The organism is Streptomyces sp. NPDC088766 (genome assembly GCF_044750845.1).
Taxonomy (GTDB): domain Bacteria; phylum Actinomycetota; class Actinomycetes; order Streptomycetales; family Streptomycetaceae; genus Streptomyces.
Window position 1 is genome coordinate 115146 of sequence record NZ_JBIVKQ010000018.1, and the last position, 50621, is coordinate 165766.

The 50621-nt window shown below is 72.4% G+C and carries 36 protein-coding genes and 1 pseudogene (1 of these 37 only partly in view); 19 read left to right on the forward strand and 18 right to left on the reverse strand.

Going from position 1 to position 50621, the window contains the following annotated elements:
* The 9 genes from paaA to ACIP5W_RS24170 all read left to right on the forward strand — a co-directional run.
* On the forward strand, nt 1–41 hold the final stretch of the coding sequence (paaA, locus tag ACIP5W_RS24130) for a 1,2-phenylacetyl-CoA epoxidase subunit PaaA (RefSeq protein WP_401477264.1). Its footprint begins 997 nt before the window's first position; the window shows 41 of its 1038 coding nt (coding positions 998–1038); its start codon lies beyond the left edge, outside the window; the stop codon is at nt 39–41.
* A complete protein-coding gene (locus ACIP5W_RS24135) occupies nt 38–349 on the forward strand; it encodes a 1,2-phenylacetyl-CoA epoxidase subunit B (protein ID WP_401477159.1) in 312 nt (103 codons plus the stop codon). The genes paaA and ACIP5W_RS24135 overlap by 4 nt, the downstream gene beginning before the upstream one ends.
* The gene (paaC, locus tag ACIP5W_RS24140; protein WP_401477267.1) at nt 333–1190 is read left to right on the forward strand and encodes a 1,2-phenylacetyl-CoA epoxidase subunit PaaC; all 858 of its coding nucleotides are present in this window, start codon (nt 333–335) and stop codon (nt 1188–1190) included. Before ACIP5W_RS24135 ends, paaC begins: the two co-directional genes overlap by 17 nt.
* Nucleotides 1187–1699 carry a 1,2-phenylacetyl-CoA epoxidase subunit PaaD gene (gene paaD, locus ACIP5W_RS24145; protein WP_401477162.1) on the forward strand — a complete coding sequence of 171 codons (513 nt, stop codon included), beginning with the start codon at nt 1187–1189 and terminating at the stop codon, nt 1697–1699. Before paaC ends, paaD begins: the two co-directional genes overlap by 4 nt.
* Nucleotides 1700–1707: 8 nt before the next feature.
* Nucleotides 1708–2889: a 2Fe-2S iron-sulfur cluster-binding protein gene (locus ACIP5W_RS24150; RefSeq protein ID WP_401477164.1), complete on the forward strand. Its 1182-nt coding sequence runs from the start codon at nt 1708–1710 to the stop codon at nt 2887–2889.
* A gap of 78 nt (nt 2890–2967) precedes the next feature.
* Nucleotides 2968–3744, forward strand: coding sequence for an SDR family oxidoreductase (locus ACIP5W_RS24155; RefSeq protein WP_401477167.1), 777 nt, complete (start codon nt 2968–2970; stop codon nt 3742–3744).
* A gap of 57 nt (nt 3745–3801) precedes the next feature.
* Nucleotides 3802–4650 carry a tryptophan 2,3-dioxygenase gene (locus tag ACIP5W_RS24160; RefSeq protein ID WP_401477170.1) on the forward strand — a complete coding sequence of 283 codons (849 nt, stop codon included), beginning with the start codon at nt 3802–3804 and terminating at the stop codon, nt 4648–4650.
* Nucleotides 4640–5488 (forward strand): alpha/beta hydrolase, encoded by an 849-nt coding sequence (locus ACIP5W_RS24165; RefSeq protein WP_401477173.1) that lies wholly within the window; start codon nt 4640–4642, stop codon nt 5486–5488. The genes ACIP5W_RS24160 and ACIP5W_RS24165 overlap by 11 nt, the downstream gene beginning before the upstream one ends.
* Nucleotides 5485–6744, forward strand: a complete 1260-nt coding sequence (locus tag ACIP5W_RS24170) for a kynureninase (protein ID WP_401477176.1) — start codon at nt 5485–5487, stop codon at nt 6742–6744. Before ACIP5W_RS24165 ends, ACIP5W_RS24170 begins: the two co-directional genes overlap by 4 nt.
* Nucleotides 6745–6907: 163 nt before the next feature.
* Here the strand turns inward: ACIP5W_RS24170 and ACIP5W_RS24175 are convergent, their stop codons facing one another.
* From ACIP5W_RS24175 to ACIP5W_RS24255, 17 genes are all read right to left on the reverse strand, one after another.
* Nucleotides 6908–9880, reverse strand: coding sequence for a carbohydrate binding domain-containing protein (locus ACIP5W_RS24175; protein WP_401477179.1), 2973 nt, complete (start codon nt 9878–9880; stop codon nt 6908–6910).
* Nucleotides 9881–10108: 228 nt separating this feature from the next.
* Nucleotides 10109–11053, reverse strand: a complete 945-nt coding sequence (locus ACIP5W_RS24180) for an aldo/keto reductase family oxidoreductase (protein ID WP_401477182.1) — start codon at nt 11051–11053, stop codon at nt 10109–10111.
* Nucleotides 11054–11183: 130 nt separating this feature from the next.
* Nucleotides 11184–12689: a GMC family oxidoreductase gene (locus ACIP5W_RS24185; protein WP_401477185.1), complete on the reverse strand. Its 1506-nt coding sequence runs from the start codon at nt 12687–12689 to the stop codon at nt 11184–11186.
* A 192-nt stretch (nt 12690–12881) separates the two neighbouring features.
* A complete protein-coding gene (locus ACIP5W_RS24190) occupies nt 12882–13805 on the reverse strand; it encodes an SDR family oxidoreductase (protein WP_401477188.1) in 924 nt (307 codons plus the stop codon).
* Nucleotides 13802–14929, reverse strand: a complete 1128-nt coding sequence (locus ACIP5W_RS24195; protein ID WP_401477191.1) for an ROK family protein — start codon at nt 14927–14929, stop codon at nt 13802–13804. Before ACIP5W_RS24195 ends, ACIP5W_RS24190 begins: the two co-directional genes overlap by 4 nt.
* Nucleotides 14910–15284 (reverse strand): cupin domain-containing protein, encoded by a 375-nt coding sequence (locus ACIP5W_RS24200; RefSeq protein WP_401477194.1) that lies wholly within the window; start codon nt 15282–15284, stop codon nt 14910–14912. The genes ACIP5W_RS24195 and ACIP5W_RS24200 overlap by 20 nt, the downstream gene beginning before the upstream one ends.
* A complete protein-coding gene (locus ACIP5W_RS24205; RefSeq protein WP_401477197.1) occupies nt 15281–16414 on the reverse strand; it encodes a sedoheptulose 7-phosphate cyclase in 1134 nt (377 codons plus the stop codon). The genes ACIP5W_RS24200 and ACIP5W_RS24205 overlap by 4 nt, the downstream gene beginning before the upstream one ends.
* Before the next feature lie 4 nt (nt 16415–16418).
* Nucleotides 16419–18521, reverse strand: coding sequence for a 4-alpha-glucanotransferase (malQ, locus tag ACIP5W_RS24210; RefSeq protein WP_401477200.1), 2103 nt, complete (start codon nt 18519–18521; stop codon nt 16419–16421).
* The gene (locus ACIP5W_RS24215; RefSeq protein WP_401477203.1) at nt 18518–21973 is read right to left on the reverse strand and encodes a Cof-type HAD-IIB family hydrolase; all 3456 of its coding nucleotides are present in this window, start codon (nt 21971–21973) and stop codon (nt 18518–18520) included. Before ACIP5W_RS24215 ends, malQ begins: the two co-directional genes overlap by 4 nt.
* Before the next feature lie 12 nt (nt 21974–21985).
* Nucleotides 21986–22906: a carbohydrate kinase family protein gene (locus ACIP5W_RS24220; RefSeq protein WP_401477206.1), complete on the reverse strand. Its 921-nt coding sequence runs from the start codon at nt 22904–22906 to the stop codon at nt 21986–21988.
* Nucleotides 22903–24036, reverse strand: a complete 1134-nt coding sequence (locus ACIP5W_RS24225) for a sugar phosphate nucleotidyltransferase (protein WP_401477209.1) — start codon at nt 24034–24036, stop codon at nt 22903–22905. Before ACIP5W_RS24225 ends, ACIP5W_RS24220 begins: the two co-directional genes overlap by 4 nt.
* Complete coding sequence (locus tag ACIP5W_RS24230; protein WP_401477212.1) at nt 24029–26146, reverse strand: glycogen/starch synthase; 2118 nt, start codon at nt 26144–26146, stop codon at nt 24029–24031. Before ACIP5W_RS24230 ends, ACIP5W_RS24225 begins: the two co-directional genes overlap by 8 nt.
* A gap of 2 nt (nt 26147–26148) precedes the next feature.
* Nucleotides 26149–27618 (reverse strand): hypothetical protein, encoded by a 1470-nt coding sequence (locus ACIP5W_RS24235; protein ID WP_401477215.1) that lies wholly within the window; start codon nt 27616–27618, stop codon nt 26149–26151.
* Between the two features lie 7 nt (nt 27619–27625).
* Entirely contained in the window at nt 27626–28426 is an 801-nt protein-coding gene (locus ACIP5W_RS24240) for an ABC transporter permease (RefSeq protein WP_401477218.1), read from the reverse strand.
* Nucleotides 28423–29232: an ABC transporter permease gene (locus ACIP5W_RS24245; protein WP_401477221.1), complete on the reverse strand. Its 810-nt coding sequence runs from the start codon at nt 29230–29232 to the stop codon at nt 28423–28425. The genes ACIP5W_RS24240 and ACIP5W_RS24245 overlap by 4 nt, the downstream gene beginning before the upstream one ends.
* The gene (locus tag ACIP5W_RS24250) at nt 29229–30254 is read right to left on the reverse strand and encodes an ATP-binding cassette domain-containing protein (protein WP_401477224.1); all 1026 of its coding nucleotides are present in this window, start codon (nt 30252–30254) and stop codon (nt 29229–29231) included. Before ACIP5W_RS24250 ends, ACIP5W_RS24245 begins: the two co-directional genes overlap by 4 nt.
* Nucleotides 30251–31543 carry an aspartate aminotransferase family protein gene (locus ACIP5W_RS24255; protein WP_401477227.1) on the reverse strand — a complete coding sequence of 431 codons (1293 nt, stop codon included), beginning with the start codon at nt 31541–31543 and terminating at the stop codon, nt 30251–30253. Before ACIP5W_RS24255 ends, ACIP5W_RS24250 begins: the two co-directional genes overlap by 4 nt.
* A 261-nt stretch (nt 31544–31804) precedes the next feature.
* Between ACIP5W_RS24255 and ACIP5W_RS24260 the strand changes: the two genes are divergently transcribed.
* Nucleotides 31805–32872: a glucose-1-phosphate thymidylyltransferase gene (locus ACIP5W_RS24260; RefSeq protein WP_401477230.1), complete on the forward strand. Its 1068-nt coding sequence runs from the start codon at nt 31805–31807 to the stop codon at nt 32870–32872.
* Nucleotides 32869–33843 (forward strand): dTDP-glucose 4,6-dehydratase, encoded by a 975-nt coding sequence (rfbB, locus tag ACIP5W_RS24265; protein ID WP_401477233.1) that lies wholly within the window; start codon nt 32869–32871, stop codon nt 33841–33843. Before ACIP5W_RS24260 ends, rfbB begins: the two co-directional genes overlap by 4 nt.
* 85 nt (nt 33844–33928) lie before the next feature.
* Here rfbB and ACIP5W_RS24270 read toward each other — a convergent pair whose 3' ends face one another.
* Nucleotides 33929–34966, reverse strand: coding sequence for a LacI family DNA-binding transcriptional regulator (locus tag ACIP5W_RS24270; RefSeq protein ID WP_401477236.1), 1038 nt, complete (start codon nt 34964–34966; stop codon nt 33929–33931).
* A gap of 268 nt (nt 34967–35234) precedes the next feature.
* On the opposite strand from ACIP5W_RS24270, the gene ACIP5W_RS24275 reads away from it, so the two are divergent.
* The 8 genes and pseudogenes from ACIP5W_RS24275 to ACIP5W_RS24310 all read left to right on the forward strand — a co-directional run.
* Nucleotides 35235–36509, forward strand: a complete 1275-nt coding sequence (locus ACIP5W_RS24275; protein WP_401477239.1) for an extracellular solute-binding protein — start codon at nt 35235–35237, stop codon at nt 36507–36509.
* A gap of 21 nt (nt 36510–36530) precedes the next feature.
* Complete coding sequence (locus tag ACIP5W_RS24280; protein ID WP_401477242.1) at nt 36531–37544, forward strand: carbohydrate ABC transporter permease; 1014 nt, start codon at nt 36531–36533, stop codon at nt 37542–37544.
* 77 nt (nt 37545–37621) lie between these two features.
* Nucleotides 37622–38428 (forward strand): sugar ABC transporter permease, encoded by an 807-nt coding sequence (locus ACIP5W_RS24285; RefSeq protein ID WP_401477270.1) that lies wholly within the window; start codon nt 37622–37624, stop codon nt 38426–38428.
* Nucleotides 38429–38456: 28 nt separating this feature from the next.
* On the forward strand, nt 38457–40142 hold the full coding sequence (locus ACIP5W_RS24290; RefSeq protein ID WP_401477245.1) for a glycoside hydrolase family 13 protein: 1686 nt from the start codon (nt 38457–38459) through the stop codon (nt 40140–40142).
* A complete protein-coding gene (locus ACIP5W_RS24295; protein ID WP_401477248.1) occupies nt 40130–41188 on the forward strand; it encodes a LacI family DNA-binding transcriptional regulator in 1059 nt (352 codons plus the stop codon). The genes ACIP5W_RS24290 and ACIP5W_RS24295 overlap by 13 nt, the downstream gene beginning before the upstream one ends.
* 414 nt (nt 41189–41602) lie before the next feature.
* Complete coding sequence (locus tag ACIP5W_RS24300) at nt 41603–43321, forward strand: carbohydrate-binding module family 20 domain-containing protein (RefSeq protein ID WP_401477251.1); 1719 nt, start codon at nt 41603–41605, stop codon at nt 43319–43321.
* 147 nt (nt 43322–43468) lie between these two features.
* Nucleotides 43469–46573, forward strand: a pseudogene (locus ACIP5W_RS24305) (alpha-amylase family glycosyl hydrolase); the annotation flags it as partial.
* A 47-nt stretch (nt 46574–46620) separates the two neighbouring features.
* Nucleotides 46621–50621 (forward strand): alpha-amylase family glycosyl hydrolase (locus ACIP5W_RS24310; RefSeq protein ID WP_401477273.1); only part of this gene is annotated, 4001 nt, incomplete at its 3' end.

The following is a 50621-nucleotide window of genomic DNA, read 5'->3' on the forward strand; positions in this document are numbered from 1 at the left end:
CCGGCGCCGCCGCCCCGCAGCGGACGGAGGAACACGCATGACCCGCGACCGGGAGGGCGCACCGGCGTCCTGGGAGGTCTTCCTGCGGACCCGCCGGGGGCTGGCGCACCAGCACGCGGGGTCGGTGCGCGCGGCCGACCCGGACACGGCGCTGGCGCTGGCCCGTGACCTGTACGCCCGCCGCGGCGACCCGCTCTCGCTGTGGGTGGTCCGTTCGGACGCCGTGCACACGGCCTCCCCGGACGAACGCGACCCGTACTTCGCCGCTGCCCGCCACAAGCCGTACCGGTATCCCGAGCACTTCGCGCCGCTGACCGAGAAAGGGCCCGATGGTGACCACACCGAGTGACACACGCGCGGACCCGGCCGTGGCGGCTGCGGCGGCCGGTGCCGCTCCGGTGGCGGCCGACGGCACCCCCACCGTTCCCGGAGCCGGCACCGACGCCGATCTCGCCCTGCATCTGCTGCGCCTCGGCGACGACGCCCTCGTCCTCGGGCAGCGCCTGTGCCAGTGGATCACGCGCGCGCCGACCGTCGAGGAGGACCTGGCGCTGTCCAACATCGCCCTGGACCTGATCGGTCACGCCCGCACCCTGCTCACCCGCAGCGGACAGCTCGACGGGACCGGCCGCACCGAGGACGACCTCGCCTTCACCCGCTCGGAGCGCCGGTTCACCAACGCCCTGCTCACGGAGCTGCCCAACGACGACTTCGCGGTGACCGTGGCCCGGCAGCTGGCCTACACGCACTACGCGGTCCTCCACTACGAGGCGCTGGCGGGCTGCGCCGACGCCGAACTGGCCGCTTTCGGGGCCCGGGCCGCCAAGGAGGTCGCCTTCCACCGGCTGCACGCGGACCGCTGGACCCTGCGGCTGGGACGCGGCACCCCGCAGAGCACCCGCCGCATGCAAAGGGGCCTCGAGCGGGTGTGGCCGTACACCGCTGAACTCTTCGACGAGGACGACGTGGTCCGGCGCCTGGCCGCCGCCGGCACGGTGCCCTCACCGGCACCCCTGCGCGGCGAGTGGGAACGGCGCGTCACCCACGTCGTCACCGACGCGGGGCTCACGGTGCCCACGGCCTCCTGGTCGGCCAGGGGCGGCCGCTCCGGCCTGCACACCGAGCAGTTCGGCCCGCTGATCGCCGAACTCCAGTCGGTGCACCGGCAGTTCCCCGGAGGTACCTGGTGAACGAGCCGGCACCGACCAAGACCCCCCTCCCGGTGCGGGAGGTGCGCGAGCGGGTGGAGGCCGTCCCGGACCCGGAGCTGCCGGTGATCGGCCTGGGCGACCTCGGTGTGGTGGCCTCGGTGGCCCCGGGCGCCGACGGGGTCCTCGAGGTGGAGATCACGCCCACCTACCTGGGCTGCCCCGCACTTCCCGCGATCACCTCCGCGGTACGGGAGGTGCTGACCGCCTGCGGCCACCCCGACGGCCGCGTACGACAGGTCCTGTCCCCGCCCTGGACGACGGACCGCATCACCCCCGAGGGACGGCGCAGGCTCGCCGCGAACGGCATCGCCCCGCCGGTGTCCCCGGCCCCTGCCGGACCGGTCCCGGTCGGGCTGGGCGGCGTGCCCTGCCCGCACTGCCGTTCGCGGGCCACCCGGCCGCACACGCCCTTCGGACCGTCCCGGTGCCAGTCGGTGATGTGGTGCACGGCGTGCCGCGAACCCTTCCCCCACCTGACCGCGCTGTGAGGCCGCCCGTGAACACCGCCACCCCGCCCACCGCCCACCGCGAGGTGCCCGGCGACCGGGACAGGGGCCGGGACCGGAACCGGGGCACACGCCCGCGCACCGGCTGGCACCGCCTGGAGGTCACCGAGGTGCGCCGCCTCACCGCCGACGCCGTGGCCGTCGGCCTGGACGTACCGGCCGCGCTGCGCGAGGTCTTCGCCCACCGGCCCGGCCAGCACGTCGTCGTCCGCCATCACCGCGCCGACGGCGAACTGCGCCGCAGCTACTCGGTCTGCCCGCCGCCCCACCACCCCCGGGCGCTCCGCCTGGTCGTCAGACGGGGCGGCCCCGACGGCTTCGGCGCCCACGCCACCAGCCGCCTCGCCCCCGGTGACCGTCTCGAACTCTCCCCGCCCACAGGCGATTTCGCCCTGCCGGACCTGCCCGGTGCCCATCACTTCCTCCTCGCCGGCGGCTCGGGCATCACCCCGCTCGCCGCCATGGCCGCCCACGCGCTGCGCCACGACCTGGCCTGCCGCGTCTCCCTCGTCCACTCCGTCCCCACGTCCGCGGACGCCCTGCTGGCCGACGAACTCGCCGAACTCAAGGACGTGTTCCTCGACCGGCTCACCGTCCTGTACGTCCTCACCCGCGAGGACCGCGGCCACGGCGACGGCCTGTTCGGCGCACGGATCGACGCCGGGAGCCTGTCCCGTCTGCTCGCGGCGACGGACGCCCGGCCCGGCCCGGACACCGTGTTCGCCCTGTGCGGTCCGCCCGGTCTGGTCGACACCGCGCGGCAGGCCCTGGCGGACCGGGGAGCCGACCCGGCCCTCGTCCGCTGGGAGTTGTTCACGGCGCCCGGCACGTCACGGCCAACACCGGACACGGCCGCACCGGTCCGCACGGCCGCGGCGGTCCCGGGCCAGGGGGAGGCTCGCGTCACCGCCCTGCTCGACGGGCGCCGGCGCGTCGCCACCGTCCTGCCGCAGGACACGGCGATCCTCGACGCGCTGCTGCGGGCGCACCCCGACGTGCCGTACGCCTGCCGCGAAGGCGTGTGCGGCAGCTGCCGCGCGAAGGTCCTGTCCGGCCGGGTGGCGGCGCAGGGCCAGTACGCCCTGGACCGGGGCGACCGCGCCGACGGCTACACGCTCGTCTGCCGGGCACGACCGAGCACCCCCGAGGTCACCCTCGACTTCGACGCATGACCCGCACCGGCGGGCAGGCCGCCGCACCACGACGCCGCACCACGACGCCGTACGACCACCGAGCGAAGGAGAACCGCGTTGACCACCACCGCCCGCCACGAGGGGAAGACCGCCCTGGTCACCGGAGGCAGCCGGGGCATCGGCAGAGCGATCAGCCGCCGCCTCGCCCGTGAGGGCGCGCTGGTCGCGGTCCACTACGGGCACGACCCGGCCGCCGCCGAACGGACGGTCAAGGAGATCGAGGCCGACGGCGGCCGCGCCTTCCCCGTGCACGCCGAACTCGGGGTGCCCGGCGACGCCGACACCCTCTGGTCGGCCTTCGACCGGGCCCTGGCCGGGCAGGACGCGCCGACCGGGCTCGACATCCTCGTCAACAACGCGGGCATCACCGTCCCGCGCCCCGTCGCCGAGGTGACCGAGGCCGACTTCGACCGGGTCTTCGCGATCAACACCAAGGCGCCGTTCTTCATCGTCCAGCGCGGCCTGGAGCGGCTGCGCGACGGCGGCAGGATCGTGAACATCTCCTCCGTGGCGACCCGCGTCGCCTTCCCCGCGATCGTCGCGTACACCATGACCAAGGCCGCCCTCGACTACCTCACCCTCTCCCTCGCCCAGGAGCTGGGCCCCCGCGGCATCACGGTCAACGCCGTGGCGCCCGGCTACACCGAGACCGAGATCAACCCCACGCTCGGCATCCCGGAGATCCGCCGCAGGTACTCCGAGGCCTCCGTGTTCCGCCGGCTCGGCGACCCGGCGGACATCGCCGACGTCGTCTCCTTCGTCACGAGCGACGACGCCCGCTGGGTGACCGGTCAGTGGATCGACGCCTCCGGCGGTGCCCACCTCGGTGTGTGACACCCCGGCCCGGCGCCCCGCCCCGGCCGTCCGTCGGCCGTCCCTCCAGGAGTTGCGATGAACGACAGCACGTCCGCGCTCGCCGAGCCGGTGACGGACGACTCCCCGGCCCAGCCCTTCACCGGCGCGAGCCCCTACGACACCTACGTCCACGCGTCCGTCCTCAACTCGCTGCAGCACCCGCTCACCGAAGCCCCGGACGAGATGGCCTTCCTCGTCACCACCCAGGTGATGGAGCTGTGGTTCACCCTGATCGTGCACGAGTGGCGCACCGCACGCGTGGCCTTCGCCAAGGACGACCTGCGCGCGGCCACGGACGCCCTGGTGCGCAGCCGCCGGGCGCTGACCGCCCTCAACGGCGCCTGGGCGCCCATCGCCGCGCTGACCCCCGCCCGGTTCAACGGCTTCCGGGCGGCGTTCGGCCAGGCTTCCGGCTTCCAGTCGGCGATGTACCGGCACATGGAGTTCCTCCTCGGCGACAAGTCCGCCGGGATGCTGCGCGCCCACCGGGGCGACCCGGCCGTCCACGAGGCACTCGCGGACACCTACCGCGAACCGTCCCTGTACGACGAGGTGCTCGCCTTCCTGCACCGGCAGGGCCTGCCCGTGCCGCGGAGCGTCCGCGAGCGGGACGTCACCCGCCCGTACGCCTCCGACCCCGCGGTGGTGGAGGTCTGGCGGCACGTCTACGCGGGACCGCAGCACCACCCCCACCTCGCGCTGGGCGAACTGCTCACCGACATCGCCGAACTGGTCACCCGCTGGCGGTTCGAGCACGTCCTGGTGGTGCGCCGCGCCATGGGCTCGAAGCCGGGCAGCGCGGGCTCCGCCGGCCTGGCCTGGCTGGAGAAGCGCGCGGCCCGCCCGGTCTTCCCCGAACTGTGGGAGGTGCGCGGTGACGTCTAGGGTCATCTCCGCCTTCGCGGCCGAGGAGGAGGAACGGGTCCTCGGCCTGAAGCCGGTGCTGGCACCGGTGCACGGCCGCTACGGCGACCACCCGCACCAGTCCTACGACGCCTGGCCCGCCGCCGGTCCCGACGCGCCGCTGGTCGTCCTGCTGCACGGCGGCTACTGGCGCTACGACCGGATGCACCTCACCCCCTTCGCGGCTCACCTCGCCCAGCAGGGCTTCGACGTCCTGCTCCCCGGCTTCCGCCGCTCCGGCGGTGCGGGCGGCTGCCCCGAAACCTTCGACGACGTCGCCCGGATCGTGGACACCCTGCCCGAGGGGCGGCCCTACGTCCTGGCGGGCCACTGCTCCGGCGGCCACCTGGCACTGTGGTGCGCCGCCCGCGCCCTGCTGCCCGCCGGCTCCCGCTGGCACACGCGCACCCTGCCCACGAGCGTGCTCGCCCTCGCACCGATCACCGACCTCACCGCCACCCGGCGCGACGACCTCAGCAACGGAGCCGCCCTGCAACTCCTGGGCGGCGAGGAGGGGTTCGACCGCTGGCTGCCCGAGGTCGACCCGCTGACCCTGCTGCGCGGGGCCGGCACGACCGGGGTGCCCACCGTGCTGCTGCACGGCGCCGTCGACGAGGAGGTCCCGCTCACGCAGTTCAGCGACTACGCGGCCGTCCACCGCGACCTGAGGACGGTCGTCCTGCCCGGCACCGGCCACTACACCCTCATCGAACCGGGGGCACCCGGCGCCCGCGCGGTCGCCGACACCCTGCGGGAGATGTCGGCCGCGTTCCCCCCGCGGCCGTCCGACCGGGCGGGCGAGGAGGCCGCACACCGATGACCACCGCACTCCCGGCCCCGACCGCCCTGCGCGAACTGGCCGCACAGCGCGACGCGGACGACCCCCTGGCCCCCCTCCGCACGCGGTTCCTGCTCCCGGCGGACGTCGTCTACCTCGACGGCAACTCCCTCGGTCCGCTGCCCGCCGCCGTCCCGCCGGTCCTCTCCGATGTGGTGACCCGCCAGTGGGGCACCGACCTGATCGGCTCCTGGAACGCGAACGGCTGGTGGCAGGCGCCCCTGCGGGTGGGCGACGCCGTCGGCGCGCTCATCGGGGCCGCGCCGGGGCAGACGGTCGCGGGCGACTCCACCAGCGTGCAGTTGTTCACCGCGCTCGAGGCCGCCACCACGCTCCGCCCGGACCGGCCCCTGCTGGTCACCGACCCCGGACACTTCCCGACCGACCGCTACCTGGCCGACGCGGTCGCCCGCCGCCGCAACCTCGAGGTGCGCCGGGTCCCCCCGGCCGGCCTGCCGCGGTTCCTCGAGACCGACGGCGCCCGGGTCGCCGTCGTCAGCTACTCGCCCGTCGACTTCCGCACCGGCGAACTGCACGACATGCGGGCGCTGACCCGGGCCGCGCACGAGGCCGGCGCCCTCGCGCTGTGGGACCTGTGCCACGCGGCCGGAGCCCTGCCCCTCGACGTCGACGCCCTCGGCGTGGACCTGGCCGTCGGCTGCGGCTACAAGTTCCTCTCCGGCGGCCCCGGCGCGCCCGCCTTCCTGTACGTGGCACGCCGTCACCACGCGTCGCTCGAGACGCCGCTGCCCGGCTGGACCGGTCACGCCGACCCGTTCGGTCTGGGCGGGCACTACACCCCCGCCCCGGGCATCGCCCGCGCCCGCATCGGTACTCCGCCGATCCTGTCCCTGCTCGCCCTCGAAGCCGCCCTCACCGCCTTCGACGGCGTCGACATGACCGAGGTCCGCCGCAAGAGCCTGTCGCTGACGGGCTTCTTCCTGCGCTGCGCGGAGGAACTGCTCACGCCCGAGGGCTTCACCCCCGTCACCCCGGCCGAGCCCGGCCGCCGCGGCAGCCAGGTCACCCTGCGCCACCCCCACGCCCACGGGCTGGTCCTCGCCCTCGCCCGCCGCGGTGTGATCGCCGACATGCGCGCGCCCGACCTGCTCCGTTTCGGCGTCAACGCCCTCTACACCACCCACCAGGACCTGCTCACGGCCGCACTGCGCCTGCGCGACATCGCCCACGAGGCCGCCTACGACCCGACGCCACCGCCCGCGGGACCGGTCACCTGAGGACTCCGGCCGCGCACGGGGCCGCACAGCACCGGCGCGGGCCGGCCCGGTGAAAACGTCCGCACCGGGCCGTCGCGGGGCAAGGGGTGTCCGCCCCGACGGCCCGTCGGGGCGGACACCGTCTCCGCTGCCTCAGGCAGGGCCCGGCGTCTCCGTGTCTCCGCTACTTCAGGTAGGGCCCGTCCGTGCCGATCTTCCCGGGACCGTTGAGCACGTAGACCCGGAGGTTCCCCTTCCCGGGGGCCGCGACGGACAGCGTGCCGTTGGTGACGGTCTTCGTGGTGCCCGTGACGGCGTCCGTGTACGTGCCGTTGGGGATGCCCGTGTACGTCGCCGAGTCGGTCACCGTGACGAGCGCGAAGCTGTCCGTGCTCCCGCTGGTGTAGCGGCGCTTGTAGGCCATGCCGCCGGAGATGCCCTCCGTGGAGTACTGGCCCATCTGGAGGGCCGGTACGGCCCGGCGGATCTGGTTGAGCCGCTGCACGTGCTTGACCAGCGGCTGGGCGAGCGTGGTGGCGACCTGACCGCTGGCGGAGGCGACGGTGCCGAAGCCGGACGCCGTGACGGAGCCCGCCAGTTGGTCGCCGTAGTAGGCGCGTCCCGTCGTCGCGAGGGGACAGGTGGGGCCGCAGTCGAGCTGCTTGCCCTTCTGGAACTCGATCTCCGAGCCGTAGTAGAGGGTCGGGATGCCGCGGAAGGTCCACATCAGCGACATGTTCTCGGCCCAGGCGTCGGTGCCGCCGGTGTAGCGGGTGTTCGACTTGTTGGGGCCGTAGTCGTGGCTGTCGACGTAGACGACGTTGTAGGTGGCGTCGTTGGTGCTGTCGTCGGAGTCCTTGCCGTTGCTGTAGGCGTTGTACGCGTCACCGAAGTTCATGTGCATGCGCATGTCGATGATGTTCATGCCGGAGAACTTGCTGTGGTCGGGCGCGTGGTAGGTGTTGCCGTTCAGGAACGCGTTGGTGGAGGTCGGCTGGTTGCCGGTGCCGAGGTTGTTCTCGTAGTTGTACTGCTCCAGGGCCGCCGCCGTGTCGTCGGCGCTGTACTCCTTGCGCTCCTTCCAGGTGTAGAACTGCGCCGAGTGGTTGACCGAGCCGCGGTTCCACTTGTCGTTGACGAACGCGGCGACCTCGCCGAAGACGAAGAAGTTGCTCGCCGCCTCGGCCCCGAACTTCTGGGTGACGCGTTCCTGGATGGCCGGCAGGAAACGGCGGTTCCAGGTGACGCGCGGAATGTGCACGGCCGTGTCGACCCGGAAGCCGTCCACCCCCATGTCGATGTACTTGTTGTAGGCGCCGATCAGGTAGTTCTGCACGGGCGTCGACTCGGTGTTGAAGTCGGCCAGGTCCTCGTGCAGCCAGCAGGAGCGGGAGTCCTCGCCCTCCCAGTTGCCGATCCAGCACTGGTGGTAGTACGCCTTCGGGAACATGCCGGACGTCGGGTTCGGCCACTGGCAGTTGTAGATCGTGTAGCCCTCGGGGCTCTTGCCGCCGGTGGGCTTGCCCCAGTTGAGGCAGGTGTTGCCGGTCGGCTCGGCGGTCGACCACAGGTCGCCGTTGTAGTACGACTTCCCGGACTTGGGCTCGACGGTCAGGCCGTCGTACTCGAAGCCCGCGGCCTTCTCGTCGTAGTACCAGCTCCACTGGCTGTCGCGGACGCCGTACACGGTCGGGGTGAACAGGCCCTTGGCGCCCCAGCGGGAGCTGTGGTTGTAGACGACGTCCTGGTAGATCTTCATGCCCTTGGCGTGGGCCGCGTTGATCAGGTCCTGGTATGAGGCGCCGGTCGACTCCAGGCGGGCGTCGACCTTGTAGAAGTCGTAGCCGTGGTAGCCGTGGAAGTCGTAGTCCGAGCGGTTGAGGACGACCGGCGTGATCCAGACCGCCGAGAAGCCGAGGGCCTTGATGTAGTCGAGCTTCTCGACCAGGCCCTTGAAGTCACCTCGGAACATGGGGTCGTTGTTCGCCGCGTTGCCGGACTTGACGTGCTGGCTGCCGCCGCGGTTGTTGGAGCTGTCACCGTCGTTGAAGCGGGCGGTCATGACGAAGTAGATCGGGTCCTTGCGCGGATCCGTGCCCAGGGGTGCGCCGCCGGGGGGTGTGGCCGGCTTCTTCCCGGTGGTCGCCGTGGCCGCGGTGGAGGCGGCGGAGGTGTTCCCCGCCGCGTCCACGGCCTTGACCGTGTAGGTGTAGGCGGTCTCCTCCTCCAGGCCCGTGTCCGACAGGACGGTGGAGGTCACGTCGGTGACGGTGGTGCCCTTGGTCCCGCCGGTGCGGGTGACCTGGTACTTGGCCACGCCGGTGTCGTCGGTGGCGGCGTTCCAGGACACGACCACGGAGGTGTTCGTCGCGCTCGCCCGGACGTTGCCGGGAACGGTGGGTGCCTCGGTGTCGGGTTCCTCGGCGGCGCACGGGTCCTTGGCGTTCGCGGTGACGGTGTTGTTCTTCACCGTGCTCGTCCCGGACGCGATCGTGTAGTCCGAGCCGTTGTTGTTGTCCCAGACCCCGTTGCCGTTGTTGAAGGCGGCCTTCAGCGAGGTCGCGGAGCCGAGGCCGACCGTGCGCTTCCACCAGCCGGTGCAGGCCGCCTCCATGCCGACGCCGGGCACGGTGGTCCAGGCGCCGCCGGCGGGCTGGTAGTGCAGGTTGGCGGTGGTCCAGCCGAGCGTCTGGGTCGAGTAGTAGACGGTCGCCTCGTTGCCGGTGCCCCCGCCGGTGTCGGCGCACGGGTCGCTGTGCGCCACCACGCCGTCCTTGACCGTGATGTCTCCGGTGCCCAGGGCGTAGTTCTTGCCGCCGTTGTTGTCCCAGACCCCGCTTCCGTTGTTGAAGGTGGCCTGGAGCCCCGCGGCGGAGCCCAGGTCGACGGTCAGCTTCACCCAGTCCGTGCAGGCGGTCTCCATGCGCGAGCCGGGCACGGTGGTCCAGGTGCCGCCGTCGGGGGCGTAGTGCAGGTAGGTGTTCGTCCAGTTCTTCGTCTTCGTGTAGTAGAAGACGGTGGTGGTCGAGGCGGCGGTGGCGGACGCCGGCCCGGCGGCGGCCGCGGGTGTGGTGGGGGTGGTCAGGGGCAGGCCGAGGATGCCTGCGGCGAGAGCTCCGGCCGCCCAGGGGCGGGCGAGTGTTCGGCGGCGTCTCATGCGCGTCTCCAGGACGTGGTGGGAGGGACGGGTCCGTGCGGACGTCGACGGAGACCTTGACGCGCCTCGAGGCCTCCTGCGCCCGTCTGCGCTGCATGTCTCTTGGAAACTTGCAGCAACAACTTGCAGACGTCCGGAGGTTACCGGTACATGTCAGAGACGTAAAGGGTGCGCGCAGAGCCCGCCGAGGGCGCCCCCGCTCCGTGCCGTTCACCCCTCGAACGCCCCTCAGGGCAGGGGCGCGCCCCGCGCGGCGACCCACAGCCCGTACCACTCCTCGTGCGTGAGAGCGGGGGCTCGGTGCACGGCGTCGCGGCAGGCCAGGATGCGGTCGGGCCGCGTGGTGCCCACGACCGGTGCGATCCCCGCGGGGTGGCGCTGGAGCCACCACAGCAGGACGGTCTCGGGTGTCGTCCCCTTGCGGGCCGCGAGGTCCGCGACGAGCCGGGCGGCCGGTGCGTCCGACCCGCCGGTGAAGCGGCCCTGGGCGAGGGCTCCCCAGGCCTGCACCCGGATGTCGTGCGCCACGCAGTGCTCGACGGTTCCGTGCGGGAATCCGTTGGCCGCCCAGGCCGGGCTGTTGAGCAGGACACCCGACTCCACCCAGTCGCGCCGGGCCAGACTCATCTCGAGCTGGTCGACCACCAGGGGCACGTCCAGATGCGCCTGCAGGAAGGCGATCTGCGCGGCGCTCATGTTGGACACCCCGAACTGACGCACCAGCCCCTGCCCGTGCAGTGTGCGCAGTGCCTCCGCGATCTCCTCCGGACGGGCCAGCGGGTCGGGCCGGTGCAGCAGCAGGACGTCGACGGCGTCGGTACGCAGACGGGTCAGGCTCTCCTCGACCCGCCGGACGATCGCGCGCCCCCGGAGGTCGTAGGAGCCCGCCCGGGCGCCGTCCGGCAGGGTGATGCCGCACTTGGTCTGCAGCAGGATGCGCTCCCGCAGCCCGGATGCCCGGGCCAGTACCTCACCGAAGACCGCCTCGGACTTTCCGTACCGGTAGATGTCCGCGTGGTCGAACGCCGTGATGCCCGCCTCCAGCGCGGCCTGCACGGCGGCCTCCGCGTGGGAGACGTCCGCGGCCGTCCACGGCTTCGCGTCCCAGCTCCCTCCCAGTCCCATGCAGCCGTACAGCAGGCGGGCATCGCGTATGTCCGTGCGGGGGTTCATGTACGCGCTTCCTCTCGTGTGCGGGTCGTGTGCGGGCCGCGCGCGGGCGGACCCATGCCGCCGTGCCCGGGGTTCCGTGGGTGCGCCGCCCCGCGTCGGCGGCGCCGGGTCCGCGCGGCGCGTGTGGCGTTCAGCCCCGCGCCGCTTCGGTCCGCACCGCGTCGGCCAGGAGTTCGGCCACGGCGAGGACCGGCAGCTGGGTGTTGGCCGCCGGCACCGTCGGCAGCACGGAGGCGTCGGCGACCCGCAGGTTGGACACCCCGTGCACCCGGCCCGTGCCGTCGACCACGGCGTACGGATCGTCCGCCGGCCCCATGGAGCAGGTCCCCACCGGGTGCCAGTAGGTGCCCGTGCGGCCCCTGATCTCCTCGTCCGTGAGCCGCGCGGGACGATCACCGAGCGGCTGGACCAGCTTCCCGAGCGCGGCCGTCCGGGCCATCTCCTCGACCAGGCCCAGCCCCCACCGGACGACGGCCAGGTCGTGGCCCTCCGGGTCCGAGAAGAACCCCGGACGGATGTCGAGGGCGTCGGCGGGGTCGGCCGAGCGCAGTGCGACCCGGCCGCGGGAGGCCGGCTTCATGAGGAAGGAGGAGATGCCCGCCTCGTACCGGCCCGGTGGCAGGCTGCCGTAGAGCGGCGGACCCGCGACGGGCAGGATGTGCAGGTCCCAGGAGTCGTCCGGGCAGCGGTCGCTCGCGGCCCGGACCAGCATGCGGCTGACGTACAGCTCGCCCGCCCTCTCCTTGGCGGCCAGCGCCGCGTCGAGTTCCCCGGTCGGCTCCAGGGGCACGAACACCCCCGGCTGGTCCGACAGGTTGGCGCCGACGCCGGGCAGGTCCACCTCCGGCCGGATGCCGTGTTCCCGCAGGTGGGCGGCGGGGCCGAGGCCGCTGCGCAGCAGCACCGCAGGCGACCCGTACGTCCCGCACGCCACGATGAAGTCGTCGGCGGACAGGACGATCCGCTCGCCGTCCCGGTCGATCCGGACACCCCGCACCCGGCCGTCCACGACGTCCATCCGGTCCACCAGGGCCCGGTCGAGGATCGTCAGGTTGGGGCGCCCCCGCGCCGGGTCGAGGTAGGCGAACGCCGCGTTCCAGCGCAGACCCCCGAAGGAGTTGATGAGCGGCGTGCCGTACCCGGGCCCGCCCGGGGTGCCCATGTCGACCTGCGCGTGGCCGAGTTCGCGGGCCGCCTCCAGCGCTCCGCCGCTCCAGAGGGAGAACTCGCCCTCCGGAACGGACCGCAGTCCCATCTGCTCCACGGCGGCCAGCCGGAACGGCTCCATGGCCGACGCCGACCACCGGCCGCCCCCCGCCCGCTCCCACTCGGCGTGGTCCGCCACCGAACCCCAGGTGTTCCAGCAGCCGTTGACACAGGAAGACCCGCCGATGATCCGGGCCCGGACGCGATGCGCGGGCGCATGCCGCTCCCACACGTCCTCGCGCGGCAGACTGCGCGAGTCGAGTACCTTGCCCGGCCAGTCGCCGCCCCGCGGTCCGTAGTCCCGGCCCGCCTCGACCAGGCAGACCGACCGGTCCGGGTCCTCGCTCAGCCGGGCGGCCAGCACACACCCCGCCACGCCTCCGCCGAGGACGACGACGTCGTAGCCGTCGCCCGCTCCTGCACCTGCCATATGTACGCTCCACGGTCTCACCGCCGGACGGCGGTGGTCGGACGGGCCGGGCGGGAGAACCGCCGCCCGGGCGAGGACGTGACACCCGCGGTCACGCGGTGCGGGCGCCGCGCGCGGCGCCGGGCACCCCGGCGGCCGCCCGCGGCGCCGGGCTCTCCCGCGGGCGGCCGCACGGAGCGCCCGGTGAACGGCTCAGCGTGCGGTGGTGAAGGCCGCCGCCAGGTCCCGGGCGCCCTCGCGCACGCCGCGGACGGCGACCGCCCCGGTGGCCGGCAGCCGGCCCAGCAGCGAGCTGCTCAGGCAGGTGTTCCGCGGGCGGGAGGCGTACCGGGTGCCGGCCCGCGGCGTCGGAACGACCAGCTGCGGCGGCGCACCCAGTGTCTCGGCGACCACCGAGGCCCACTCGGCCCGGCTCACCCGGTCCGGCCCGCCCAGGTGCAGGACGCGGGGAAGAGGTGCCCCGGCGTCCAGGACGGCCGCCGTCACCTCCGCCACGTCGTCCACCAGGACCGGTGTCGTCCACTGGTCCTGCGGCACGGGGACCGGTTCGCCGCGCAGCAGCCGGTGCGCGCACGCGGCGAAGAAGTTCAGCCACTTGCCGGCGTCCGCCGGTTCGTGGCCGTAGACGAGACTGACCCGCAGCACCACGGCGTCCGCGGCCGCGCCGAGCACGGTCTCCTCCGCGCTCAGCTTCGCGCGGCCGTAGGCGTTGGCGGGGGAGACCGGACTGTCCTCGGTGTTGTCGGGGCGGGACCCGTCGAAGACGTTGTCGGTGGAGATCATCAGCAGTCTCGCGTCCCCGGCCAGCGAGGCCAGGTTGGCGGCCGCCGCGGTGTGCGCCGAGACGGCCTGCGCCGGGTGCTCCTCGCACCAGGTGACGTCGGACGGACCGTGCACCAGGACGATGCGCCGCGGTCCGAGCCGGGCCACGAGCCGGCCGCACGCCCGCGGATCGGTGGCGTCCAGGGCGTGCCACCGGATTCCGGGGACGTCGGGGAGGCGTCCCGGGCGGTGGCGCGAGGCGAGGGTGACGTCCTCGCCCGCCGCCGCCAGCCGTCGCGCGATGTTCGTGCCGACGAAGCCGCTGCCGACGACGAGCGTGCCCCGGGCGCTCATCGCGCGCCCGCGGGGGAGGGCCGCGACATCCGGTCGGCCAGCAGCCTGCCGACGCCGATCAGGCCGTGGTCGTCGTCGGGTCTGCCCAGCGACACCAGGGCGTCGACCGCGGCCGCGTCGAGACCGAAGCATCCCAGTCTCACCAGCTCGCCCACCAGCAGCTCCCGGTAGCGTTCGCCGACCGCCAGGGCGAAGCCGCCCATCACGATGTACCGGCACACCCCGATCGAGGTGAAGACTGCGCCTATCGCCTGGGCGAGGCGGGTGAGCGTGCCGCGCAGGACGTCCGTGGTGAACGCGTCGCCCTGCCGCACCGCGGCCGCGACCGCCGGGTTGTCGATGCGGACGGCGCGGCCGCCGCACAGCGCGGCGAGGCGGGACCGGGCGAAGCTGGCCGGATCGGCTTCCGCCGCCCGGCGGGCCGCGGCGAGCACGCCCCGCCCGGAGGCGACGGCGCCGAGGTGGCCGCGCGCGCCGCAGTCGCACAGCGGGGCGTCCTCGGCGGGATCGCACACCCAGTGCCCCAGCTCGCCACCGTGTCCGTCCGCGTCCAGGAGGACCTCACCGCCCCGGAACACCTTGTTGCCGATGCCGGAGCTGACGGTCAGCAGACAGAACGGCTCGGTCTCGGTCGCCGCGTAGCGCCAGGCGGCGGCGGTCAGGTCGTTGACGACCACGACCGGCGCGCCGATCCGCTCCGAGAGGAGCTGACCCAGCGGCAGCGGGTCGCCGCGCCGCCCCCACACCGTGGGGGCGGCCAGGACGAGGCCGCCGGCCGAGATCGGTCCGGCGAAGGCCACGCCGACGGCGCGCGGCGCCGTGCCCGCGGCGTGCAGGCCGACCTCGTGGACGATCTGATCCACGACGCGGTGCTGCAGGACGGCCACGGAGTCCCGCGGATGACGGGCCATCCCCTCGACCGGCACCCGTCGCACCCGGGTGACGGCGGCCGTGACCGGGTCGTAGCTCCCGGTGCGCAGCGTCGTGCCGCCCACGTCGAGCACGGTCAGGACGCCGTCGGACCCCACGGAGCCGGCGCGCGGCGGGGGGCCGGCCGCATCGTCCGCCGGGGAACGGCCCGCCACGGGTACGGCGGCCGGGCGGTCAGACCGCGGGATGGTCACGGAACTCCTCCTCGAAGACCAGAAGCCACAGTTCGGCGGCCGAGTCGTTGACGAGTCCGTGCTCGCCGTGCGGACGGTTGACGACGACGTCCCCGGCGCCGACGCGGAACTCCGCCCCGTCCCGGTACATCAGGCCGCTGCCGCGGAGCACGACGTACGTCTCGCGGTCGCGGCCGTGCCGGTGGCGTCCTATGGAGGTACCGGGCGGCAGTACGGCGATGTCGATGAAGTCCGCTCCGGCGCCGCCCTCGGGGCGGGAGAACAGGCGGTGGGCCAGGATCGTGCCGAGGCCGCCGTGGTCGTGCTCCTTGCCGCGCAGGAGCCGGTCGAGGTTCGTCACGTCGGGGGCGCTCACGACGTGCCACCCGAGTGCGCCAGCGCGTCCAGGGCGGCCCTCAGCACGTCGGCGGGCACGTCCTCCAGCCGTTCCACGAAGTCCGCCTTGCCGATGCCGGTCGGCACCACGAGGTGCAGCTTGCGCCCCCGCCGCTGCCAGGACGCCTCGAGCGCCCGCGTCATCAGCTCCGGTGTGCAGGTGGCGGGGTCGAACACGGGAAGGCCGATACGGCGCAGCAGGGTCACCAGGCGCTCGCAGCTCTCTTCGTCGACGAGTCCGAGCAGCCGGGCCAGGTGCGCCGACAGCGCCATGTCGACGGCCACGGCCTCTCCGTGCTCCAGACGGTGGCCGCCCGCGGTCTCGATCACCGGGCTGAAGGTGTGGCCGAAGTCGACGAGCCGGGCGAGGTCGTGTTCGCGCAGGTTGGGGCAGAGCTCCTCCATCATCAGCCGCATCGAGGTGCGGATGACGTACGTCTCCAACTCGCCGTCGGAGGAACCCAGGAAGACGTCGGGACGCCTCTCCAGCGCCGCGAAGAGGTCCGCGTCGAGGATGACGGCCATCTTCACGATCTCCGCCAGGCCGCAGCGGATCTCCCGCGCCGGCAGGGTGGCCAGCAGGGCCGGGTCGTTGAGCGAGGCGTGCGCGGGGTGGTAGGCGCCGAACATGTTCTTCGTGTCCAGGGCGTTGACGCCGGTCTTGACCCCCACCCCGACGTCCACCTGGCCCACCAGGGTGGTGTTGACCTTGATGTAACGGACGCCGCGGGCGTACATCGAGGCCGCGAAGCCCACGATGTCGGCGACGATTCCGCCGCCCACCGCGATCATCACCCCGTGGCGGTCCAGGCCGGTCGCCTTGGCGACGGCGCAGACCTGTTCCACCGACGCCAGCGTCTTGTTCCGTTCACCGCTGTCGATGGTGTGCACACTCCAACTGCCCGGCTGCAGACGGGCGCCCAGGTAGGCGCGCAGCCGGTCCCCGTAGATGCGGTCCACCGTCGGGCCGACGAAGGCCACCACACGGCGCCCCTCCACACAGTCGGCGAGGAGCGGGTTGTGCGGGTCGAACACGTTGTCGGTGACGTCGACGCGGTACCGCGTGCCGTCCGGTGCCAGCAGGTCGAAGCCTTTGGAGTCCTCACGCACTCCCTCAACCTGTGCAAGAGCCTGGCCTGACATCTCTCTCCTCGGTCTTCGTTCCGTGCGGGTCACTGTCGTCGAACACGCGGGCGATGGCCTGTACGTCGGGACGGCCGGACAGGTCCTCCAACGGCACCGGCCGGCCGTGCCGGTCCGCGACGGGCAGCCGCCAGTTGGGGTGCACGTCCGCGGTGCCGGGAAGGTTCTGCGGTCTGCGGTCGCCGGTCGCGTCCGGCAGCCACACGCCGAGCAGCGTCGACGGCGTGCGGGTCAGGAAGCGGTGCAGGGCGACGACCTCGCCGTCGGCGTCGGGCAGCAGGTCCAGCCGGCGCAACTCGGCCAGCCAGGCGTCCCGTTCGGCGACCGCCTGAGCCTTCTCCTCCGGTTCCGGGCGGGTCAGCAGTCCCAGTCCGGCCCGCAGGTCGACGTGCTCGCCGCTCAGCCAGGCCGCGGTCGTCGGCAGGTCGTGCGTGGTCAGCGTGGCCAGGCAGTTCCTGCGCCACCGGTCCGCGGGCAGCGGGCCGTGCCTGCCCTCGGAACCGCCCAGGTACTCGAACCGCTGCACCGACGTGCCGAGCACGCCGCGCGCGGCCAGCTCCTCGCGGACCCCGCTCTCCACCGTGCCGAGGTCCTCGCCGATCACCGCCACCCCGGCCCGGTGCGCCTCCAGGAGCAGCACGCCGAGCATGGCCTCGGCGTCGTAGCGGACGTACGTCCCCTCGGACGGCGGACGGCCCTCGGGCACCCACCACAGCCGGAACAGGCCCATCACGTGGTCGACCCGCAGGGCGCCCGCGTGCCGCATGCCGGCGCGCAGCAGCCCGGCCAGCGGCCGGTACCCCTCGGCGGCCAGCGCGTCGGGCCGCCAGGGCGGCTGGCCCCAGTCCTGCCCGAGGGGATTGAAGTCGTCCGGGGGAGCCCCGACGCTCATCCGGCCGGCCAGACAGTGCTGGAGCGCCCAGGCGTCCGCCCCCTCGGGCGCGACGCCCACCGCGAGGTCGTGCACCAGGCCGATGGCCATGCCCGCGCTCGTCGCCGCCCGTTGCGCACCGGCGAGCTGCTCGTCGGTGATCCACGCCAGCCAGCGGTGGAACGCGACGGACTCCGCCAGCTCCCCGCGCGCCTCGGCCACCCGCGGCGACCGGGGATCACGCAGTGCGCCGGGCCAGGACCGCCAGGCACCCCCGTGCACCTCGGCCAGCGCGCACCAGGTGGCGAAGTCCGTCAGGTCCCGGCCCTCACGGGCGACGAACGCCGCCAGCTCCGCACGGCGGCCCGGCGTCGGCGGCACCTCGTACAGCAGGCGCAGCGCCTCGTGCTTGAGGGCGCGCACCGCCTCCCGGTCGATCAGCGCCTCGCCGCGCAGCACACGGTCGTTGAGGGCCCGGGCCCGCCGGGCGCAGGAGTCCACCGCACGGCGGGCCTCCGCGCCCAGATACCGGTACTCCGGCACCTCCTCCACCCGGACGTGCATCGGGTCGGCGAAACGCCGTGAACTCGGCCGGTACGGCGAGGGATCGGGCAGCGGCCCCGGTTCCACCGCATGCAGCGGCCCCAGCTGGACGAAGTCCGCGCCCAGTTCACGGCCGGACCAGGAGGCCAGTTCCGCGAGGTCGGCCAGGTCGCCCATGCCCCAGGACCGGCGGGAGAGCACCGAGTACAGCTGGATCAGGAAACCCCAGCTGCGACGCCCGGGCACCGGAACACGGTCGGGCACCGCCAGCAGAGGCGCGGACGCCCGCCGCCGGCCGGCCTCCACCTGAAGGACGTGCGCGCCGGGCGGCAGCGGTGCCGTGGGGCCGCACTCGCCGCCGCCCTCCAGAACGACGCGGGCCCGCGCCCCCGGTGGCAGCCGCAGTCCCACCGCCGCCCCGGCACGGGCGACGACGCAGGCCGGCAGCAGCCTGTCCGCGTCCGCCGCGCGCCGGCCGGCGAGCGCCCGCCGTGCGGCGTCCGGGGTGCTCGCGTCCACGCCGCACGATGCCAGGACGGCGACCAGGGTGTCCGCGGCGACGGTGACGCGGTGCCCGCGGTCGGTGACGTACTCGGTGCTCACGCCGAGCGCGCGGGCCAGTTCCCGCAGGGACGCGTCGGGTGCGGTGCTCCGGCTCACGGGCCCACCTCCACCGGCGGGAAGAGACGTTCCAGGACGGCGGCGACCCCGTCCTCGTCGTTACCGGGGGCGACCTCGTCGGCCATGGCCCGCAGTTCGGGGTGGGCGTTGGCCACCGCCACGCCGTGAGCGGCGAAGGCCAGCAGCGGAACGTCGTTGGGCATGTCGCCGAAGGCGACGGTGTCGGCGCCCGTGAACCCCAGCAGTTCGGCGGCCCGGGCGACGCCGGTGCCCTTGTCGGTGCCCGCGGGCAGCACTTCCACCATGCCCTTGACCGAGTGGACGACGCTCACCTCCGAGCCCGTCAGCCGCCGGGTCACGGCCGCCAGCCGGTCCTCGTCGACCTCGGGATGGTGCAGGATCAGCTTGTCGATGGGCGAGGTCCACAGCAGGTCGCGGTCGGTGGTCACGTCCCAGCCGTGGCGGACCCGCTCCCCGAAGCCCGGGGTGACCTTGAACCGGCTCTCCGGCGGCGAGGTGACGATGCCCAGCTCGACCCGGCCGAGTTCCGCCTCGACCCGCTCGACGACGCTGCGGGCGAGGCCGCGGTCCAGGGCCAGCGAGGACAGCAGGCGGTCGGCGCCGGCGTCGTAGAGCTGCGCGCCCTGGCCGCACACGGCCAGGCCCCGGTAGCCGAGGGCGTCCAGGAGGTGCTTGCAGGCCACCGCCGGGCGCCCGGTGACCACGAGGTGGTGGGCGCCGGACGCGGCGACCCGTTCCAGGGCCCGGCGGGTGCGGTCGGAGACCGTCAGGTCGCCGCGCAGCAACGTGCCGTCCAGGTCGGTCGCCACCACACGGAACGCGGGCACGCGGGCCGGCACCGCGTCCCAGACCACGCGGCCCGAACGCAGCGTCACCATGGCCACGGCGTGGCTGCCGACGGGCGGGCCGTCGAGCGCGCCCGTGAACACGCCGGCGGTGCCGCCGTCGGGGGTCAGCGGCCGCAGGGCCGTGCCGCCGGTGGAGGGAGCCGGTTCGTCGGAGGCGAAGGTCTCGGCGGCGGACTCCCGCACGGGGTGCGGTGCCGGCACCGTCGGCGGGCCCACGGGGCCCGGCCGACGACGGCTCCCGGCCGACGGGCCGGGCTGCGGGCCGCCCTCACCGCTCGCGAGAACCGTGGCGGCGGCGGAGAAGGCGGCCACCGAGGGCCGGGCCGCGGTGGCCCTTTCCGGGGCGGCCGTCACGGGTCGGGCCGCCGTGGCCTTCTCCGGGGCGGCCGCTGCCGCTCGGGCAGCCGTGGCCGTCACCGGGCCGGCGGCGGCAGCGGGTCCGGTCACGGTGACGGTCACCGGGCCGGCGGCCGCGGATCCGGCCGCCGTGGCCCCTCGTGGGTCCGCCACTGCGGGTTCGGCCGGGGCGGCCGTTTCCGGGCCGGGCTCCACACGCCCGGCCGGGGAGGATTCTTCCGGGGTCGGCACCGCGGCTTCCGCCGGCCCGGTGCCGGCCGGCGGCGCGGGCGCCTCGACCACGAGCTCGACCCGGTCCGCACCGGGGTGCGCGTACCGCACCCGCCAGGTGCCGTCCCCGGCCCTGCTGAGCCGGAACCGGTCCGCCGACCGGGCCCGCAGATCGGGTCGGCCCGCCCGCCGGGCCAGTTCCGCGCAACGGGCGAAGTCGCCCCGCCCGTACGCCGACTCGAACAACCGCTCCCAGGTGTCCGCGTCCAGCTCGTCGGCGCCGCACCCGAGAGCACGGGCGAGGGCGTCCGCGTCACCGCGTTCCGTCGCCGCCCGGACCACCAGGTCCCGGTGCTCGGTGAAGGCGCTCGCGGGCAGCGTGTCCAGCCAGCCCCGCTCCACCAGCTCCTCGACGGCCGGCTGTGCGCGCTCACCGCGCAGGAGCCGTTCGCAGGCCGCCAGCCGCAGGTCGGCGCTGCGTGCCCAGGTGAACGAGCGGCCCACGCGGCGGGCGTTGTCCGACAGCCGGGCGTAGGTGTTGGGTGCCGTGCGGAAGACCGTCACGGCCTCACGTATGCGCTCCGCGAGAGCACGGGCCAGCAGCGGGTCGTCGTCGCGGAAGGAACCGGGCACCGAGAACCCGGTCGCGGCGGGGTCGCCGAGCGGCCGATGGTGCCCGAAATGGGAGGTCACCCGCTGGGCCGTCGCGACGGGCACCGCCCCGCAGGCCATGGCCTCGGCCTGGGCGATGAGGAAGCCGTCCAGCTCGAACTTGGAGGGGAAGACGCAGAAGTCGGCGCTCGCGGCCTGCGTGAACAGCGTGTCCTCGTCGGCGAGCCGCCAGTCCAGGTGCACCTGGCCCGGATGCCGCTCGGCCAGCCGCTGGAACGCGGCGTTCGCCACGGTCGCCGGAGCGTCGCCGCCGCCCCCGGTCGAGCAGCGGATCACGAAACCGACCTCCGGGTCGCCGGCCAGCACCTCCTCCACGGCCCGCATCAGCTCCAGCTGTCCCTTGTGGTGCACCGCGTAGCGGGCGGCGTGGTAGAAGACCGGGCCGGACCCGGTCAGCCCCAGCGACCGGCGCACCGCGGCCCGGTCCACCGCCGCCGGGTCACGTGCCAGCCAGCTGTCCGAGATGCCGCAGCCGCCCGCCAGCAGCCGGTCGGCGTGCTCGCGCAGCCGCCGGGCCACGGGCAGCGACTCGAACAGCGCCTGGAACGGCGTGCCCTCCCAGGTGACGTAGTGGTCGAGCTGCCCGGGGGAGACGAAGTCGATCAGATCCGCGTCCGCGGCGATCAGCGGGAACACGCCCACGTGGTCCGGGCCGTGCTCGACGTGCATCCGGGTGCCGGCCAGGGCACGGGCCACGGTGGCGGCGGGGGAGTCCTCGGCGGGCGGCGGCCCGTCCAGGGCGTCGAGATCCGGACCGCGCACCCCGAACAGCTCCAGCAGGCGTTCCACCTGCGGCCGGTACACCTTCTGCGTGACGGGGGCGTTCGCCGCGACCGTGCTCACCGTCCGGTACCGGTCGTCGTCGGCGAGGACCGCCGGCAGCAGGTAGTGGTAGGCGGGTTCGAAGCCGTGCACGATCGCCGGACCGCCCGCCAGGTACCGCCGCAGGAACCGCAGGCCGTCCACCTGGAAGACCAACGGCTTGAAGTGGGCCGGGTCCCGGCCCTCCATGGCCGGTGGCGGGTAGAGCCGGTCCGGCAGCAGGTCCAGCTGGGCGTCGGACAGCAGGTAGACGTCCACGCCGTCCAGCCGTAGCAGGTGGGCGCGGGTGTCGAGGGCCAGGCCCGTCTCGGCGGGCAGGCCGGGCCACACCTTGGGGTCCTGCACCAGCGGCACCGTGTGCTCGTCGCGGTAGTCGAGCTCGCGTACGTCGAACCGCTCCCGCAGGGCGTCCAGCTGCCCGTGCGCGGGCGTGACCAGGGAGACGCGGTGGCCGCGTGCGGCGTACTCGCGGGAGAGGTTCCACACGAGCGGGGAGAGGCCGCCGCGCATCAGCCGGCTGTCGAAGCCGCCGCACTCGAAGGAGAAGGTGATGATGTGCACCTGGGGCGCTCCCTACTCCGCCGTGCGCGCGCGGGCGCAGGCCGCGCGCAGGCCGGGCAGATCGATGAACTCGGTGTGGGTGCCGGCGCTCGCGCAGGCGAACGCCCCGGCCACCGAACCGGCCAGGACGCACTCCTCCACCGGCCGCCCCTCCAGGTGGGCGTGGAGGAAGGCGGTGACGAAGGCGTCGCCGGCGCCGTTGCTGTCGACGACCGGCCGCTCGGGCCGCACCGCGGGGAAGTGGCGCGCCTTCGTCTCGCCCCGCACCAGCAGGTGGCAGCCGGCCGCGCCGTCGGTGGCCACGACGAGGCGGGCCCGGCCCTCGTCGACGATGCCGTGCAGGACCTCCTCCAGCCGGTCGTGGACGGCCGCGGCACTCATGAAGACGTAGTCGGAGGCGAGGGCGTAGGTGCGGTGGTGGGGGTTGACGCCGTCCCAGTCGTGCAGGTCGGTCGAACTGCTCACGCCGAGCCGGTGGACGTCCTCGTACAGGTCGCGGTTGTGTCCGACGATGGAGAGGTGGACGTGGCGCGCCCGCTCCAGGTGGGGCAGGTAGAAAGCACGGGGCAGCCGCAGGTCCTCCGGGTGCCGGGAGTCGTAGAAGGAGAAGCGGCGGCCCTGCGCGTCGACCAGGTTGACGCCGCGCGGCGTGCCGTGCGGGGACACCACGTGGCTGAAGTCGAGGCCGCGCTCGGCGTACGCGGCGAGCACCGCGTGACCCTGGGGGTCGTCGCCGAGGAAGTCGATGAACTTCGTGGCGAGGCCGAGGGCGTGCCAGCCGAGCGCCACCCCGTTGCCGGTGTGCGCGACGTAGTCGTACACGGGCGGGACGTGCAGCGAATCGCCCGGGGGGACCTCCAGCTTCTCGACGCGGACGACGGTGTCCACACCGGCGCCGCCGACCACCAGGACGTCGTAGGGGGGCAGGCTCATGTACGGGTTCCTTCCGTGACGGCCGCGGTGTCCTCGACCCGCTGCACGTGTCCGTTCTCCAGGACCACCGCCGAGTCGATGTCCTGACCGGGGCGGACGCGCGCGCCGGGCAGCAGCACGCTGCGCCGGACCCGCGCGCCCGCCCCGACGGTGACGCCGGGGAAGAGCACGCTGTGCTCCACCCGGCCTTCGTTGACGAGGTCCGCCGGGACCAACGAGGCGACCACGTCCAGGGAGTCGGCCACCCAGCCGCGGTCCACCCCGGGCCGCACGGTCCGGGGCATCCGCTCGACCGGGAGTCCGGCCCGCGGCCCGCCCGCCGCGAGCATCAGGTGCGCCCGGTGGTAGCGCTCGACCGTGCCGATGTCCTCCCAGTGGCCCAGGACCTCGTGGCCGCGGATGTCCTCTCCGCCCGCGAGCATCGCGGGGATGACGTCCCGGCTGATGTCGTGCTGCCAGTCGGTGCCGTCGAGCTTCTCCAGGTAGCGGTGCAGCACCGCGGCGTCGAAGACGCAGAAGGCGGCGAACACCAGGTCGCTGGTCGGCTCGGCGGGCTTCTCCACGAACTCGGTGAGCCGGCCGGCACGGTCGAAGCGGACCATGCCGAACAGGTGGACCCAGCGCCGCTCGATCCGCTGGTAGGCGATCGTCAGGGCGGCGCCACGGGCCCGGTGCTCCGCGATCAGCGGCCCGTAGTCGAAACGGTAGACGTGGTCGGCGTGCAGGACCAGGACCTGCTCGCGATCGCCGCCGAAGACGTGCCCGGCCTTGCGGATCAGGGCGTCCGCGGTGCCGCGTTCGGCCGGCCAGGTGCGTTCGGGCAGCTCACGGGGGAGCCCGCCCCCCGCCGCCCGGTAGGCGTCGTCGTACGGCCCGAAGTGGACCCGGAAGCCGGGGTCCCGGTTCCACGTCCGGTGCAGGTCGTCCATCAGCCGGCGTTCCTCGTACTGGGACAGCAGCAGCACCTCTCCCAGTCCCGAGGCGCGCGCGTTGGCGAGGCTGAAGTCGATCAGGCGGCAGGCGCCGCCGTACGGGACGAGCGGCTTCAGGCGTCCCGTGCCCAGTGGTCCCATGCGCCGTCCCTCGCCGCCCGCGAGCAGCACGGCGCGCACCCCCGCGCGCTCAGCCATGACGGGCCTCGTCCCAGGTGACCCGTCCGCAGGCCAGGGTCAGCAGCAGCCGGGCGTCCGGCGTCGGCGGTGGTCCCTCGAACTCGCCCGGCCCGGTGCGGCGCAGCTCCTTCACCTCGGGCAGCGCACGGGCCGCCGCGTCGCGCCGGGCCGGGGTCACCAGTTCCACCCGCTCGGCGTGCGCCAGCCGGTACACCAGCCGGCCGTCGTCGGCGACCGAGCACCGCTCACGCAGGCTCCGGGTCTCCTCGGCGGTCACGGCGGCGGGGAAGCGGTCCACGATCCGCTCGCAGGTCGTGAAGTCGGCCCGCTCCCACGCGGTGCGGAAGAACCGGTGTGCGGCCGCGGCGTCGAGGGGGGCCTGACGCGCGTACGCCGCCAGGTCGCCGTGGGCGAGCGCCGCCTCCTCGGTGATCTCGTCGTCCTTCAGCAGGTCGAACCAGCCGTGCCGCAGCGCCCGTTCGGCGGGCAGTTCGGCCGGCTCGCCCCGCCACAGGCGGCCGAAGGCGGCGAGGTGCAGCTCCGCGCAGTGCTCCCAGGTGAACCGCCGGGCCACCGCCGTCGCACGCTCCGACAGCTCCCGGTACCGCTCCGGTTCCTTCGACCACAGCGTCACCGCCTCGTGGATGCGCGCGACGAGCGCGGCGGTGAGCAGCGGGTCGTCCTCGGCGAAGGAGCGGTTGACGGCGAGGCCCGTGGTCTCCGGCTCGGGCCGGGCGTGGCGGAAGTGCGCCATGCCCTCCTGCGCCGTGGCGATCGGCACCGCTCCGCAGACCATCGCCTCGCCCTGCGCGATGAGGAAGGTGTCCATCTCGAACTTGGACGGGAAGAGGCAGAAGTCGGAGGCCGCCGCGTACTCGAACACCCGTCGCTCGTCGACCCGCTCCGACTCCAGGTGCAGCCGCCCCGGATGCCGTGCGGCGACCTCGCGGAAGTACGGGTCGTCGAGCGCGGCGCCGGAGATGCAGCGCACGACGAAGTTGGCGGCCAGGCCGTCGCCGAGCACCCGGTCGACGGCGCGCATCAGCTCCAGCTGGCCCTTGTGGTGCAGGGCGTAGCGGGCGTTGTGGAAGAAGGTGGGCAGCGCGGGGTCCAGCCCGAGCCCTTCGAGCACCGCCGACCGGTCCACCTCCTGCGGGTCCCAGGCGAGCCACCGGTCGGAGATCGCGCAGCCTCCGACGAACATCTTGTGCGCGTTCTCCCGCACGGTGCGGGCCAGGGGCAGGTGGGCGAAGAGCGCCTCGAAGGGGGTGTCCCGGAAGGACGCGTAGAAGTCGAGCTGGCCGGGTGAGAGGAAGTCGACCAGGTCGGCGTTCTCCAGGACCAGCTCGTAGAGGGCGACGTGGTCCGGCGGGTACTCGTAGTGCAGATGGGTCAGTTGCTGGTACTGGCTGACCGCTTCGAGCTCCGGGCCCGCCGACGGGTCCGCCGACGGGCCGTCCTGCGGCCCGTCCTGTGGGAGGACGGCCTCGGCGCCCAGCAGCTCCAGGAGCCGGCGGACCTCGGGCGCGTACACCTTCTTGGCGATCGGCATGTTGCTCTGCACCGTGCTGACGACGAGCTTCAGCGGGTCCTCGCGCAGGGCGGCCGGCAGCAGGTAGTGGTAGTAGGGCTCGTGGGCGTGGACGAGGGCCTTCTCCTCGCCGAACCAGCGGCGCAGGAAGCGCACGCTGTCCGCCTGGAAGACCAGCGGCTTGAAGAAGACCAGGTCTTCGCCCTTGGCGGAGTAGGGCGGGTAGAAGGTATCCGGGAGCCGGTCGAGGTAGTCGTTGGACAGGAAGTACAGGTCCACCCCGTCGAGGCGGATCCGGTGCGCGGTGGTGCGCAGCGGCAGCCGGACCTCGGCGGGGAAGCCGTGCCACACGTCCGGGTCGAGGACCAGCGGCAGGACGTACTCGTCCGCGTAGTCGAGGTCCTCCACCTCGTACCGGCCGCGCAGGTCGTCCAGCCTGCCGTGCGCGGGGGTCACGATGGAGACCCGGTGGCCGCGGGCGGCGAACGCCCGGGAGAGGTTCCACAGGTACACCGAGGTGCCGCCCTGCAGGAAGGTGTGGTCGAAGCCGCAGCATTCGAAGTAGGTCTCGATGATGTGCATTCGGGGCTCGGTCACGGTCACGTCCTTGCCGGAATGGTCGGGGCCGGGGTGCGGGCGCCGAGCGCGAGGGCGTGGCGCAGGTCGATGGCGGCGTGGTAGGGGCGGGCGTGGTCGATGTTGTAGGCGAGTTCGTGCAGCAGCCGGCCGAGGTACAGCAGGCGGCGCAGCGGGTCGTCGGCGGTCCGTCCCAGGAGCAGCCGCAGGACGTGCGTCCGCCAGAGGTCGGCGGCGTGGAAGACCCGCCGCAGCACGGCGCGCGGACCGGGCGGCCAGTCGCCGGCGCCGTCCAGCGCGCCCCGCATCGTCTCGGTGGAGTCGACGCCGAGGCGCCGCGCGCTCTCGAAGGCCGCCTCGTCGGCGGTGAAGTACTCCAGGGCGCGCTGGACGGCGACGAGGTCCTGCACCGGTGACTGCGCCGCCCAGCCGGCTTCGCCGGGGTTCAGGGCGGGGGTGGACATGTCGATCACGTGCATCGACCAGCTTCCGTCGTCCCGCGGCCGGCACAGCAGGTGCGACAGGTGCAGGTCGCCGTGGCAGGGACCCGAGGGGAACCCGGCCGGGGCGGCGTCGAAGGCGCCCCGCAGCGCGGCGCTCTCCTCCCGCAGGGCCGCGAAGGCGGCGCTGCGCGGGGCCGGGGGCAGGGCGATCTCCGCCGAGGCGAGAGCGGCCGTGCGGGCGGCGGCACGGGCCAGCACCTCCTGTACCGGATAGGGCGGTCCGGGACGTCCGCCGAGCCGGTCCGCCAGGTCGCCGTGGAAGCCGGCCAGGAACCGCCCGGCGTCGCGCAGGTTCGGCGCCAGCGGCCGCAGGTGCGCCCGGATCACGTCCTCGAGGCCGCCGGGGTCCTGTCCGTCGGTGATCCTCGGCCACAGCGACCGCATGCTCTGCCGCAGGGGCAGGTCGATGCCGTCGCCCGGCGCGTACCGGTAGAACACGCCCAGCGGGTGGCGGGTGCCGTCGGCGGGGTCGGTGTAGGTGTAGTCGCCGGCCCAGTCCGGGGTGCGGCCGGTGCGGTTCATCAGCCGCAGGAGTTCCGGTTCGCGGACGGTCTCGTCCAGCCGCCGGTAGGTCTTGTGGACGTAGGCCGTGCCGTCGTGGTCCACCAGGGACAGGACGTTGGAGGACCAGCCCCGCTCGAACGGCAGCCGGCGCACCGGGTGCGCCGTGAGCCCCGCCCCGCGGAAGCGCACCGAGCCGCCGCGGGCGGTGGCCAGCCGGCGCTCCTCGCGGGCCGCGTCGAGCGCGGCGGCGTCGAACTCGACGCTGCCGTGGGCCTCTTCCGCGCCGGTCGCTCCGGGGCCGGTCCGCACCGGGACGAAGTAGCGCCGTCCGTCCGCCGGTCCGCCGACCGCGGCCACGATCAGCAGCTGGGCGCCGGCTCCGAGTTCCGCGTGGTCGACACGCTCGTAGCGCTCGGCCCGCCGGCCGTCCTCGGGCATCCACGGGGCGGTGCGTAACAGCGGGCCGAGATCGTCGTTTCGTATCATGCCCGACTCAACTTCCGGTCATCTCGTATCGGTTGACGCCGCGGCGCCATACGGCCAGGGAGAGCGCCAGGGCGCCGGCGGTCACCACGGGCAGCCAGCCCAGCAGGCCGGTGGCGCCGGTCAGCAGGTAGAGGCTCGGCACGTAGGCGGTGAAGGCGAAGGGCAGGACCCAGGTGAGCAGGGCCTTCAGGGAGGGGTGGTAGATGTCCAGCGGGTAGGCGGAGAACTCCGACACCTGGTTGGCCGCGTACATCGCGGGCATGCTCGTCACCGTCCAGAAGGACAGCGAGGCGAACAGCAGCTTCACCGAGGTGTGCACGAGGGCGCCGCACAGCACCAGCAGGGGTGCGAGGACCCACTGCACAGGGGTCGGGGACAGGCCGAGCTCGCTTCCGGCGTAGCCCACCAGCACGGCTCCGACGACGAGTTCGCCGAGTCCGTCGGGGTGGAAGAAGCGCTCCGACAGCAGGGAGAACAGCGGGTCGACCGGCCTGACGAGGTAGCGGTAGAACTCGCCGCGCTGGACGAGTTTGCGGCCCAGCTCCCACAACTGGTCGGTGAAGAGGTGGTCGAGCCCGCGCGGCAGCAGGGAGAACCCCAGCAGGAACAGCACCTCGTGGTACGACCAGCCGCCCACGGCGGGGACCTGGCGGAAGACGAGGCCGACGACCGCCGTCTGCACGCCGACCCGCACCAGGAAGGCGCCCGCGCCTAGCACGAAGTCCGTGCGGTAGGCCGCCAGCCGGTGCAGGCCGACCCCGCCCAGGAACCAGGAGAGCCGCAGGTAGCGCGTCACCGTGCGCGTCATCCGCCGAGCACCTCCAGCCGTCCGAGCGCACCGCGCCACAGTGCGGCGCACAGCAGCGACAGCCCGGCCGCCCAGGCCACCTGCTGGGCGAGCAGCCCGGCGGCGTCCGGCCAGCCGTCGTAGCGGCCGAGCAGCAGGGTCAGGGGGCCGTCGACCATCCCGCGGAAGGGCAGGGCACGGGCGAGTGCCGCCAGCGGGCCCGGCATCAGCGCGAGGGGCACGAGCTGTCCGGCGAAGAAGGCGACGACGCTCTGCTTGACCATCCGCACGCCCCAGGTGTTGGTGGTGAGGAAGCCCGTCATGCCGGTCAGCAGGTTCACGCAGAACGCCAGCAGCACCGAGAGCGCGGTGGAGAGCGCGAACAGCAGCAGATCGGCCGGCCGGGGCGCGGTGAGCGGGACGAGCAGCGCGAACAGGCCGAGGACCGGCAGCCCGACCAGGACGGCGTTGGCCCCCACCACCGGCAGGCAGGCGAAGAACCGCACCACCGGATAGCTCACGGGGCGTACGAGCATGACGGCGACGTCGCCCCGGTACACCTCGGCCGCGACCTCGTCGTCCACCCGGTTGGCGTGCAGCACCTGAAGGATCTGGGCCATCAGCAGGTAGGTGGTGATGTCCCGCACGGTGAAGCCGCCGGGGCCGCGGCCGGGCGTGCCCGCGTACACGGCGCGCCACAGGAAGACGGTCACCGCGGCGCCGGCGGCCGCGGTCATCGCCGTCATCGCGAACATCGAGCGGTACTGCAGCAGGGACTGCAGGCCGCTGGTGGCGAACGGCAGGTAGCGGCGCGTGCGGGCGATCACCGGGTGCCCTCGCGTACGGGTCCGGCGGTGCGGGAGCCGCCGTAGATCTTGCGGAGCACGTCCTCCAGGGCCGGTTCGGGGGCGTACCAGTCGGCGAGGTCGAAGCGGTCCAGGAGGAAGGCGAGGACCTGGCGGGAGGTGTAGCGGCCGGTCGGGTAGTCCACGCGGACCCGGCCGTCGTCGTCCGGAGTGACGCGCACGCCCGGCAGGCCGGCCTCGATGCTCTGCCGGGCCGTCGCGGCCGAGGTGCCGTCCCGGTGGTCGAAGACGACCGACCGGTGGTCGGCCGTGCGCAGCAGGCCCTGCAGGGTCCCCTGGTGGACGACCCGTCCGTGGTCGACGACCAGGGCGCTGTCGCAGATCGCGGCGATGTCCGCGATGTCGTGGCTGGTGAGCACCACGGTGGTGCCCAGCTCCCGGTGGGCGCGGTTGACCAGGTGGCGCACCGCGTCCTTGAGCACCATGTCGAGGCCGATCGTCGGCTCGTCCCAGAACAGCACGGCGGGGTCGTGCAGCAGGCTGGCCGCGATCTCGGCGCGCATGCGCTGCCCCAGGCTGAGCTGGCGCACCGGGGTGGAACCCAGGGCGCCGATGTCGAGGAGTTCCCCGAAGAGGGCGAGGTTGCGCCGGTAGACCGGTTCGGGGATGTCGTAGATGCGGCGCAGGATGCGGAAGGAGTCGGGTACCGACAGGTCCCACCACAGCTGGCTGCGCTGGCCGAAGACGACGCCGATGGTGCGGGCGTTGCGCTGCCGGTTGCGGTACGGCTCCAGCCCGGCGACCAGGCAGCGGCCGGAGGTGGGGGTCATGATGCCGGTCAGCATCTTGATGGTGGTCGACTTCCCGGCTCCGTTGGCGCCGATGTAGGCGGTCTTGGTGCCGGCCGGTATCTCGAAGGAGACGTCGTCGACGGCGCGCACGACGCGGTACCGGCGGGTGAGGAGGGTGGAGAGGCTGCCGGCCAGGCCCGGTTTGCGTTCGGCCAGCCGGAACTCCTTGACGAGACGCTCCGCGACGATCACGCGACCACCTGCTCGACGGCCCGTTCCAGCAGGCTCAGGCCCTCGTCCAGCAGGGCCTCCTCGATCGTGAACGGCGGTGCCAGGCGCAGGATGTGGCCCCCCAGGGAGGTGCGCAGTCCCAGGTCGAGGGCGGTCGTGTAGACGGCGCGCGCCATGTCGGGGGCGGGGGTGCGGCCGACCGGGTCGGTGACGAACTCCAGGCCCCACAGCAGCCCGAGGCCGCGGACCTGGCCCAGCTGCGGGAAGCGGGAGCCCAGGGCGCGCAGGCGGTCCTCCATGAGCGCGCCGAGGACGCGGACGCGTTCGATCAGCCGGTCGCGTTCGACGACTTCGAGGGTGGCGCGGGCGGCGGCGATGCCCAGCGGATTGCTCGCGTACGTCGAGGCGTACGCCCCCGTGGTGGCCGCCTCCGGCCTGCGCAGCAGCTCGCCGCGGCCGGCCAGCACGGCGAAGGGGAACCCGCTCGCGGTGCCCTTGGACAGCATCGCCAGGTCCGGTTCCACGCCCAGGAGTTCACTGGCGAGGAAGGCGCCCGTGCGGCCGCCGCCGGTGAGGACCTCGTCCGCGACGAGGAGGACGCCGTTGTCCCTGCAGGCGTCGGCTATGCGCTCCCAGTAGCCCGGCGGCGGCACGATCACGCCGGCCGCGCCCAGGACGGGTTCGAAGACCAGCGCGGAGACGTTGGGCTTCTCGGCGATGTGCCTGCGCACGAGTGTCGCGCACGCCACGTCGCACGACGGGTACTCGAGTCCCAGCGGGCAGCGGTAGCAGTAAGGGCTGTACCCCAGAACGCTGTTGCCGCTGAACGCCTGGTGGCCGATGTCCCAGTGCACGAGCATCCTGGCGCCCATGGTCTTGCCGTGGAAGCCGTGCCGCAGGGCGCCGATCCGGTTGCGGCCCGGCGGCGCGGTCGCCTGGACGACCCGCAGGGCGGCCTCCACCACCTCCGCGCCGGTGGAGAAGAACGCGTAGGTGTCGAGCTGCTCGGGCAGCAGCCTGGCCAGCAGTTCCAGGAGTCCGGCGCGGTCCGGTGTGGCGCTGTCGTGCACGTTCCACAGGCGGCGGGCCTGAGCGGTGAGTGCCTCCACGACCTCCGGGTGCCCGTGTCCCAGGGACTGGGTGAGGGTGCCTGCGGCGAAGTCGAGGTACTGGTTGCCGTCCAGGTCGGTCAGCACGGGACCGCGTCCCTCGGCGAACACCCGGCGTCCGTGGACGGCTTCCTCGGAAGCGCCCGGTGCCAGGTGCCGGGCCTCCCGGGCCAGGTGCTCTGTCTGCCGTAAGCCTGTCATCGCTGCCCCTGCTCGTCGGGCGGAAAGCACGTGACCGCCGATGAACTGCGGTGCGGCGCACCACTGTTGGCGGGTTCGGCGCTGAGTCAAACACTTGAACGCACAACCCTGCAAGTCTTTGCTGATGGTTTCAGAAAGTGGTTGCGGAAAGTTGCCGCGCTCTGCTTGAGTCGATGTGCTTACGGCGGCACCACGCCTCACGTTCGAGGAGGGACCTGTGAGAACAAGCCCCCAGACCGACCCGCCCCACCGGAGGTCGAGGTGAAAGCCCTGGTCCTGGCAGGTGGTACGGGCAGCAGACTCAGGCCCTTCACCCACACCGGCGCCAAGCAGCTCCTCCCCATCGCCAACAAACCCGTGCTCTTCTACGCCCTCGAGTCCCTCGCCGCGGCCGGCATCCGCGATGTCGGCGTCGTGGTGGGCGAGTACGGCCGGGAGATCCGTGAACGGACCGGCGAGGGCGCCGCGTTCGGGTTACGCATCGAGTACCTCCGGCAGTCCCGCCCGCTGGGCCTCGCGCACGCCGTGCGCATCGCCCGCGACTTCCTGGGCGACGACGACTTCCTGCTGTACCTGGGGGACAACTACCTCCAGCAGGGGGTCACCGACTTCGCCCGCCGTGCGGCGGCCGACCCCGCGGCGGCCCGGCTGCTGCTCACCCCGGTCGAGGACCCCTCCGCCTTCGGCGTCGCGGAGGTCGACGCCGAAGGGAACGTGCTGGGCCTGGAGGAGAAACCCGACAGCCCCCGCAGCGCCCTCGCGCTCATCGGGGTGTACGCCTTCAGCCCGGCCGTGCACGAGGCGGTACGGGCCATCACCCCCTCCGCGCGCGGCGAACTGGAGATCACCCACGCCGTGCAGTGGATGATCGACCACGGACTGCCCGTCCGGGCCGACACCACCACCCGGCCCTGGCGGGACACCGGCAGCGTCGACGACCTCCTGGAGGTCAACCGGCACGTCCTGGACTCGGTGGAGGGCCGCATCGAGGGCAAGGTCGATCCGCACAGCACACTGGTCGGCCGGGTGCAGGTGGCCGAAGGCGCGATCGTGCGCGGCTCGCGCGTGGTGGGCCCCGTCGTCATCGGCGCGGGTGCCGTCGTCAGCAACTCCAGCGTCGGCCCCTACACCTCCATCGGGGAGGACTGCCGGGTCGAGGACAGCGCCATAGAGTTCTCCGTCCTGCTGCGCGGGGCCCAGGTGGAGGGGGCGTCGCGCATCGAGTCCTCCCTCATCGGCCGCGGCGCCGTCGTACGTCCGGCTCCCCGGCTGCCGCAGGCCCACCGACTGGTGATCGGCGACTACAGCAAGGTGTACCTCACCTCATGAACCGGATCCTCGTCACCGGCGGAGCGGGTTTCATCGGCTCCGCCTACGTCCGCCACCTCCTGGCGCCCGAAGGGTACGACGGCACCGCGGTGACCGTCCTCGACAAACTCACCTACGCCGGCAGCCTCGCCCGCCTCCGCGCCGTGCGCGACCATCCCGACCTGACCGTCGTCCAGGGCGACGTGTGCGACGCGGCTCTGGTGCACGAACTGGCCGGTCGGCACGACCAGATCGTGCACTTCGCGGCCGAGTCGCACGTGGACCGCTCCATCGCCGACGGCGGCTCCTTCACCCGCACCAACGTGCTGGGCACCCAGGTCCTGCTCGACGCCGCGCTCCGCCACGACGTGCGCACCTTCGTCCACATCTCCACCGACGAGGTGTACGGCTCCCTTCCGCACGGGGCGGCCAAGGAGAGCGACCAGCTGCGTCCGACCTCGCCGTACGCGGCGTCGAAAGCCGCCTCGGACCTCATCGCGCTGGCCCACCACCACACCCACGGCCTCGACGTGCGGGTCACCCGATGCTCGAACAACTTCGGCCCCCACCAGCATCCCGAGAAGCTCATCCCGCGCTTCCTCGCCTGCCTCCTGTCCGGCGGCACCGTCCCGCTCTACGGCGACGGACAGCACGTGCGCGACTGGCTGCACGTCGACGACCACGTCCGGGCCGTCGAACTCGTCCGCCGATCGGGCCGGCCGGGAGAGGTCTACAACATCGGGGGCGGCACCTCGCTGCCCAACCTGGAGCTGACGCACCGGTTGCTCGAGCTGTGCGGCGCGGGTCCGGACCGGATCTCGTACGTCCCCAACCGCAAGGGCCACGACCGGCGTTACGCGGTCGACCACAGCAAGATCACCGCCGAGCTGGGCTACCGGCCGCGCACCGACTTCGCGACCGCCCTGGCCGACACCGCGGAGTGGTACAAGCGGCACGCGGACTGGTGGGGCCCCCTGTTCGCCGCCACGTGAGGCGACGACGCCCGCAGCCGTCGCAGGGGAACGGCCGGCGACCCGGCGCGCACCCGGTAGCCGGCACCGCACGAACGCCGACGGGTCAGCGCCGGTCCACCGGACGCCGACCGCTGCGCGGACCGGCGGAGGTGGAGCCCCGCACCACCAGCTCCGGCATGAAGACGAACTCGGTGCGGGGCGGTGGCGTACCCGTCATCTCCTCCAGCAGCGCCCCCACGGCGACCTGGCCCATCGCCTTGACGGGCTGCCTGACGGTGGTGAGGGGCGGATCGGTGAAGGCGATGAGGAGGGAGTCGTCGAAACCGACGACCGAGACGTCGCCGGGCACGTCCAGACCCCGTTGCCGCGCGGCCCGCACGGCCCCGAGCGCCATCATGTCGCTGGCGCACACGACGGCCGTGCAGCCCCTGTCGATCAGCGCCGCGGCCGCGGCCTGACCGCCCTCCAGGGTGAAGAGGGAGTGCTGGACCAGCTCCTGCGACTCCTGGGCCGTCAGCCCCAGCTGCTCGCGCAGGCCGGTGCGGAATCCCTCGATCTTGCGCTGCACCGGCACGAAGCGGCCGGGCCCCACCGCCAGGCCGATACGGGTGTGCCCGAGCTCCGCCAGGTGCGCCACGGCCAGACGCATGGCGGCCCGGTCGTCCGGGGAGACGAAGGGAGCCGCGATCTCGGGGGAGAACCCGTTGACGAGCACGAAGGGCACGTGCTGTTCGTGCAGCCGGTCGTAGCGTCCGGTGTCGGCGGTGGTGTCGGCGTGCAGGCCGGAGACGAAGATGATGCCGGACACCCCGCGGCTCACGAGCATCTCCGTGAGTTCGTCCTCGGTCGAGCCCCCCGGGGTCTGCGTGGCCAGCACGGGGGTGTACCCCTGACGCGTCAGCGCCTGTCCCATCACCTGGGCCAGCGCGGGGAAGACGGGGTTGTCCAGCTCCGGTGTGATGAGGCCGACCAGCTCCCCGCGGCGCTGCCGCAGCGGTTGTTCACCGCCCAGCGCGTCGAGCGCGGCGAGCACGGAGTCACGGGTGTCCGAGGCCACGCCGCGCGCGCCGTTGAGCACGCGGCTGACTGTGGCCCTGCTGACCCCCGCCTGGGCTGCGATGTCGGCAAGCCGCGCGGTCATGGCAGTGAACTGTACCCGCCGGCCCCATGTGTGCCCAGGGCACGGGGCGTGCCCGGACCGCGCCGGGACGCCCCTCTCGCGCGCCCCGGCAGGCCGCCGGGGAGACGTCCGCACAATGGCTGAAACTGCTTGCAGCAAAATGCAGCAAGTGCTTTCGGAGTCCTTTTCGATCCTGTTACGTTCCTGGCAACCCCGGCGCCGCGCAGGAGCGGTTCGCGTGAGGCATGTCGGCCTCCGCCCATTTCCGGGACCACCCATAGGAGTTCACATGCGGCGTGGCATTGCGGCCACCGCGCTGATCGCGGCCCTGGCCATGACGGCCTCGGCGTGCGGCGGAGACGACGACGGCCAGAACGGCGCCGAAGGCGGGGGCAAGGAGCTCTCGGGGACCGTCACCTTCTGGGACACCTCCAACGAGGCGGAGAAGGCGACCTACCAGGCCCTGGCCGAGGGCTTCGAGAAGGAACACCCGAAGGTCGACGTCAAGTACGTCAACGTCCCCTTCGGCGAGGCGAACGCCAAGTTCAAGAACGCGGCCGGCGGCAACTCCGGCGCCCCGGACGTGATGCGCACCGAGGTGGCCTGGGTCGCGGACTTCGCCAGTATCGGCTACCTCGCCCCGCTCGACGGCACGGCCGCCCTCGACGCGGAGTCGGACTACCTCCCCCAGGCCGCGGCCAGCACCCGCTACGAGGGCAAGACGTACGCGGTTCCCCAGGTGATCGACACCCTGGCACTGTTCTACAACAAGAAGTTACTGAACAAGGCCGGCGTCCGGGCGCCGGCGTCCGTCGCCGAGCTGAAGACGGCCGCCGCGAAGATCACCGAGAAGACCGGTGCGACCGGGCTCTACCTGCGCGGCGACGACCCGTACTGGTTCCTGCCCTACCTCTACGGCGAGGGCGGCGACCTGGTCGACGAGAAGAGCAGGACCGTCACGGTCGACGACGCGGCCGGGGTGAAGGCGTACGCGGTCCTCAAGGACCTGGTGGACAGCAAGGCCGCCATCACGGACGCGTCCGACGGCTGGAACAACATGGAGAACGCCTTCAAGTCGGGCAAGGTCGCCATGATGCTCAACGGCCCGTGGGCCATCGAGGACGTACGGGCGGGAACCGAGTTCAAGGACGCCGCCAACCTCGGAGTCGCCCCCGTGCCGGCCGGCACCGCCCGGCAGGGCTCACCCCAGGGCGGCTGGAACCTCTCCGTGTACGCGGGCTCGAAGAACCTCAACGCCTCCTACGCCTTCGTGAAGTACATGAGCTCGGCCAAGGTGCAGCAGCAGACCACCGAGAAGCTGAGCCTGCTGCCCACCCGCGCGTCCGTCTACGAGGTCCCGGCCGTGGCGGACAACGAGATGGTGAAGTTCTTCAAGCCCGCCGTCGACAAGGCCGTCGAACGGCCGTGGATCGCCCAGGGCAACGCCCTCTTCGAGCCGATCCGGCTCCAGATGGCCAACGTGCTGTCCGGCAAGACCAGCCCGCAGAAGGCGGCCGCGAACACCGGCGACGCCTACCGCAAGCTGCTCAAGGACTACAAGTAGACCAGGGGAGCTGACCGGCACATGGCTGTCGAAACCAGTCTGTCGGCGGCGAAGGCCGCGGGCGCCCCAGGCGCCCCCGGCCACCGCCGCCGCACCGACCACAAGTCCCCGGGGCGGCTGCGCAGAGCCCTGACCACCCACTGGTACGCCTGGAGCATGGTCGCCCCCGTGGTGGCCGTGATCGGCGTCATCATCGGATATCCCCTGGCGCGCGGAGTCTGGCTGTCCTTCACGGACGCGAACGAGGCCAACGTCGAACGCACCATCGGCGTCAACCACATACCGGCGACCTACGACCACGTCGGTCTCGACAACTACAAGGCCATCCTCCAGGACGGCGTCTTCTGGGACCGGCTCGGCTGGACCGTGGTGTGGACCGTCAGCTGTGTGGCGCTCTCCTTCACCCTCGGCCTGGTGCTGGCCGTCATGCTCAACCGCAGCTTCAGGGGCCGCTCCCTGTACCGCACGGCACTGATCCTGCCCTGGGCGGTGCCGGCGTTCGTCTCCGTGTTCACCTGGCGCCTGCTGTTCAACGAGCGCAGCGGCCTGTTCAACGAACTCCTCGCCGGAGCCGGCTTCGACCGGATCTCCTGGCTGAACGACCCGACCTGGGCGAAGGTCTCCGTCATCACCGTGAACGTCTGGCTCGGGGTGCCGTTCATGCTCATCGCCCTCCTCGGCGGACTGCAGTCCATCCCCGGTGAGCTCTACGAGGCGGCCGAGATGGACGGGGCGAGCCCCTGGCAGCGCTTCCGCCACATCACGCTGCCCGGCCTGCGGTCCGTCTCGAGCACGGTCGTCCTGCTCAGCGCCATCTGGACCTTCAACATGTTCCCGGTCATCTTCCTGCTGACCCGGGGCGGCCCCGGAGACGCCACCGAGATCCTGGTCACGTACGCCTACCGCATGTCCTTCGTCATCAGCCCGCGCGACTACGCGACATCCGCCGCCTGGGGCGTGCTGATCCTGTTCCTCCTCGCACTCTTCGCGACCGCCTACCGCCGTTCGCTGCGCACCCAGGGAGACACCTGGTGACCGACGACACGCTCGCTCCGGACGTCGCCGGCACGAAGCCATCGGTCCCCGCACGCAAGCGCGGCGACCGCGGCCCGCTGGCCTCCCTCGGACTGCACCTGACACTGCTGATCGCCTCGGTGGTCGCCGTCTTCCCGCCGCTGTGGCTGCTGGTGACCTCCTTCAAGCCCAAGACGGACGCGTTCGACACCTCCCTGGTCAAGGACTTCACCCTCGGCAACTACGGCCACGTCGTGCGGGACACCGACTTCACCTCCTGGCTGCAGAACTCGCTCGTGGTCGTCGGCCTGACCACGGTGATCGGCGTCTTCATCTCCGCCACCACCGGCTACGCGGTGAGCCGTTTCCGCTTCCCCGGCATGCGCCCCCTGATGTGGATGCTGCTGCTCACCCAGATGTTCCCGGTCGCCGTGCTCATCGTGCCGCTGTACAACCTGCTCGCCGACCTCGGGCTGCTCAACCAGCCGATCGGCCTGGTCGTCACCTACCTCACCGTGGCGGTGCCGTTCTGCGCCTGGATGATGAAGGGGTACTTCGACGGGATCCCGGTCGAGATCGACGAAGCCGGCCGGGTCGACGGACTGAATCCGTTCGGGACGTTCTGGCGGCTGGTGCTGCCGCTGGCCAGGCCGGGGCTCGCCGTCACCGCCTTCTACACCTTCATCACCGGCTGGGCCGAAGTGGCCTACGCCTCCGCCTTCATGACCGGCGAGGAGAACCTCACGCTCGCCGGAGGCCTCCAGACGTTCGTCAACCAGTACACGAGTGACTGGGGTTCGCTGACCGCGGCCGCCGTGATCATCGCGGTCCCCGCCGCGGTCGTCTTCGGGCTCGTCCAGCGACACCTCGTCTCGGGCCTGACCGCCGGCGCCACCAAGTCCTGACCGCCCCCACATCCCAGGCAGGAAAGACATGACCCAGTACGTCGCTGAACCCAGCACGCACACCGAACCCTCCGGCCCGGGCGAGCGCCCGCAATGGTGGCGGGAAGCGGTGATCTACCAGGTGTATCCGCGCAGTTTCGCCGACAGCGACGGCGACGGCGTCGGCGATCTCCAGGGCATCCGCTCCCGGCTGCCCTACCTGAGGGACCTCGGCGTCGACGCCGTCTGGCTCAGCCCCTTCTACGTCTCCCCCCAGGCCGACGGCGGCTACGACGTCGCCGACTACCGGGCCGTCGACCCCGTCTTCGGCACCCTGCTCGACGCGGACGAACTGATCCGCGAGGCACACCTCCTGGGGCTGCGCGTGATCATCGACGTGGTCCCCAACCACTGTTCGGACCAGCACGACTGGTTCCAGCGCGCCCTGCGCGAGGGCCCCGGGTCCCCGCTGCGCGACCGCTTCCACTTCCGGCCGGGACGCGGGCCCGCGGGGGAGGCTCCTCCCAACGACTGGGAGTCCATCTTCGGCGGCCCCGCGTGGACGCGCACCGAGAACCCGGACGGCACACCGGGGGAGTGGTACCTCCACCTCTTCGCCCCCGAGCAGCCCGACTTCAACTGGGAGAACCCCGCGGTGCGCGACGAGTTCCGGTCGGTGCTGCGCTACTGGCTCGACATGGGCATCGACGGCTTCCGGATCGACGTCGCCCACGGGCTGGTCAAGGCCGCGGGACTGCCCGACATGGGCCGCACCGGCCAGCTGCAACTGCTCGGGACCCAGTCACTGCCCTTCTTCGACCAGGACGGCGTGCACGAGATCTACCGTTCGTGGCGCAGGATCCTCGACGAGTACCCCGGTGAGCGCATCGGTGTCGCCGAGGCGTGGACGCCCAGTGCCGAGCGCACGGCGAACTACCTGCGCGCCGACGAACTGCACCAGGCGTTCAACTTCCACTACCTGGGCGCGGGCTGGGACGCCGGCGCGCTGCGCCGGGCCATCGACGAGTGCCTCGACGCCATGCTCCCCGTCGGCGCGCCCAGTACCTGGGTGCTGTCCAACCACGACGTGGTCCGGCACGCCACGCGTCTCGCCGAGGGCAGCGCCGAGCAGGGGCTGCGCCGGGCCCGCGCGGCGACGCTGCTGATGCTGGCGCTTCCCGGCTCGGCCTACCTGTACCAGGGCGAGGAACTCGGCCTGCCGGAGGTGACGGACCTGCCGGACGAGTCGCGGCAGGACCCGTCCTTCTTCCGGGACAACGGACAGGACGGGCTGCGCGACGGCTGCCGGGTGCCCGTCCCGTGGTCGCGGACCGGGCCGACGTACGGCTTCGGACCGGTCGCGGGCGGGCCGAGCTGGCTGCCGCAGCCGGGTACCTGGGGGAACCTGTCGGTCGAGGCCCAGTCCGGCGACCCCGGTTCCACACTGGAGCTCTACCGCAGCGCGCTGGCGTTGCGCCGCGAGCATCCGGCGCTCGGTGCCGGCGACCGGGTCGAGTGGCTGGACGCCCCCGAAGGGGTTCTCGCCTTCCGGCGTACCGCGCAGGGCCCCGGTGACGGACCGTGGAACGGCGACCTCGTCTGCACCGTCAACCTGACCGGCGCGCCGGTGCGGTGGACGCCTCAGGGGCGGCCGCTGCTCAGCAGTCGCGGTCCGGTGGGCGAGGACCACGCGGCCGGGCTTCCCGCGGACAGCACCGTCTGGTGGGCGGCGTGACCCTCTCCTTATCGCGGGGCGCCGAGAGCGGCGCCCCGCGGCTCACCGACATCGCCGCCCAGGCCGGGGTCAGCGAGGCCACCGCGAGCCGGGTGCTCAACGGCAGACCCGGCGTCGCCCCCACCACCCGGCGGCGGGTGGTGGCCGCGCTCGACGTGCTGGGCTACGAGCGGCCCGTACGCCTGCGCCAGCGCAGCGCCGGCCTGGTCGGGCTGGTCATCCCGGAACTGACCAACCCGATCTTCCCCGCCTTCGCCCAGGTCATCGAACAAGTGCTGGCCGGGCACGGGTACACGCCCGTGCTGTGCACCCAGATGCCCGGTGGATCCACCGAGGACGAGCTGGTCGAGCAGTTGGAGGACCGGGGCGTCACGGGCATCGTCTTTTTGTCCGGGCTGCACGCGGACACCACGGCCGACCCCTCCCGGTACCACAAGCTCGCCTCCCGCCGCGTTCCGTTCGTACTGGTGAACGGCTACAACGAGCACATCACGGCGTCCTACGTCTCCTCCGACGACCGGTCCGCCGTGCGGATGGCGGTGCGTCACCTCGCCGATCTGGGCCACGAGAGGGTCGGGCTCGCCGTCGGGCCCACACGCTTCGTGCCCTCGCGGCGCAAGGCCGAGGGGTTCGCGACGGCCGTGCACGCGCTCTGCGGGACGCCGGTCGCCGAGGCGGACCGCAGTGTCGAGCGCACCCTGTTCACGGTGGAGGGAGGCCATGCGGCCGGCGCGGCGCTGCTGGACAGGGGCTGTACGGGCATCGTCTGCGGCAGCGACCTGATGGCCCTCGGGGTGATCCGAGCGGTGCGCGATCGCGGTCTGGATGTCCCGCGTGACGTCTCGGTCATCGGTTTCGACGACTCCCCGTTGATCGCCTTCACCGATCCTCCGCTGACCACGGTGCGTCAGCCGGTGCAGGCGATGGCGACCGCCGCGGTCGGCGCGCTGCTGGAGGAGGTCGGGGGGAACCCGGTGCAGCGCACGGAGTTCGTCTTCCAACCGGAGCTGGTCGTGCGCAGTTCCACGGCCCGGCGGTCCGGGTGAGCCGAGCGGCCGGGGGGAGGCTCCGCAGCCGGCCCTGGTCGGGGCGGCGGGGCGGCACGAAGGCTGCGGAGCCCCGATCTGGAGGTCCGGTCCGGCGGGTCGTGCGCGTGGACCCCGACAACGGTGCGGGTCTCCGATCCGCCGGACCGGACGTTGATTGAACGTAACACCTCTGAAACGCTTACGAAAGGGTTTGCAAAGCTCCAACTTCCTTACTGCTCAACGATTTCGAGGTTTGAGGCGGAAGAACCGGGTGCCTCTGCGAGGAGGGTTGACCGATCCTCCGGGGGCTCGTACGGTCTCGGTCGCAAGGGCTTGCTGATGCTTTTCAGCAAGAATCGTCAAAGGCCTGTCGTGCACGGCGCGTTGCTGCGTAGGGCCTCTCATCCCCAATGTGGTGGATCAGGAGGAACGATGGTCAAGAAGACCGTGACCGCTGCACTCGCCCTGCTGGCGGGAGCCGCTGTGGTCGTCACGGCGCCCACGACCGCGCAGGCGGACCCGCCGGGCGACAAGGACGTCACCGCCGTGATGTTCGAGTGGAACTTCGCGTCGGTCGCCAAGGCCTGCACGGACCAGCTCGGGCCGGCCGGATACGGGTACGTGCAGGTCTCACCGCCGAACGAGCGGGTCCAGGGACCGCAGTGGTGGACGGCGTACCAGCCCGTCAGCTACAAGATCGGCACGCGGCTGGGCGACCGCAGCGCCTTCAAGAGCATGATCGACACCTGTCACGCCGCCGGCGTCAAGGTCGTCGTCGACACGGTCATCAACCACATGGCCAACAGCGCCGGCACCGGGACCGCGGGCTCGAGCTACAGCAAGTACGACTACCCCGGCACCTACTCCGCGTCCGACCTCGACGACTGCAAGACGGACATCAGCAACTACGGGGACCGCTGGAACGTCCAGCACTGCGAGCTGGCGGGCCTGCCCGACCTGGACACCGGCGAGGAGTACGTCCGCAAGACGATCGCCGGCTACCTCAACGACCTGCTCTCCCTCGGCGCGGACGGCTTCCGCGTCGACGCGGCCAAGCACATCGCGGTCGACGACCTCGCCAACATCAAGAGCCGCCTCACCAACCCGGGCGTCTACATGAAGCTGGAGACCATCGGAGCCGCCGGCGAGGCCGTGCAGCCGGGCGAGTACACCGGGGTGGGCGACGTCCAGGAGTTCGGCTACGGCAGGGACCTGAAGCGGATCTTCTCCGGTGAGAAGCTGTCGTACCTGAAGAACTTCGGCGAGGCCTGGGGATACCTCTCCAGCGGCAAGGCCGCCACCTTCGTCGCCAACCACGACACCGAGCGCAACGGCCAGACGCTGTCCTACAAGGACGGCGCCAACTACACGCTCGCCCAGGTCTTCAGCCTCGCCTGGCCCTACGGCTCGCCCGACGTCCAGTCCGGCTACGAGTTCAGCAACAACGACGCGGGCGGACCCAACGGCGGCCAGGTCAACGCCTGCTACACCGACGGCTGGAAGTGCCAGCACGCCTGGCGCGAGATCGCGAGCATGGTGAAGTTCCGCAACACCGCGGGCAGCGCCGCCGTGACCAACTGGTGGGACAACGGCAGCAACGCCATCGCCTTCGGCCGCGGCGACAAGGCCTACGTCGCCATCAACCACGAGTCCTCGTCGCTGAACCGCACCTTCCAGACGTCGCTGCCCGCCGGCACCTACTGCGACGTGCAGAGCGACAAGCCGGTCACCGTGAACGGCTCCGGCCAGTTCACCGCCACCCTCGGCGCCAACACCGCGCTCGCCCTGCACACGGGGGCGACCAGCTGCGGCGGCTCGGGCGGGGACCCGGGCAACCCCGGAGACCCCGGGGACACCACCACCGGCGCCTCGTTCAGCGTCAACGCCACCACTGTCCTCGGCGAGAACATCTACGTCACCGGCAACAAGTCCGAGCTCGGCAACTGGAACCCCGCCGCCGCGCTCAAGCTCGACCCGGCGGCCTACCCCGTCTGGAAGCTCGACCTCGCCCTCCCCGCCGGTACCTCCTTCGAGTACAAGTACGTGCGCAAGGACGCCTCCGGCAAGGTCACCTGGGAGAGCGGGAGCAACCGCACCGCCACCGTCCAGTCCAGCGGCAAGACACTGCTGAGCGACACCTGGCGCAGCTGAAGCCGGGCGAACGCTCCGTCTCGCCGACCGAAGGCCCGCCCGGTTCGCCGTACGACGGCGAACCGGGCGGCCCGCCGTGCCCGCACCGGTTCCTGCCGTGGCGGACACGGCGGCCGATCCCGTTCGACCGGTGAGGAGAAAGGCCCCATGTCCGGTTTACCGTCCCGGCGCAGAACCGCCCGGGTTTCGGCCGTCGCACTGTTCCTGTCGGTGCTGCCGGCCCTGCCGTCCACCATCCCGCCCGCCGGCGCCGCGACTCCACGGCCGCCGTCCGACCGCGCGCTCGCCCGCACACCGGCGCGGCCCGCACCGTCGCGCGAGCAGTTCTATCTCCTGCTGCCCGACCGCTTCGCCAACGGAACCACCGCAAACGACGACGGCGGCCTGACCGGCGGCCGTTCGCAGACCGGCCACGACCCGACCGACAAGCACTTCTACCAGGGCGGCGACCTCAAGGGACTGACCGACAGGCTCGACTACATCAAGGGTCTGGGCACCACCGCGATCTGGATGGCACCGGTCTTCAAGAACAGGCCCGTGCAGACCATGAACGGCACGGAGACGGCCAGCTACCACGGCTACTCCATCACCGACTTCACCCAGGTCGACCCGCACTTCGGCACCAACGCCGAGCTCGCGGAGCTCGTCGACAAGGCCCACGCCAAGGGCATGAAGGTCTTCTTCGACGTCATCACCAACCACACCGCCGACACCGTCGACTACGCGGAGCAGAAGTACGGCTACCGCTCCAAGGGCGCCTACCCCTACCTCGACACCGAGGGCCGGCCCTTCGACGACAGCATCCGCGTGGGCGAGGTCGACGAGGACAGCTTCCCGTACACGCCGCGCACCCGCGCCGGCGAGACCGGCGTCAAGGTCCCGGCGTGGCTGAACGACCCCACGATGTACCACAACCGGGGCGACTCCACCTTCGCCGGGGAGAGCGCCCTGTACGGCGACTTCATCGGCAACGACGACCTGTGGACCGAGCGGCCCGAGGTCGTCGAGGGCATGCGGCGCATCTACGAGAAGTGGGTGCGGGACTTCGGCATCGACGGTTTCCGCGTCGACACGGCGAAGAACGTCAACATGGCCTTCTGGACACAGTGGGCCACGGCACTCGACTCCTACGCGGCCCGGCAGGGCAAGCGGGACTTCTTCATCTTCGCGGAGGCCTTCTCCGCGGATCCGGTCGTCATGGCGCCGTACCTGACCGAGGGCCGGCTCGACGCCACCCTCGACTTCCCCCTCCAGGCAGCGGTCCGCAACTACGCCTCCCGCGGCGGTCCCGCGGGCGACCTCGCGCACGTCCTCGCCCAGGACTACCGTTACACCACCGACAAGGCCGACGCCTACGGCGAGGTGACCTTCCTCGGCAGTCATGACATGGGGCGTATCGGAGGCTTCGTCGGTCAGGACAACCCGGGCGCGTCCGATGCCGAGTTGCTGCGGCGTGACCGGTTCGCGCACGAGCTGCTGTTCCTGTCCCGGGGCAACCCCGTGATCTACGCGGGCGACGAGCAGGGCTTCACCGGACCGGCGGGTGATGTGTACGCCCGGCAGACGATGTTCGCGTCGAAGGTGGCCGAGTACCTGGACGACGATCAGATCGGTACGGGTCGTACGCATGCTTCGGACGCGTACGACCCGTCGCATCCGCTGTACCGGTCGATCGCTGCTCTTTCGCGGTTGACGAAGCGTCATCCGGCTTTGCGTGACGGGGTGCAGGAGGAGCGGTACGCGGACGAGGGGCGGGGTGTGTACGCGTTCTCGCGTACGGATCCGGGGCAGCGGGTGGAGTACGTCGTCGCGGTGAACAACGCCGATACGGCGCGCACGGTGGGGGTGCCGACGTACACGGCGGGGATGGACTTCCGTGGTGTGTACGGGTCTTCGGCGCGGGTGACCAGTGGTGCCGACAGGAAACTGACGGTGGAGGTGCCGCCGTTGTCGGCGGTGGTGCTCGAGGCCGCGAGGCCGCTGGGGTTGCCGGCCGGCGGGCCGTCGGTGTCGGTGAGGGTGCCGGCGGCGGGTGCCACGGGTGATGTGGAGATCGGCGCGGACGTGGACGGCGGGCCGCTGGGCCGGGTGGTCTTCGCCGCGCAGGTCGGCGACGGGCCGTGGCGGACGCTGGGTTCGGCCGACCACGCGCCGTTCAAGGTGACTCAGCACCTGCCCGACACGGTGCGTGCCGGAACGGCCCTGCGCTACAAGGCCGTCGTCGTCGACGGTGCCGGACGCACCGCGGGCGACACCGCCACCACCACCGCCGGACAACCGCCCGTCCCCGAGAGACCGACGGCGCAGCGACACCACGCGGTCGTCCACCACCGGCGTGCCGACGGCGACTACGACGGCCTGGTGCTGCGGACCGCCGACGGTACGACGGCACGGTTCGTCGGCCGCGACGCCTACGGGGCCTTCGCGTGGATCACGCCCGGCACCGGCACCGGCACCATCCGCTTCACCGTGGAGAAGGACGGGGCCGCCGACGGGCCCGCGCGCGCATTCGACTTCGCCGCCACCGGCGAGGTGTGGACCGAGGAGGGCAGCGCGACCGTCCGCAACGCCAGGCCCAGGGCCGCCTACCCGCCGCAGGACCGCAAGAAGGCCGTCCTGCACTACCACCGGCCCGACGGCGACTACGCGGGATGGGGCCTGCACACGTGGACGGGGTCCGCCGATCCGCCCGAGTGGAACGACCCCGTCCTGCCGGTGCGCCAGGACTCCTTCGGGCTCGTCTTCGAAGTGGCGCTGAACGACGGAGCCGCCTCGCTCAGCTACATCCTGCACAAGAAGGAGGAGAAGGACATCCCCCTCGACGAGGCCCTCGACTTCTCCCTGTACGGCCACGAGGTCTGGCGCGTGGCGGGCGAACCCACCTACCTGACGCCCTCTCCCGGCGGCGCCTTCGGGCTCGACCTCGGCACGTCGGAGGCCGCCTGGATCGGTGACGACACCGTCGTGTGGGCGGGTGAGGGCAGCGGCGTCGCCAGTCAGCAACTCGTGTACGCCACCGAGGGCGACCTCACGATCGAGAACGGCGCCCTGTCCCACGAGGGGCAGTGGCTGCGGCTCGTACCGACCGAGCTGACCGACGCCCAGAGAGCGCGCTACCCGCAGTACGCGCAGGCCGCGGCGTTCCGCGTGGACCCGAGGGACCGCGACCGCATCGGCCAGGCACTCGCGGCCCGGCCGATAGCCACCCAACGCGCCGACAGCGGTGCCCTGCTGGGCGCCACCGGCGTGCGTATCGAAGACAACCGACCGGAGGGATCCAGCAAGTGATCGGCTCGTTCCTGGACCGAAGAGACCAGAGGGACCCAAGAGGCCCCACCACCGCGGCCGCCTCCGTCGTCGTGGCCGCACTGCTCGCCACGGCGCTGAGCACCCCCCAGCCGGCGGCCGCGGCGCCCCGCCCGCCCGGGCCGCCCTCCGACGCCCGGCTGGCAGCCGAGCCGGCCCGCCACGACCTGACCCGGGAGCAGTCCTACTTCCTGCTGCCCGACCGGTTCGCCAACGGCTCCACGGCCAATGACCGCGGAGGACTCGCCGGCGACCGGACCACGACGGGCTTCGACCCGACGGACAAGGGTTTCTACCAGGGCGGCGACCTCAGGGGCCTGATCAAGAAGCTCGACTACATCAAGGGACTGGGCACCACCGCCATCTGGATGGCGCCCATCTTCAAGAACAAACCGGTGCAGGGCGGCGGCGAGTCCGCCGGCTACCACGGCTACTGGATCACCGACTTCACCCAGGTCGACCCGCACTTCGGCACCAACGCCGAGCTCGCGGAGCTCATCGACAAGGCCCACGCCAAGGGCATGAAGGTCTTCTTCGACGTCATCACCAACCACACCGCCGACACCGTCACGAACGCCGAGAAGAAGTACGGCTACCGCCCCAAGGGCGCCTACCCCTACCTCGACACCGAGGGCCGGCCCTTCGACGACAGCACCCGCATGGGCGAGGTCGACCGCGACAGCTTCCCGTACACACCCGTGGTGAACGAGGACGAGACCGACACCAAGGTCCCGGCGTGGCTGAACGACCCCACGATGTACCACAACCGGGGCGATTCGACGTTCGTCGGCGAGAGCGGCCTGTACGGCGACCACACCGGTCTCGACGACCTGTGGACCGAGCGGCCCGAGGTCGTCAAGGGCCTGGAGAAGATCTACCAGAGGTGGGTCAGGGACTTCGACGTGGACGGTTTCCGCGTCGACACGGTCCGCAACGTCGACATGCCGTTCTGGACGCAGTGGGCGACCGCGATCGACGCCTACGCCGCGAAGAAGGGGCGCAAGGACTTCTTCGTCTTCGGCGAGACCCTCTCCTCCGACCCGGCCGTCACCGCGCCCTACGTCACCCGGGGCCGGCTCGACGCCACCCTCGACTTCCCGTTGCAGAACGCGATCCGCGGCTACGCCTCCCAGGACAAGCCGGCGAGCACCCTCTCCGACGTCCTCGCCCAGGACTACCGCTACACCACCGACAAGGCCAACGCCTACGAGCAGGTGACCTTCCTCGGCAACCACGACATGGGCCGTATCGGGAGCTTCGTCAGCCAGGACAACCCGGGCGCGTCCGATGCCGAGTTGCTGCGGCGTGACCGGTTCGCGCACGAGCTGCTGTTCCTGTCCCGGGGCAACCCCGTGATCTACGCGGGCGACGAGCAGGGCTTCACCGGACCGGGCGGGGACAAGGGCGCCCGGCAGACCCTCTTCGCGTCGAAGGTGGCGGACTATCTGGACGACGATCAGATCGGTACGGGTCGTACGCATGCTTCGGACGCGTACGACCCGTCGCATCCGCTGTACCGGTCGATCGCCGCTCTCTCGCAGTTGACGAAGCGTCATCCGGCTTTGCGCGACGGGGTGCAGGAGGAGCGGTACGCGGACGACGGCGCGGGCGTCTACGCGTTCTCGCGCACGGATCCGGGGCAGCGGGTGGAGTACGTCGTCGCGGTCAACAACGCCGACAAAGCGCGCACGGTGGCAGTGCCGACGTACACGGCGGGGATGGACTTCCGTGGTGTGTACGGGTCTTCGGCGCGGGTGACCAGTGGTGCCGACAGGAAACTGACGGTGGAGGTGCCGCCGTTGTCGGCGGTGGTGTTCAAGGCGGCGAGGCCGCTGGGGTCGCCGGCCGTGAGCCCGTCGGTGTCGGTGAGGGCGCCGGCGGCGGGTGCCACGGGTGATGTGGAGATCGGCGCGGACGTGGACGGCGGGCCGCTGGGCCGGGTGGTCTTCGCCGCGCAGGTCGGCGACGGGCCGTGGCGGACGCTGGGTTCGGCCGACCACGCGCCGTTCAAGGTGACCCAGCACCTGCCCGACACGGTGCGTGCCGGAACGGCCCTGCGCTACAAGGCCGTCGTCGTCGACGGTGCCGGACGCACCGCGGGCGACACCGCCACCACCACCGCCGGACAACCACCCCGTCAGCCCAAACCGAGCGCCGTGGACCGCGACTACGCCGTCGTGCACTACCGGCGCACGGCCGGCGACTACGACGGCTGGCAGCTCAAGTCCTCCGCGGGCACGGCGGACTTCACCGGCCGCGACGCGTACGGGGCCTTCGCCTGGGTCAAACTCGACGACGGCGCGGCCGACGTGACGTACACCGTCGAGAAGGACGGCGCCGCGGACGGCCCGCAGCGCACGGTCGAGACGGCCAGGACCGGTGAGGTCTGGATCGAGCAGGGCAAGGACGGGCAGGCGGTGACGGCCCCCGAGGGCGCCTACCCGCCGCAGGACCAGAAGAAGGCCGTCCTGCACTACCACCGCGCCGACGGCGACTACGACGGCTGGGGCCTGCACACCTGGACCGGCGCCGCCAGTCCGACGGACTGGTCCAAGCCGCTGCAGCCGGTCGGCAGGGACACCTACGGCGTGACCTTCGAAGTACCCCTCGCCGACGGAGCGACGTCCCTCAGCTACATCGTCCACAAGGGCGACGAGAAGGACATCCCCAGCGACCGCTCCCTGGACTTCGCCTCGCACGGCAAGGACGTCTGGCTCGTCGGCGGCCACAGCACCTACCTGCTGCCGACCGTGGGCGCCGCCCCCGACCTGGACCTCGGCACCTCGAAGGCCCAGTGGATCGACGCCGACACGGTGGTGTGGAAGGTGAAGGCCACCGACGCCACCAGCCAGCAACTCGTGTACGCGCCCGAGGGCGACATCACCGTCGAGGACGGGGCTCTCTCCCACGAGGGCCACTGGCTCCGGCTGACACCGGCCACCCTCAGCGACGCGCAGAAGAGCACCCACCCGCACCTCAAGGACTACCCGGCCTTCACGGTCGACCCGCGCGACCGCGACCGCGTCCGCACCGCCCTGCGCGGCCAGGTCGTCGCCACCCAGCGGGCCGCCAACGGGGCGCTGCTCGCAGCGACGGGCGTGCAGGTCCCCGGCGTCCTCGACGACCTCTACGCGGGCGCGACCAGGGCCGGCCTGGGGCCGACGTTCCGCGACGGCCGTCCCACCCTGGCCGTCTGGGCGCCGACCGCGCAGAAGGTCGCCCTGGAGATCGGCGGCTCCACCGTAAGGATGAGGCGCGACGACGCCACCGGCGTCTGGTCCGTGACCGGCCCGAAGTCCTGGAAGAACAAGCCGTACCGGTACGCCGTCACGGTGTGGGCGCCCAGCGTCCGCCAGATCGTCACCAACAAGGTCACCGACCCCTACTCGGTCGCCCTGACCGCGAACTCCGCCCGCAGCCTCGTCGTCGACCTGAAGGACAAGTCGCTGACACCGCCGGGGTGGTCCGGGCTGCGCAAACCGAAAGCCGTTCCGCTCGAGGACGCGCAGATCCAGGAACTGCACGTGCGGGACTTCTCCGCCGAGGACTCGACCGTCCCGGCGGCCGAGCGGGGCAAGTACACCGCGTTCACCGAGAAGAACTCGGCGGGCAGCAGGCATCTGCGTGCGCTGGCCGGGGCCGGCACCTCCTACGTGCACCTGCTGCCGGTCTTCGACTTCTCGACCGTTCCGGAGAAGGCCGCCGACCGGGCGACGCCGGGATGCGACCTGGCCTCCTACGCCGCGGACTCCGACAAGCAGCAGGCGTGCGTGGCGAAGACCGCCGCGAAGGACGCCTACAACTGGGGCTACGACCCCTACCACTTCACGGTCCCCGAGGGCTCCTACGCCACCGACCCCGACGGCACGGCCCGTACCGTGGAGTTCCGCAAGATGGTGAAGGCGCTGAACGAGGACGGCCTGCGGGTCGTCATGGACGTCGTCTACAACCACACCGTCGCCGGCGGCCAGGCGGACACCAGCGTCCTCGACAA

Bases quoted from the DNA above. Each gene is read 5' to 3' on its own strand.
- ACIP5W_RS24135 (WP_401477159.1), top strand. From the start codon at position 38: ATGACCCGCGACCGGGAGGGCGCACCGGCGTCCTGGGAGGTCTTCCTG.
- ACIP5W_RS24160 (WP_401477170.1), top strand. From the start codon at position 3,802: ATGAACGACAGCACGTCCGCGCTCGCCGAGCCGGTGACGGACGACTCC.
- ACIP5W_RS24170 (WP_401477176.1), top strand. From the start codon at position 5,485: ATGACCACCGCACTCCCGGCCCCGACCGCCCTGCGCGAACTGGCCGCA.
- ACIP5W_RS24175 (WP_401477179.1), bottom strand. From the start codon at position 9,880: ATGAGACGCCGCCGAACACTCGCCCGCCCCTGGGCGGCCGGAGCTCTC.
- ACIP5W_RS24180 (WP_401477182.1), bottom strand. From the start codon at position 11,053: ATGAACCCCCGCACGGACATACGCGATGCCCGCCTGCTGTACGGCTGC.
- ACIP5W_RS24185 (WP_401477185.1), bottom strand. From the start codon at position 12,689: ATGGCAGGTGCAGGAGCGGGCGACGGCTACGACGTCGTCGTCCTCGGC.
- ACIP5W_RS24190 (WP_401477188.1), bottom strand. From the start codon at position 13,805: ATGAGCGCCCGGGGCACGCTCGTCGTCGGCAGCGGCTTCGTCGGCACG.
- ACIP5W_RS24220 (WP_401477206.1), bottom strand. From the start codon at position 22,906: ATGAGCCTGCCCCCCTACGACGTCCTGGTGGTCGGCGGCGCCGGTGTG.
- ACIP5W_RS24225 (WP_401477209.1), bottom strand. From the start codon at position 24,036: ATGGCTGAGCGCGCGGGGGTGCGCGCCGTGCTGCTCGCGGGCGGCGAG.
- ACIP5W_RS24235 (WP_401477215.1), bottom strand. From the start codon at position 27,618: ATGATACGAAACGACGATCTCGGCCCGCTGTTACGCACCGCCCCGTGG.
- ACIP5W_RS24240 (WP_401477218.1), bottom strand. From the start codon at position 28,426: ATGACGCGCACGGTGACGCGCTACCTGCGGCTCTCCTGGTTCCTGGGC.
- ACIP5W_RS24255 (WP_401477227.1), bottom strand. From the start codon at position 31,543: ATGACAGGCTTACGGCAGACAGAGCACCTGGCCCGGGAGGCCCGGCAC.
- rfbB (WP_401477233.1), top strand. From the start codon at position 32,869: ATGAACCGGATCCTCGTCACCGGCGGAGCGGGTTTCATCGGCTCCGCC.
- ACIP5W_RS24270 (WP_401477236.1), bottom strand. From the start codon at position 34,966: ATGACCGCGCGGCTTGCCGACATCGCAGCCCAGGCGGGGGTCAGCAGG.
- ACIP5W_RS24275 (WP_401477239.1), top strand. From the start codon at position 35,235: ATGCGGCGTGGCATTGCGGCCACCGCGCTGATCGCGGCCCTGGCCATG.
- ACIP5W_RS24280 (WP_401477242.1), top strand. From the start codon at position 36,531: ATGGCTGTCGAAACCAGTCTGTCGGCGGCGAAGGCCGCGGGCGCCCCA.
- ACIP5W_RS24290 (WP_401477245.1), top strand. From the start codon at position 38,457: ATGACCCAGTACGTCGCTGAACCCAGCACGCACACCGAACCCTCCGGC.
- ACIP5W_RS24300 (WP_401477251.1), top strand. From the start codon at position 41,603: ATGGTCAAGAAGACCGTGACCGCTGCACTCGCCCTGCTGGCGGGAGCC.